Below are 57,671 nucleotides of genomic sequence, written 5' to 3' on the forward strand. Positions count from 1 at the left end.
CGGTGCTGCTCACCACCGCATCATCGCCGACCACCCGCCCACCTACCCAATCGCGTGACCGTCATCACGCATTCGGAGTCGAAGCCGGCCAGGCACGGCGGAAGGTGTCGATCACCGCATAGACCAGACCGAGGGCCGCCAGACCCATCATGGTGGCGCAGACGCCGAGTTCGGTGTCGCCGCGACCGGAGGTGTAGCCGCCCGAGCCGCCACGACCGCCTCCCATGGCGCCGCCCTGCCCGCCCTGGCCCCCGTGGGACTGTCCGGCTCCGGCCGGCGCACCACCGGGGGCCGCGCCACCACCCGGACCACCGGCCGGTGGTGTTGCGCCGGAACCGTTGCCGCCCGGCATGTTCGGCGCACCGCCTGTTCCACCGGTTCCGCCGGACTGTTGTCCACCACCGAACCCGCGGCCCCCGCCCCCACCGAATCCCTGACCCTGGTCACCGGACAGCGACGAGTGATACACACCGATGGCCGCCGCCTGGACGAGCACCGGGATGATCACGAATCGCAGGGGCAGGTAGAACGCCATCACCACGCTCAGAATCTCGGCGGTATAGAAGTAGCGGTCGTGCATCGCGGGCAGCAGGAAGGGCACGATGACGGCGCTGGCGGTGGCCACCACCAGAATCGACGCGGGGGTCACCGGCGGCTTCTTCCACAGCGACCAGGCGAGGAAGACCACGATCACCGCGGCGGCCATCCCGATACCGAGGTGTGCCAGCCAGGTCGCGTCCCCGGAGATGGGGATGAGCTGGTAGAGGTTCGCCGCGCCCAATGTGAGTTGCTTGTAGGAGTCGGTCTGATCCAGATAGACCGACAAGGCCTCGCGCCACGGCGCGCCCGCGATGATGGCGGGAACGTCGAGCGCTAGGAACACCGCCGGAATGGCCAGCAGCGTGTACCACGGCAGACGGCGTCGCAGCAGCAGCCAGAGCAGCACCGGCAGGACGAAGACCGCCTGCAGTTTGAACGAGAGCGACAGACCGAAGAACGCGCAGGCCCAGATCGAGTTCATCACGTAGGACCGATGGGTGATCCCCTCGCGTTGGGCGCGGAGCAGGAAATACACCCCGCCCAGTGCGAACGCCGAGTAGATGGCGTCGGCCTGACCCCAGTAGGCACTGTTCGCGATCACCGACGGCAGCAGCAGGATCACGCCGAAGGCCAAGGCACGCAGCCAAAATCGTGGCGTCCGCAGCGCGACGATCCGGTAGGCGAAGAAGGCCAGGACGAGGTCGAAGATCATCGACAACGCCTTGATGCCGATCAGCGACGGCGCCTTGACGACGGTCAGCAGCCAGATCAGGTAGAGGTACGGGTAGTTGTAATCGGCGAAGCGCTCCTTGAACGCGGAGAAGCGCTGCGTGTCGAGCGTCTCGTACCACCGGCTGAGGAACGCCCGGTAGTCCATGGTTTCCATGTCGATGAAGTGCCAACGCACCAGCGCGGCCACCACCACGAGGGCGGCGAGGACGCTCCAGCGCACCCAACGAGCCGGATGCGCCACGGAGGCCGGGGTGCGCTCGTCGGTGCCGTGATCGTCGGTGTCGTGATCGGCGCCGTCGGCACCGACCGGCGTGAGGGTCACAGAGGTCATGGCATCAAGACTGACCCGCGAAGCTGGGAACTCGGTGGGTGGCGGCTGTCAGGTACCGGCGACGCGCTTTTGCCTGTGCGATCGACATCCGCCGGACGGTCGATCACGCGAATGCAGCACCCGGTGGCGACGTCGTCGCCCAATCCCGTTGACAGCGCTCTGTCGGTCACTGACAGCGCTCGCGAATTCACTGACAGCGCTCACCACCGGGCGTCAGAGCGCCGTCGACGAGATCCACGGCGCAGATCTTCTGGCAGTGCTCCACCGAGGACGATGAGGCCGCGCCGAACTCACGCTATGTGTTGAAGTACTTCGCCTCGGGATGATGCAACACGAAGGCGTCGGTGGACTGCTCCGGGTGCAGCTGCAGTTCCTCCGACAGCTGCACGCCGATGCGTTCTGGTTCGAGGAGTTCCATCATCTTGACGCGGTCCTCGAGATCCGGGCAGGCGCCGTACCCGAAAGAGAAACGCGCACCACGATATTCGAGGTCGAAGAAGCCCTGTGCATTGTCCGGATCCTCGGCATCGCCGGCGTGGTCGGCGAAGCGCAGTTCACTGCGGACCCGCTGATGCCAGTACTCGGCGAGGGCCTCGGTCAACTGCACGGAGATGCCGTGCACCTCGAGGTAGTCACGGTAGGCGTCCTTCGCGAACAGCTCGTTGGCGAAGTCGGCGATCGGCTGACCCATGGTGACCAACTGGAACGGCAGGACGTCGACACGACCGTCGGCGATGGCTGACTCCCGCGAGCGTAGGAAGTCGGCGATGCACAGGAAGCGGGTCCGTTGCTGGCGTGGGAAGGTGAACGAAAAACGCACCGGCGCATCGGGTTTCGGCTCGGTGAGCACATGGACCACGTCGCCCTCGCTGACCGCCGGGAAGTATCCGTAGACCACGGCGGCGTGCGCCAGGATGCCCTCGGTGGACAGCCGTTCGATCCATTCCCGAAGCCTCGGCCGCCCCTCGGTCTCGACGAGATCCTCATACGACGGTCCGTCACCACCGCGGGCGCCACGCAGACCCCACTGTCCGAGGAACAGAGCTCGTTCGTCGAGCAGCTGGAGATAGTCGGCGACCGGGACGCCCTTGACGATCCGGGTGCCCCAGAACGGTGGCGTGGGAACCTCGTTGTCGGCGGCCACATCCGAACGCGCGGGCACCTCGACCGGCGCCTCGGCGGCCTTGCGCTTCTCCGCGATCCGCTTGGACCGCTCATGACGGGCCTTGCGTTCGGCGGCCTTCTCCTGCGCCGCGAGGGCTTCCGGGCTGTTGGGGTCCGGCCCCTCCCCCCGCTTACGGGCCATGATGTCGTCCATCAACCGCAGACCCTCGAAAGCGTCACGCGCGTAATGCACGTCGCCCTCGTAGGTCTCGGAGAGGTCGTTCTCCACATAGGCACGCGTCAATGCCGCACCGCCGAGGAGAACCGGGTAATTGTCGGCGAGACCACGGGAATTGATCTCCTCGAGGTTTTCCTTCATCACCACGGTCGACTTGACCAGCAGTCCCGACATGCCGATGACGTCGGCCCGCTTGTCCTCGGCCACCTCGAGGATGGTCGCGATCGGTTGCTTGATACCGATGTTGACGACCTCATAGCCGTTGTTGCTCAGGATGATGTCGACGAGATTCTTGCCGATGTCGTGGACGTCACCCTTCACCGTGGCCAGCACGATCCGGCCCTTGCCGTCTTCGCCGGTGGACTCCATATGCGGTTCGAGGTGTGCGACAGCGGTTTTCATGACCTCGGCCGATTGCAGCACGAATGGCAGCTGCATCTGGCCGGAGCCGAAGAGTTCTCCGACGGTTTTCATCCCCGAGAGGAGGGTCTCGTTGATGATGGCCAGCGGCGGCTTCTGCGTCATCGCCTCGTCGAGGTCATCGGTCAGCCCGTTGCGCTCCCCGTCGACGATTCGTCGCTCGAGTCGCTCGAAGAGCGGCAGTTTGGCGAGCTCCTGGGCGCGTGATTCGCGTGCGGAGGCCGCCGAGACACCTTCGAACAGCTCCATCAGCTTCTGCAGCGGGTCGTAGTCGTCTCGACCCTCGCTGTGTGTGCCCACCGCGCCACGACGATCGTAGACGAGGTCGAGGGCCACCTCGCGCTGCTCGTCGGGAATCTTGTTCATCGGCAAGATCTTCGACGCGTGCACGATCGCGGTGTCGAGTCCGGCCTGCACGCATTCGTGCAGGAACACCGAGTTGAGCACCTGCCGCGCCGCCGGATTCAGACCAAAGGAGATGTTGGAGATGCCCAACGTGAAGTGCACATCCGGATGTGCCTCATGCAGTCGGCGGATCGATTCGATGGTTTCGATGCCGTCGCGGCGCACCTCCTCCTGCCCGGTGGAGATCGGGAAGGTGAGGGTGTCGAGGATGATGTCCTCCTCGGACAATCCCCAGTTGCCGGTGATGTCGGCGATGAGGCGTTCGGCCACACGGATCTTCCAGTCCGCGGTGCGTGCCTGTCCCTCCTCGTCGATGGTCAGCGCGACGACGGCGGCGCCGTGTTCGACGACCAGCCGCATGATGCGCGCGAAGCGGGAATCCGGTCCGTCGCCGTCCTCGTAGTTGACCGAGTTGACCGCGCAGCGTCCACCGAGGGTCTCCAGCCCCGACCGGATGACCTCGGGTTCGGTGGAGTCGAGCATGATCGGCAGGGTCGACGACGTCGCGAACCGCGCGGCGAGTGCCGTCATGTCGGCGGCACCGTCGCGGCCGACGTAGTCGACGTTGAGGTCGAGCATGTGGGCGCCGTCGCGGGTCTGTTCCTTGGCGATGTCGAGGCACCGCTGATAGTCCTCCGCGAGCATCGCCTCACGGAATGCCTTGGAGCCGTTGGAGTTCGTCCGCTCCCCGATCACCAGGAAGCTGGCGTCCTGATCGAAGGGAACGGCGGTGTAGAGCGACGAGGTCTCCGAGGCGTGCTCGGGTTCACGGGCGGCCTTGGTGGTCTCGCCGACCGCCTCGGCCACCTGCCGGATGTGCTCGGGAGTGGTGCCACAGCAGCCACCGACGAAGGACAGCCCGAAGTCACCGACGAAGTCACTGAGTGCGACTGCCAACTCGTCGGGCCGCAGCGGGTACTCGGCGCCGTTGGCACCCAGCATCGGAAGACCCGCGTTGGGCATCACCGACACCGGGATGCGCGCATGCCGCGAGAGGTAACGCAGATGTTCGCTCATCTCGGCCGGGCCGGTCGCGCAGTTCAGCCCGATCATGTCGACCCCGAGGGGTTCGATCGCGGCCAGGGCCGCGCCGATCTCCGAACCGAGCAGCATCGTGCCGGTGGTCTCCACGGTGACGTGGGTGATGATCGGGATGCGGCGACCGAGGTCGGCCATCGCCCGGCGCGCTGCGACGACGGCCGCCTTGACCTGCAGAAGATCCTGGCTGGTCTCGATGAGGACGGCGTCGGCCCCACCGTCGAGCATGCCGGCGACGCACTCGAAGTAGGCGTCGCGGATGACCGCGAAGGTGGTGTGACCCAGGCTCGGCAGTTTGGTACCGGGACCGATCGAGCCCAGGACGAAGCGTGCGGTGCCGTCGGCGGACGGCCCCATCTCGTCGGCCACCCCGCGCGCGATGGCCGTGCCCTTGTAGGACAGTTCCCGGATCCGGTCGGCGATGTCGTAATCACCCAGGTTGGAGAGATTGCAGCCGAAGGTGTTGGTCTCCACCGCGTCGGCGCCCGCCTCGAAGTACGCCCGGTGAATCCCCTCGAGCACGTCGGGCCGGGTGTCGTTGAGGATCTCGTTGCAGCCCTCGAGGCCCAGGAAGTCGTCCAACGTCAGGTCCGCGGCCTGCAGCATCGTGCCCATCGCGCCGTCGCCGATCAGCACGCGACGCGACATCGCGGTGAGCAAGGTCGTGTCGTGGTTACCGGTGGACGATGACGGTGTGGACATGGTGCTCAGGGTAGTTCGCTCTCTCTCGGGTTCGGTCGTAGGCTGGATCAGTGAACGCCGAGCAGATGTCGAACCTTCCCCGCCTGCGTAGACCCATCCTGCTGGCCGCCTTCGAGGGCTGGAACGACGCCGGCGACGCGGCCAGCAGCGCCGTCGAGCACCTCGCGCTGATGTGGGATGCCCGCCCATTGGCCGACATCGAATCCGATGACTACTACGACTTCCAGGTCAATCGGCCCACGATCAAGCAGGTCGATGGCGTGACGCGCCGAATCGATTGGCCGACCACGTCCATCTCCTATTGCAGCCCCGTCGGGGCCGACCGTGACATCGTACTCGTGCGCGGGATCGAACCCAACATGCGCTGGCGCGGGTTCTGTGCGGAAATCGTCGACCTCGCCCAGGCACTCGAGGTGGAGACGACCGTGATGCTCGGCGCGTTGCTGGCCGACACGCCACATACCCGCCCGGTGCCGGTGACCGGCAGCGCCTACAGCAGCGACGCCGCGGAGCGCTACAACCTGGCCGAGAGCCGCTACGAAGGCCCCACCGGGATCACCGGCGTGCTGCAGGACCTCTTCGTGCAGGCCGGCATGCCCGCGGTGTCGTTCTGGGCGGCCGTCCCCCACTACGTCTCCACCCCTCCGAATCCCAAGGCGACCGTCGCACTGCTGAATCGGGTCGAAGAGGTTCTCGACATCGAGGTTCCGCTGGGCACGCTGCCCGAGCAGGCCGAGGAGTGGGAGCAGGCCGTCACCGAGATGACCGAGGACGACGAGGAGATCGCCGAGTACGTCCGCGGTCTGGAAGAACGTGGTGACGCCGAGATCGACACCGACGAGGCGATGGCCAAGATCGACGGCGACGCGCTGGCGGCCGAGTTCGAGCGGTACCTCAAGCGGCGTGGCGGTCCGGGGGCGTTCGGCGGCTGATCCGCCGACGAGTGTGCCGTCCCGGCGGTCGGGTCAGCCGATCCGTTCGATGGACACGACCGGGGTGGTGATCCGCCAGGTCCGGACGTCCGGGTCGTCGGCGGCACGCACCCAGAACTGGGCCGACTCACCCACCCGGCACGACTTCACGCCGAGGAGTGGAATGTCCTCGGAGTCGCGGCGCAGCGTACTCACCGCCCATTCCTCGCCTTCGGTGCTGCCCACCCCGGGAGCGCGCAACAGCGTCATCTCATCGAAGTCGATGAGATATGTCGAGGTCCGGGTCTGCACGGTCCACACCCCGGTTGCCGAGTTCGGATCGATCTCCTTCACGCGAGCCACGCGCAAACTGTACTAAGCCGCAGGCGCCGGCACCCACCCGAGTCCAACCTCACCCGAGCGGCTGCCCTCAAGGCCGCAACCGCACGCCGAGCAGGGCATCCACGACGTCGCTCATCCGACCGGGCGCGCCCGGGTCCTGACCGAGACCCTGCTCGACGTCGCCGCACCAGCCGTCGATCGCGTCGAGGGCCTTCGGGGTGTCGAGGTCGTCGGCCAGATACTGCCGGACCCGCTCGATGATCGGGGCGGCATCGGGGCCGGTCGCCGCGTCGGTGGCCTCGCGCCAGCGCGCCAGCCGGGCCTTCGCGGTCTCGAGGACCTCGTCGGTCCACATGCGGTCACCGCGGTAGTGATCGGCGAGCAGGGCGAGCCGGATCGCGGCCGGATCGACTCCGGCCTCCCGGAGTTTCGACACGAAGACCAGGTTCCCGCGGCTCTTGGACATCTTCTCGCCGTCGAGGCCCACCATCCCGGTGTGCACGTAGTGCTTGGCGAAACGCCGGGCGCCGGTCAGCGCCTCACCATGGGCCGCGGAGAACTCGTGGTGCGGGAAGATCAGGTCGTTGCCGCCGCCCTGGATGTCGAAATCGATTCCGAGCCGGTTCAGCGCGATCGCCGAGCATTCGATGTGCCAGCCCGGCCGCCCCCGGCCGAAGGGCGCGTCCCACGCCGGTTCGCCGGGGCGTTCTGCCCGCCAGAGCACCGCGTCGAGTCGGTCGCGCTTGCCCGCCCGGTCGGGATCGCCGCCACGTTCGGCGAAGAAGCGTTCCATCGTGTCGCGGTCGTAGCCGGATTCGTAGCCGAACTGTTCGGTGGCGTCGATCCGGAAGTACACATCCGGGAACTCCGCGTCGTCGACGACGTAGGCCGCTCCCGATGCGAGCAGTTTGCCGACCATCTCGACGACCTCGTCGACCGACTCCATCGCGCCGATGTAGTCGCGCGGCGGCAGCACCCGCAGCGCCGTCATGTCGTCACGGAACAGCTGGATCTGCTCGGAGCCCAGTTCCCGCCAGTCCACCCCATCGCGTTCGGCACGTTCGAACAGCGGGTCGTCGACGTCGGTGATGTTCTGTACGTAGTGCACATCGTGGCCCAGGTCGCGCAACACCCGGTTGACCATGTCGAAGGCCAGGTACGTCGCGGCGTGACCGAGGTGGGTGGCGTCATACGGCGTGATACCGCAGACGTACATCGTCGCCGTCGGGCCCGGTGCGACGGGCAGAACCTGACGCGCCGAGGTGTCGTACAGGCGAAGTGCGGGACCGGCGCCGGCGACCGACGGCAGGGTGGGATCAGGCCACGAATGCATATCCCCCACTGTATTGCGTACGCGTTCAGGGGTTGTCGTCGCCTCGGGCATATCGCCGGGCCCCACTCCCGCTGAACCCGGTCAGAACGGTGGCCACGGAATCGGGCGATGACCCGGCGGGTACGGCATCCGTTCGGATTCCACGAGCATGATCGCCCGGATGATCAAGGCGTCGAGCTCGTCGACGGTGAGGTGCGCCGTCAGCGCGTCGCGTACCGACGACGCATCGGATTCGAGGTCGTCGGCCAGGGCCGCGACGTCGGCGATCAGGTGGCCGGGGATGCGGTCACCGGCCCACCCCCACAGCACGGTGCGGAGCTTGTCCTCCTGATGCAGGCAGATCCCGTGATCCACGCCGTACACCGAACCGTCGAGGCCTTCGAGCACATGCCCGCCCTTGCGGTCGGCGTTGTTGAGGATGACGTCGAGCACCGCCATGCGTAGCAGGCGCGGATCGTCGGCGTGGACGAGTTCGACCGGTTCACCGCGACCGTCGAGCGCCCGCAGCACCGACCGGTACCCGGACGGGATGGCGTCCGGCGGCGCGAGATCCACCAGATCGACGCGGGCGACACACAATTCCGGATCGTCGTTGTCAGGGGTGTCGACCCACCGCTGCACCATGCCCGGCCCGAGGGGGCCGTCACGCAGCACCGTCGTCGGGATCGTCGCCCAGCCCAGTGCTTCGGACACCAGATACGACGCGACTTCGCGACCGGCGAGGGTGCCGTCCGGGAAGTCCCACAGCGGGATCTCACCGCGGACGGGCTTGTACACGCACCGCACCGATCGGTCGCCATCGACCGCGTCGCACACCAGCGTGGCGTTGCTCGCGGTGGGGATGCGACCGATGATCCTCAGCTCGGCCGTCGCCAACACCGTGTCGGTGGAAGTCGTGTCGCGCGAAGTCGACGTGCCGGTCGGATCGAGATCCTCGGGCATGTCCGCGGTGTCGCCGAGGCTCACGGGTCGGTGTCGCCCGGGTCGGTGTCGGGTTCGTCGGGGTCGCCGTACTCCTCGCCGATGATGGGCGGACCGTCACCGGTCAGGCCACGGAAGACCTCCGGATCGATGAAGTCGAGTGACTTGCTCAGCTCGGCGTCGCGCTTGTAGCCGTTCATCCGGGCGCACAGATGCCCGTCGGCGTCCAGCGGCTGCCCGCACAACGGGCACGGCGGCCGCCCGGCGGAGATGACGCGGGTCGAGCGCGCGGCGAATTCGCGGGCGGCAAGGGTGGACAGGAACACCCGCACCGCGTCGGGGCCCTCGTCGGTGTCGTCGAGGACCACGCTCTCGTCGAACTCGCCCTCGGTGATCGCGAGCAGCTCGACGACCACCGCCTCGGTCTCGGCATCCCATCCCAGACCCATCGTCCCGACCCGGAACTCGGCGTCGACCGGCATCACGAGTGGACTGAGATCGGCGACCTCGTCGGCCTCGGGCGGGATCGCGGTACCGAAGCGTCGGTGGATCTCCTCCAGCAGCGCGCCGATACGTTCGGCGAGGATCTGCACCTGCTGCTTCTCCAGGACGACGCTGACGATGCGCGATTCGTGGACGGCCTGGAGGTAGAACGTCCGATCCCCGGGCTGTCCGACGGTCCCCGCGACAAACCGGTCGGGGCTGCGAAACACATGTATCGCTCGGGACATCACACCTCCTCACATCTGTCGTTGACTGTCATTATCCGTCGTGCCCGGCGGCAGCGGCCACCACCGGCTCGGCGGTGGGCTCTTCGGTGGGCTCGTCGGTGCCGCGGTCACCACCGACCACGGCATCGTCGGATTGTGGCTTGCGCATCGGAATCGTCAGGGACGCCGTGGAATTCACCGTGTGTACGAATGGCCGAACGTCGGAATAGCGGATGATGCTCACCGATGCCGGTTCGACGACGATCCGCTGGAACGAGTCGAGGTGCGTCCCCATCGCATCGGCGATGACCGACTTGATGACGTCACCGTGCGAACACGCGACCCACACACCTGCCCCGTCCGGGCCGCCGTAGCGACGGTCGAGCTCGCGGATCGCGGCGACCGCGCGGGCCTGGACCATCGCCAGGCCCTCACCGTCGGGGAAGACCGCGGCCGACGGATGCTGTTGCACCGTCTTCCACAACGGCTCGGTCAGCAGTTCGCGAATCGTGCGGTTGGTCCACGAGCCGTAGTCGACCTCGGCGAGGTCGTCGATCACCACCTCGGGGACGTCGCGGCCGTCGGCCGTCAGCGCGGCCAGCAGTGGGGCGACGGTCTCCGCGCATCGCTGCAGCGGTGAGCGGGCCACCGCGGTGATGGCGGGCAGGCACGACGTCAGGCGACCGACGAGTTCGGCGGCCTGGGCGCGGCCCTTGTCGTCGAGGGCCACACCCGGGCTCCGTCCGGCGAGAACTCCGGAGGTGTTGGCCGTCGAGCGTCCGTGGCGGACGAGGATCACGGTCATCCCACAACCTTAGGCACACCCACGCCTCGCGGTCAGGTCGCGCTGATGACCCCGGCCGTCAACAGGCCCATCACGGTCAGGCCCAGCAGTACCCGGTAGGCGCCGAACCAGTTCATCGAGTGGTGGCTGACGAACTTCAGCAACCACGCGATCGAGGCGTAACCGAGGACGAAGGCGACGATCGTCGCCACGATCAGCTCCGGGACCGTGGCCTCCATCCCCTCCCCGGTCGGATTGATGGCGTCAGGAATGGAGAACAACCCGGACGCCACCACGGCGGGAATGGCCAGCAGGAAGGAGAACCGGAACGCGGCCTCGCGTTCGAGGCCCAGGAACAGGCCCGCGCTCGCGGTTGCGCCGGATCGTGACACGCCGGGAATCAGGGCCAGGCACTGCGCGAGCCCCATCACGATCCCGTCTCGCAGGGTCAGCTGCTCCATCGACCGCTGCCGCGTGCCGAATCGCTCGGCGAGCCAGAACACTCCCGAGAACAGGATGAGGACCGTGGCCACCACCCAGAGGTTGCGGGCGACCGTCCGGATCTCGTCCTTGAGGAGAAAGCCGATCACGCCGATCGGAATGGTGGCCAGGATCACGTACCACCCGATGCGGTAGTCGAGGCCGCGTGCGGCGCGGTCGAACAGCCCCCGGAACCACGCGACGACGATCCGGGCGATGTCGCGGGCGAAGAACACCAGCACCGCGGCCTCGGTGCCCAACTGGGTCACAGCGGTGAACGAGGCACCGGCGTCCTCGCCGAACATCAACTCCGAGGCGATACGCAGATGGCCCGAGGAGGAGATCGGCAGGAACTCGGTGATGCCCTGCAGGGCACCGAGAACGATTGACTGCGTCCACGTCATGGTGTCGGTCACGGCGCCCGATGCTACCGGCCAGTCGCTGTGACGCCGCTGAATGCGTGCGCCGGCGTCACGCCGCGCTCACCCCGGCGTCGTCCGCGCGTCCGGGTACGTCCAAGATGGACCCCATGCATGCCGACCGCCCGCGCCTCCCCTCCCGCACACGCGCCCGGCAGGCCACCACCCTGGTCACCGCCCTGATCACGGCCGGTCTCCTCGTCGCCGGTTGCGGGTCGGGAAATGATTCTCAGTCCGGTGCCACCGACGTGGCCACCGTCGTCCCCGCCACCCCGAGTCCGGCACCGGCGGGACCGGCGACCCCGGCCGGCGTGATCATCCCCACACCGGCGGGCGCGTCGGCGCCGGCGCTGTCCGGCGGCAAGCTGGGTGTTCTGGGTTCCGGCGGCACCAGCGTGCTGCGCTTCGACACGGCATCGATGCAGGCGCCGCCGACGATCATCACCACACCCCACCTCACCACGATCGTCGGCGCCGGTGACGGTGCGTTCGTGGGCGTCGGCCCGAATACGCTCGCGCGCATCTCCGCCGACGGTGCGGTCGCCACCACCCCGCTGGACACCGACACCCCCACCGCGGTCGCGCGCACCGCCGACGGCCGCATCCTGGTGGGCACCGGCAACGGTCACGTGCTGGTGCTCGGCACGGACCTGGCGATAAAGCGTGACATCGGCGGATTCGTCCGGGTCGACGAGATCACCGTGTCGCCACCGAGTGCCGATCTCGGCTCCGAGCAGGTGGTCGTCCTCGATCGTGCGCAGTCGTCGGTCACGCCGATCGATCTGGCCACCGGTGATCTCGGACCGGCACTGCGGGCCGGCAACGGCGCCACCAACTCCACCGTCGATCACTACGGCCGGATCCTGGTGGCCAACACCCGCGACAACGAGATCCTCGGGTTCTTCGGCTCGCCGCTGGTGATGCGTTTCCGCTACCCCGTACCCGAGGGCCCCTACGCCGTAGACTACGACGACACCCACAACCTGCTGTGGGTCACGACCACAGGCAACAACGAGGCGGTGGCCTATGACCTGGCCGGGGGCGAACCCATCGAGAAGCACCGCTTTTCGACTGTGGCACAACCGGATTCACTCGTCGTCGACGACGCGACCGGAGTTGTCTACGTACTCTCGGCCCGCGACGGCGGCATCGAGGTCGTGTCATCGGCCCAGCGGACCGGGAGTGCGCCCATGAGTTCGGCGCCTGCGACATCCGCTCCGGTGACATCCGCTCCCGTCACATCGACTCCGGTGACATCGACTCCGGGAACCGCTCCGTGACGGCTCGCCCCGCCGGAGCCCCGCTCCCGTCCGGTCGCGCCGGGATTCGCAACGGTGCCCGCTACCCTCGTGGCTGGGAGGTGACCTCCGAGGACTACGAGTGCCTCCTCGTGCGTCTGCCCCCGGATGTCACCCGGGTCACCGCGTCGATGCGCCTGTCGCTGGAGGCCGAGTTCGGCGGCTGGGAACTGTCCCGCGTGCGCCTGTACTCCGACGGCACCCGCAAGGTACTCCTCAAGCGGCGCAAGCCACCGCGCCGGGCGAGCCCGGCTGCCGGCGAACACGCTCACGACCAGCCCGCAGACGAGGACGCACAGGCATGCTGACACGACTCAACCGCTACCTCTACCCACCGATGCTGCGGCTGATGTTCCTGCTCTCACCGGAACGGATCCATCGGATCGTCGCCGAGACCATCCGGATCTCGATGGGCCTCGCCCCGCTCCGCGCACTGTCGGCTCACCTTCTGGCACAGCATGATCCGGTGTTGCGGCAGACGGTCTTCGGTGTCGACTTCCCGGCGCCCGTCGGGCTGGCCGCCGGATTCGACAAGTCCGCGTCCGCCGTGAACGCTTGGGGTCAACTCGGTTTCGGCTTCGCCGAGATCGGCACCATCACCGGCCGCCCGCAACCGGGCAATCCCCCACCGCGCCTGTTCCGGCTCCCCGCCGACCACGCGCTGATCAATCGCATGGGATTCAACAATCCGGGCGCCGAGGTGGCCGCCGAGCATCTGCGCACCCCGCGCTCGGGACCGGTGCGTGTGCCGATCGGGGCGAACATCGGCAAGACCAAGGTGGTGCCGGTCGACGAGGCCGTCGACGACTACCGACTCTCCGCGCGATTGCTGGGACCGCACGCCGACTTCGTCGTCGTCAACGTCAGTTCGCCCAACACCCCCGGACTGCGTGATCTGCAGTCCGTCGACGCGCTGCGTCCCATCTTGACCGCAGTGCTGGCCGAGGTAGAGGTGCCGGTCCTGGTCAAGATCGCCCCCGATCTCGCCGACGAGGACGTCGACGCGGTGGCCGATCTCGCGGTCGAACTCGGCCTCGCTGGGATCGTCGCAACCAACACCACCATCTCCCGGACCGGCCTGCGCACGCCCGCCGCCGAGGTGGCGGCGATGGGAGCGGGCGGCTTGAGTGGCGCACCGGTCGCCGCGCGGTCGCTGGAGGTGTTGCGCCGCCTGTATGCCCGGGTGGGTGGCCGGATCTCGCTGGTCAGCGTCGGCGGTATCGAAACCGTCGATCAGGCCTGGGAACGCATCACCGCCGGCGCCGACCTACTCCAGGCGTACACCCCGTTCATCTACGGTGGCCCGGTGTGGCTCAAGGAGATCCACGACGGTATCGCCCAACGGGTACGCGCCGGCGGATTCACCGACCTCGCCGCCGCGGTGGGCAGCGACGCCGGGCGGTGATCGCCGGCACCGGACCCTCGGTTCTTGTGGTCTACAGATCCTCGGACGGCTGTTCGTAGGTGCCGATGAGGGTGGCCCGCGCGATGGCGTGGGAGAACAGGTTGAAGCCGAGATAGGCAGGGGTGGCGCCGTCAGGCAGGCCGAGGGACTCCACGTCGACGGCGTGCACGACCACGAAGTAGCGGTGCGGTCCGTGTCCGGGAGGCGGTGCGGCACCGACGAAACGCTTCAGCGACGCGTCGTTGGCGAGAGTCAGGGCACCCGCGGGCAGGCCGCTGCCCGCGTCATCGCCGGCGCCCTCGGGCAGGCTCGTGACCGATGCGGGGATGTCGGCGACCGCCCAGTGCCAGAATCCCGACGCCGTCGGGGCGTCCGGGTCGTACACGGTGACCGCGAAACTCTTGGTGTCGGTGGGGAATCCGGACCAGCTCAGCTGCGGGGACGCGTCGGCGCCGCCGGCCCCCATCAGGCCGCTGACCTGAGGGGTGGCCAGCGGGGCGCCGTCGGTGATGTTCTCCGAGGTCACGGTGAAGGTGGGCAGATTCGGCAGGGCCTCGTACGGGTCGAACGTCGCCATGTGCAGCGCCTTTCTCGGGTGCGGATCGATCAACTGTTGAGCAGGAAATGTTCGAGGACCCGGGTGCCGAAGAGGACCGAATCCACCGGCACGCGTTCGTCGACGCCGTGGAACAGCGCTGCGAAATCGAGTTCGCGGGGCAGTTGCAGGGGCGCGAATCCGAAGCAGCGGATCCCGAGTTTCGCAAAGGCCTTGGCGTCGGTACCACCGGACATCATGTACGGCACGGTGCGCGCCTGCGGATCATGGGCGAGGATCGCCGCGTTCATCGCGTCGACCAGGTCACCGTCGAAGGTCGTCTCGTAGGAGTCGAGGTGGGTGATCCACTCCCGCGTCACGTTGGGGCCGATGAGGCGGTCGATCTCGGCCTCGAACTCCTGCTGACGCCCCGGCAGGACCCGGCAGTCCACCACGGCCTCGGCCTTCTGCGGGATGACATTGGCCTTGTACCCGGCCCGCAGCATCGTCGGGTTGGCGGTGTCGCGCAGCGTGGCCCCGATGATGCGCGCCAGGCTGCCCAGCTTGAACAGCGAGGTCTCCAGGTCGGCAGCGTCCGGACTCAGATCCAGTCCACTCTCCTCCGACACCGCGGCCAGGAACTCCGCGACGGAATCGCTGATCACCAGCGGGAAGGTGTGTCGACCGATTCGTGCGACCGCTTCGGCGACCTCGGTGACCGCATTGTCGGCGTGCAGGAACGAGCCGTGGCCTGCGGTGGCGTCGGCGGTGAGCTTCATCCACGCCAGGCCCTTCTCGGCGGTCTCGACGAGATAGAGGCGCTTCTCCGATCCGTCCGGGCGATCGACGGTCAACGAATATCCGCCGACCTCGCCGACTGCCTCGGTGATCCCCTCGAACAGGTCCGGGCGGTGCTCCACCAGCCAGTGCGCACCCCAGGAACCACCGGCCTCCTCGTCGGCGAGGAAGGCGAAGACCAGTTCGCGGGGCGGGACGGTGCCGTCGCGCTGGAATTGGCGGGCCAGCGCCAGTGCCATCCCGACCATGTCCTTCATGTCGACGGCACCGCGACCCCAGATGTAGCCGTCCTTGACGGTCCCGGAGAACGGATGAACGCTCCAGTCGGCCGGTTCGGCGGGGACCACGTCGAGGTGGCCGTGGATCAGCAGCGCTCCCCGATCCGAATCCGGCGGGCCGGGCAGCCGGGCGAACACGTTGCCGCGACCAGGTTGACCGGATTCGACGTACTGGGTGGTGTAGCCGACCTCCTCCAGCATCTGCGCGACCCACTTGGCGCACTCCTCCTCACCGCGCGTGGTCTCCAGTTCACCGGTGTTGCTGGTGTCGAAGCGGATGAGGGTACTGACGAGATCGACGACTTCGTCGACCGCGCGCGGGGCGAAAGGCTCATCGGTCACCCCTCACTCCTACGGGATTTGGGATACGGGGGCAACCTCGGTTAGTGTTATCGCCGCCGGTGTGAGAGGTTCACTCCCACCACGGCAACTGTAAGTCCGAGTGGCGGAATGGCAGACGCGCTAGCTTGAGGTGCTAGTGCCCTATTAACGGGCGTGGGGGTTCAAGTCCCCCCTCGGACACACGCACACCGCAGGGCCCCGGGAATCTTCCCGGGGCCCTGCGTTTTTCGCCCATCTCGAATCGTTGACGTCGAGCGGCCGACGTCGAGCGGCCGACGTCGATCGGCTCAGTCCGCGGTCCGACCGACGAGCACCTTGCCGTTCGGATAGGGCATGTCGATCCCGTTGCGCTCATATCCGCGCAGGATCTCGTGACGCAGGCGGCGCGCCACCGCCCACTGCGCGTTGGGCCGGGTGGTCACCGTCATCCGCAGTGTCACCAGATCGGCGGCGACCTCCTGGATCCCGAGCATCCGCGGGTCGTCGAGGACATCACGTGCCAACTCGGCATCCTCGTCGAACGCGGCACGGACGGCGTCCACCGCCACACGCTGAGCCAGGTCGAGATCGGCGCGCAAGGACACCGGCACCTCCACCCGGGCCACGGCGTAATCCTGACTCATGTTGCCCACCCGCACGATCTCGCCGTTGCGGACATACCAGAGGGTGCCGTCGACGTCCCGGACCGTGGTGACCCGCAGGCCCACACTGGCCACCTCGCCGATCGCCTCGCCCAGGTCTACGGTGTCGCCGACCCCGTACTGGTCCTCGAGAAGCATGAACACGCCACTCACGAAGTCGCGGACCAGATTCTGTGCACCGAAGCCGATGGCCAGGCCGACGACGCCCGCCGAGGCGATGAACGGTGCGATGTTGACCCCGAGGACCGACAGGATCGCCAGGCACAACCACACCAGCACCACGATGGAGACCGTGGACTTGCACACCGATCCGATGGTCTGCGCTCGCTGGGTGCGCCGCGCGATGATCGTCTCGTCCGGGATTGATCCCGGTGCTCGCTCACGCAGATGCCGCACCACCGCGGGCATGCCGCGGCCATCACCGCCCCGCGTGGCGCGGTCGATCAGGCGGTGTGCGAGGAAGCGCACCACCAACGCCCCGATCAGATACGCAACGATCCGAACAGGGGTCTCCACCAACCACATTCGTGTGGTGTCCGTCCATTCGAAGGCCAGTAGGTGATCAGTCATGCCCTCCGACCGTACGCATCTGAGCCGAGATGTCGAACCTGCTGGACAGGCCGGGCAGGCACAATGGCCCGATGACCGCGCGACTCTTCTTCGACTGCGACACCGGCATCGACGACTCCCTGGCGCTGCTGTATCTCCTCGGGCGCGACGACGTCGACCTCGTCGGGATCGCGAGTACCGCCGGGAATGTCCCGGCCGACGTCGTCGCCGCCAACAATCTCGCCTGGCTGGACCTGTGCGGCCGTGAGGACGTTCCGGTGCATCTGGGTGCCGCCGTCCCGCTGGTCGCCGACCTGATGACCACGGAGGACACCCACGGACCGCTTGGCGTCGGGTACGCCGAACTGCCCACCAGCACGCGGACGGTGGCCGACGACGACGCCGCCGATGCGTGGATCGTCGCCTCCACATCACATCCGGGTGAGTTGGTGGGTCTGGTCACCGGACCGATGACGTCGCTGGCCACCGCCATCCGCCGTGATCCGCAGCTGCCCTACCGACTTCGCCGACTCGTGATCATGGGTGGTGCCTTCCATGTGCACGGCAACACCACTCCGACCTCGGAATGGAATGTCGCCGTTGATCCGGAGGCCGCCGCCGAGGTCTTCGCCGCGTTCGGCGTCGCCGGCACACCGGCGCCGATCGTGTGTTCCCTCGACCTCACCGAGGCCATCGCACTGACGCCCGACCACGCGGTCCGGTTGGCCGCCGCCGCGGGCAGTGAGCCGCTCGAATGCCCCGATCCGTCCGACCAACCCGGCCTGCGTTCGGTCGCGAGCAATCACCTCATCCGCCACGTGATGGATGCGGTGCGCTTCTATCTCGAGTTCCACCACGCGCACGACGAGGGATATATCGCGCACCTGCACGATCCGTTCGCCGCGATGGTGGCGCTGAATCCGTCGCGCGTCACGACCCGTCCGGCGCAGGTCGCGGTGGAATTGACCGGACCGCTCACGCGTGGGACGACGGTGGCCGACGAACGCGGAATGTGGGGCGGCGAACCGAATGCCGCGATTGCGACCACCACCGACGTCGAGGCCGTGTTCGACGATCTCATCGACACCATCGCCGAACTCGCCCGAACGGTCGGCAATCGCGAGGGCTCGGCGTAGCGTTGATGCGGTGACCCGCCTCGGCTATCAGATTCCGAATTTCACCTATCCCGGCATCGCACCCGATCACCTGTTTCCCACCATCACCGCGCAGGCGGTCGAGGCGGAGAACTCCGGTTTCGACACGGTGCTGGTGATGGACCACTTCTATCAGCTGCCCATTCTGGGCGAACCAGACGATCCGATGATCGAGTGTTACACCCTGCTCTCGGCGCTGGCCCAACACACCTCACGAGTGCGGTTGTCGGCGCTGGTCACCGGCAACACCTATCGCAACCCGACGCTACTCGCGAAGACCATCACGGCTCTCGATCTGGTATCGGAGGGCCGCGCCCAGCTCGGCATCGGCGCGGGCTGGTTCGAACTCGAACACGACTCTCTCGGTTACCAATTCGGTACTTTCACCGACCGGTTCGAGAAGTTGGAGGAAGCGCTGCAGATCATCCTGCCGATGCTGCGGGGCGAGCGTCCCACCCTCGCCGGCAAGTGGTATCAGGTCGCCGACGCGATCAACTCCCCGGCGCCGGTGTCGGCCATCCCGGTGATGATCGGCGGTGGCGGCGAACGCAAGACCCTGCGCATGGTCGCCCAGTACGCCGACGAATCGAACATCATCTGTGCGCCCGACGAGATCGGTCGCAAACTCGACGCCCTGGCCGGCCACTGCGAGAAGCTCGGCCGCGATCGCTCCGAGATCACCGTCAGCCTGCAGACGTCGGCGTGCGTGGCACCGACGCACGATCAGGCGATCCGCGAGTTCGAGGCATACCTGGCGCGAAATCCCCGCGCCGAGGTCCGGCGTGCGAGCACCATCGTCGGTTCGCCCGAGGAGGTGGCGGCCCGTTACGGCGAGTTGCTGGCCACCGGAATCGACGGCTTCACCGTCAACGCTCCGGCCAACGGTCACATCGCCGGCCGCGTCGGCTTGCTCGGCGAGACCCTGACGCCCGTCGTCGGACACTGAGGCCGGCCGTCGTCGGACACTGAGGCCGGCCGGTCACACCACCGCCTACAGTCCGGACGGCGTCGAGACCCGCACCGAGGTGGCGACACCGTCGGTTCCGTTGGGTACCGCGCCGGTGCCGGTGCCGGTGCCGGTGCCGAGGATCGTGTCGACGATCTCCCCGGACCGGATCGCGACATTGGACAACAGCGTCGACGTGAGACCGTGGGTGTGCTCAGAATTGCCCTGCACAAAGATCGACCCGGTGACCTCGGGATCGGTGCGCACGCGGTACTGCCGATCCAGGATCGGCCGTCCATGCACATCCGAATGGCATCGCCTCGCGAGGCCGCCGACCAGGTCGGCGATCGGGGTGGGCTCGAAGCCGGTGGCGAAAATCACCGCGTCGCAATCGATATCGAGTTCCTCTCCGGTCAGCCGATGGATCATCCGGAGCCGCGCGGTGTCATCGGTTTCGACGATGTCGACGACCTCGGTGGATCCGTGGACGAACAACCGGCGGTCGCCGGCGACCCGCTCGGTGTACTCGCGCCGGTACAGTTCCTCGATCAACTCCGGGTCCACCGCCGAATAGTTGGTGCCGCGGTGATAGGTGAGCAATCGCTCACGCCAGGCCGGCTCGGCGGCGAAGTACTCGTCGACGGTCGACGCATCGAAGACCCGATTGGCGTACGGGCTGTCGTCGGCGGGTGTGTAGCCGTACTTGGCGAACACGGCGTGCACCTCGGCACGTGTTTCGGCATGCAGGTATGCGGTCACCTCGGCGGCGCTCTGTCCGGCGCCGACCACCACGAACCGTCCGTGCGGCGTCGACGGCAACGCGGCCAGACGGGTGAGCAGGTCATGGTTGTGGAAGACCCGGGGCCCGGCCGACACGCCCGCGGGCAGTTTGCCGCGGATGCCGCCGCCGAGTACCAGGTTGCGCGCCCGGTGGGTACCCGAGGCGGTCACCACCTCGAACACGCCATCGGACCACCGGACATCGGAGGCCTCCGTCGAGTACTGCACCGGGATGTCGACCCGGTCGGCGGCCCATCCGAGATAGTCGTGGAACTCCGACCGGAGGGGGAAGAAGGTGGCCAGATTGATGAAGTCGGACAGCCTGCCACGCTCGGACAAGTAGTTCAGGAACGTGAACCGACTGGCCGTATTGCGTTGAGTGGCGAGATCTTTGAGAAACGACACCTGCATCGTCGCGCCCGGCAACAACATCCCCGGGTGCCACTCGAACCGGTCACGCCGTTCCAGGAATCGCGCCGACAGTGGGCGCTGGTCGGGGGTCCGCTGTGTGGGGGTGTCGGAGTGAATGGCGCCGTTGGTGTGAAAGGCCCCGTTGTGAAAGGCACTGTTGTGTTCCTCGATGGCGATGGCCAGCGCCAGGTTCGACGGACCGAAACCGATCCCCACCACATCCGTCGTGGAACTGTCACTGCACACGCGCTACTCCTCTACGTTGACACCGGCGGTGGCTGCGATGGCGCCGGGTCGGTCATGGCACCCTGATCGGGGCGGGAAGGCCACCGCTTCGATGACCCGGTGAGATCGTCGTCTCATGCCCGGCCGTCGGCCCCCGCACCGGACGCCAGCTATCGTGAAGGTAAGTCTAACCTAAGGTTCAGCAGCGGGTTCATCTGGCATGCATGTGGGTCAGCGCACCAGACGATCCGACAACCAGAGTGAACCGCTGTCCTGCTCAGGAGAAGAAACGAGATGAACCCTTCGATCGTCAGCACCCGCGATGTCACCGCCGACGCCGCCACCACGAGCCATCAGGGAAGGCCGGAATCGGCCGACCCAGGCGGGTTCCTGTTCTGTCGCAACGAGTATCACGTGATCGCCGCGGGCGTCGAGCAGCCGTTCGCCGACGTCACCCTGGCCGCGTCGGCCCTGCGTGACGGATCGGTGCGGGCGGTGGTGGGCGCCATACCATTCGACACCACCGACGACGCCGCCCTGTGGGCACCGCAGACGGTGTCGAAGCACACGGGCACCTGGACCGCGTCCACCCGCCTCGGCATCCCCGACACCGGAACCCCGCACACTGGAATCCCGCACGCTGGAGTCCCGCACGCCGCGATCGAACGCGCCGATCCGGACACCGCCGAGCACCGACGCCGTGTGGTGTCCTCGGTTCGACGCCTCGCCGACCCCTCCGACGAGCTCGAGAAGGTGGTGCTGGCCCGGACCCTTCGGCTCAGTGCCGACGGTGCGATCTCACCGTGGGAGATCGCCGCACGGATGCGGGCGGCCGACTCGAACGGGTCGGTGTTCGTCACCGACCTCTCGGCCGCATCCGGGCATCGCGGCGCCCACCTCGTCGGCGCGAGCCCGGAGGTGCTCATCTGCAAACGCGGAACCACCGTGACCGCCCATCCCCTGGCGGGCTCGTCGGCACGCCACCCCGATCCGCGGATCGACGCCGAACGCGGTCGCGCCCTGAAGAATTCGACGAAGGACCACACCGAACACCGCTACGTCGTCGACGCCCTGGCCGCAGCGCTCACGCCACTGTGCGACACCCTGCACATCCCGGAGGAACCGGTGCTGATGACCACCCCGACCATGTGGCATCTCGGCACCCCCATCGAGGCCACGATCACCGAGCGGTCCATCACCTCCCTCGATCTGGCGTTGGCGGTTCATCCGACCCCGGCGATCTGCGGAACCCCGACGCGGCCGGCCCGCGAGCACATCCTGGCCACCGAAGGGCCCCGCGGGTTCTACGCCGGAGCGGTGGGCTGGTCGGAGTCGGCGACCGCGGGGGGCGACGGTGAATGGATGGTGACCATCCGCTGCGCCGAGATCGCCGCCGACGGCCGCAGTGCCGTCACCTGGGCCGGCGGTGGAATCGTCGCGGCGTCGGACCCCGATGCCGAGGTCTCCGAGACCGAGAGCAAGTTCGCGGCCGTCCTCGATGCGTTCAGGATCGATCGAGGGTAGGCATCGTCGGGGCAGCAGTCTGCGGCGATGGGGGTGCGGGTGAATCACGTTCCGGCGCAACGTCGATGACTGCCACACGCGCGCTGCGTGTCACGCAGTAGGCAACCCAGGGCCCGGCCATGATCGAGGTGACCACGGCCAACAGCACCACGATCATGTAGATCTCTTCGCCGAAGACGCCCATGTGCAGTCCCGCGGAGGCGATCACGATCTCGACGACGCCCCGCGCGTTCAGTCCTGCGCCCAGCGCGGCGGCATCCCACCTCGGGATCCGTGCGATGCGCGCACCGGCATAGGCACCGACGAACTTGCTCACCACCGCGGCCACCAGGAGCCCCGCCGTGGCGAGCAGCACCTGGGGACGCGCGATCAGGTGCAGATCCAGGTGCAGTCCCGCACCGGCCAGGAAGACCGGGGCCAGCACCCAGCTCGTGATCGCTTGCAGCGGCGCCATCACGGACTCGCCCCGGTGGCCGATGATCACCCCGGCGAGGAATGCACCCAGGACCGGCTCGAGGTGCACGGCCCCGGTCAGAGCCGCACCGGCGATCAGAGCCAACACCACGATCCCGCCGGTCTCCGAGCGATGGCGGGAGGTCTCCAGACGATCCAGCGCCTAGCTCACCGGTCGTCGCAACAGCCAGGTCGCCACCAGCAGGGCCGCCAGGGCTCCCAGGGTCAACGGCAACCGGGAACCCCGGAGCCCGGAGGTGGCCATGGCCGAGACGACCGCGAGGATGACCCAGGCGGCGACGTCGGTGAGGGTGCCGGTGGCCAGGGTCAGCTGACCGATTTCCTTGCGCATCAGGTCGAGCTCGGTCAGGATGCGGGCGATCACCGGAATCGCGCTGACCGACAACGCCGTTCCGAGCAGCAGCACGAATTCGGTGGTGCCGGCGGACTGCCCGCGCAGCGTGTGCGGAATCAGCAGTCCGGCAACCACTCCGGCGACCAGCGGGATCACGAACGATCCGACGCCGACGGACGCCAGCACGGTGGTACGGCGGCGGAGGAAGGCACCGTCGAGGTCGACGGCGGCCAGCCCGACGAGCAGGACGACGCCGAGCGTACCCACGGCCGACACCAGCGGCAGCGCATCGCCGGTACCGAAACTCCACGCCGGGGGCAGCACCGCCCCGAGCAGCGACGGCCCGAGAATCACTCCGGCCGCGAGTTGCCCGGTCATCGCCGGCAGCCCGAGTCGCTGCGCGATCATGCCGCAGCCGAGCGCGGCCATCAGGACCAGGGCGAGATGTCCGAGCATCAGGGCCGTCGGTGGTTCCCGGTCACCACCGACCGCGACACCCGATCAGACCGGTACATCGGCCGGCTCGGCCCACGACAGACCGTTGGCCGACGGTACGAGCCCGCCCGCCAGCAGCGGCGGCTCGGTGGCCCGATCACCCACCGCCCCGCGTGCCTGGAGTGCGTTCATCTCCTCCATCACGTCGCGGACCACCGGAGCGGAGAACATGTGCCCCATCCGCTGACCCGAATCGGTGTCCATACCACCGGTTTTCGCGGCGGCCCGGGTGAGGGCGTCCGACGATGCGCGGAAGCGTTCGATGATCTGCGACGGGTCGGTGAGAGCCTGCTCGCCGGAGAAGCCGCCGGCCACCAGGGATACGAACGCGGTCATATCGGTGCGATCGAAGTTGGTGACCCGGCGGGCCTTCCAGAAGTACGAGTCCTCGGACTGCTCCATGTCGTAGAACGCCGACAGGAATTCGTGGAACACCGCGTACTCACGCCGGTAGCGGCCCTCGAATTCGCCGAATGCCCGGTCCTCGCTCACGGTGCCGTCGAGCACGCTGTTGATGGATCGGGCCGCCAGCACACCGGAGTATGTCGCGAGGTGGACCCCGGTGGAGAAGACCGGATCGATGAAGCACGCGGCGTCGCCGACGAGCACCATGCCATTGCCCCAGAAGCGGGTGTTGGCATACGAGTAGTCCTTGCGCAGCCGGATCTCACCGTAGGTCCCCTCGGTCACCCGGGTGGCATCGGCGAGCATGTCGCGCACGATCTCGCAGCGATCGATGTAGTGCAGGAGGGTCTGTTCCTGCGCGTTGATCACGTGATCGGCCTTGTCCTTGGCGATGACGACGCCGACGCTCGTCAGCGTGTCCGACAGCGGGATGTACCAGATCCAGCCCTCGTCGAATGCCGCGCACAGGATGTTGCCGCTGTCCGGGGCCGGAAATCGTTTGCCCCCTTCGAAGTACCCGAACACCGCAATGTTCTGGAAGAACTCCGAGTACACGCGTTCGGCGCCGGCGTGCCGGGTCAGTCGGGTGGAGTTGCCCGACGCGTCCACCACGTAGGCGGCGCGGATGTGATGCTCGACGCGATCGGCATCGACGTAACGCACACCCACGACGCGTCCGCTGTCGTCGGTGTCGACGCCGTTGACCCGACTGTTCTGCCGGACGTCGACGCCGTTGGCCGCCGAGTTCTCCAGCAGGATCTGGTCGAACTTCATCCGCTCGACCTGGTAGGCGTAGCTCCCCTCGCCGGCGAACTCGGGTGAGATGGCGAACAGGAAGTTCCACGGCACCGGATTGGTACCCCACCGGAAACTACCGCCGCGCTTGTGCATGAATCCGGCGTCACGCACCTGCTCGTAGCAGCCGAGGAGTTTGCACACACCGTGAATCGTGGACGGCAGCAACGATTCCCCGATCTGGTACCGGGGAAAGGTCTCCTTCTCGAGCTGGATCACCCGCCGACCGCTCTTGGCCAACATCGTGGCGGTGGTAGAGCCACCCGGTCCACCGCCGACGACCACGACATCGACGTCTTCGGTCACGGCGGGCGCCTGATCTCGCTGCCCGCTCATCGTGCGGAGTCCGGCGTCGACGCGGCGGCCGCGGTGAGTTCGCGCACCCAGGAGCCGACGACCGGGTCCGAGGCGAGGGCGACCAGATCTGCCTGCACCGCACCCGCGGCGCGCCACCGTTCGATCAGCGACATCAACCGCACCGAATCCAGTCCGATGTCGAGAACGTTTGTCTCGTCGGTGATCTCGGATGCGGGCAACTCCAGGATGTCGGCGATGTCCCCGATGATTCGTTCCCGGGTCAGCACTGCACCAACAGCGGCCATCTGGTCTTCCTCACTTCTCCGCCATCGTCGTGATGGCACGTCGCGCGCTCGGTGACGACTCCCGCCGATCCGGTGTCACCGCATCGGGCATACACTCGGCGTGAGCACTTTCCCTTGAGCTTAGCCTGCCCTAATGTAGACGCCGCCCGGTGAAAGCCGCGGACCGCCCCTCTTTGGAAAGTCTAACCAAATGAAGGGTAGGCTGCCCTACTATGTCTATGGCCTGCGCTCCGTCCCACGAACCCTCGTTCCCCGCATCGGCGGCGGCGCAGGGCCTGTGGGCCGCGCAGTCGGTCATCGGGCCGTCGCCGGTGTTCACCATCGGCCAGCTTCTCGAGTTCGACACACGGCCCGACGCGGCACGACTGATCGCCGCGGCCACCGCCGCCGCGCGCGAGGCCGATCTACTCTCCGCGCGGTTCTCAGATGACAACGGCGAATTGCGCTTTCACCTCGGCGAGCCGATCGAGGTCAGACAGGTCGATCTCGGCCCGGACCCATCTGCACTGAACTCGGTGGCCACCACGGCGGTTGGCCGGCCGATCGATCCGGCCATCGGGCCGTGCGCCGAGATCTCGGTGCTCACCGCCGGGAACCGCCTCGGCCTGCTCATCGTCGCCCATCACATGGTTCTCGACGCCTATGGGCTCGGCCTCCTTGTTCGCCGCATCGCACGCCTGTACGACAACCTCACCGATGCACGGGCATTGCGTTCGATCACCGACCTCCCCGCCGGGGTGGACGACGCCCGCCCCGGCGACCGCGAGTTCTGGGAGCGCGAACTCGGCGCCGCGAACGGTCCGGTGACACTCGCGAAAGCCCCTCGCGGCCATCGCATCGCGCGCGGTGTCCGCACCGAACGGGTCGTGGTCGGCGGGGCCGGATCGCTCACCCGGACGCCGGCGGTCCTCGCCGCGCTGATCGCGGCCCACTGCGCACGACTCGTCGACTCCGACGAGGTGATCCTGGGATTCCCGATGATGAATCGGCTGGGATCGCCGGCGGCCACGTGCGCGTGCAGCACGGTCAACGTCATTCCTCTGCGGGTGGCGACGCCCCGGCACGCGACCTTGTCCGAGGTGGCCACCGACGTCGCCGGCCGGATCGCCACCGTGAGCGCACACGCCCGCTACCGGGGCGAGGACATCGTGCGCGACCTGCGGCGCCGCGGGATCGACGGTGTCATCGGACCCACCCTCAACATCAAGCCCTTCTCCCCGACGGCCGCCATCGGCGGACACGTGGCGGTCATCCGTTCACTCGCCCGTGGCCCCGTCGTGGACGTGGCGATCACCTGCGCGGACCTCGACGGCGACCTCGAGATCGTGCTGGATGCCGACGCCGATCTCTACGGCAACGCCGACGTCGCCGACATCTGCTCGGGCATCGGTGCTTTCGTCGCGGCCGCAACGAGAGCACCGACGCTCGACGAGGTATCGATCGGAGCGATCGCGATGCCGGACGAACAGTCCGCGGCACGTGCTATCGCCGCCGCCGACGAGGCCACCCGGGGCCCGATCGATCCGACTCCGCTCGTGCAGCGTGTGCTCGCCCACCCCGACGACGCGGTCGCACTGATCTGTGGAGACGAGCGGATCGACGTCGCGACGCTGCGTGCGCGGGTGACGGCGCTGTCGGACGAACTCGGGGTCCTGGCGCCGGAGGATATCGTCGCGGTCGCCCTGCCGAGGGGTGTCGACATGATCGTCGCGCTGCTCGCCGTCCATCACAGTGGTGCGGCATTCCTGCCGCTGGATCCCGGTTTCCCGGCCGAACGGCTGGCCGCGACCATGGCCGACGCCGCACCGGTGGCCGTCATCGAACCGGGCTCCGCCGCAACCGCTGAGGTGCGCGCGCTGACGCCGGCGTCCGCACCGCCGTCGGATCATCGTGGTGTCGTATCGTCAGCGTCGCCGGCACCGGCACCGGAGCACCCGGCATACGTCATCTACACCTCCGGTTCCACCGGCACACCCAAGGGCGTGGTGATCAGCCATCGGGCGTTGGCCAACTTCGGCGGACACCTCGCCGAACTCGTCGGATATCACCCCGGCCGTCGTGTGCTGTCGGTGACCACCATCTCCTTCGACATCGCGATCCTGGAGACGCTGGTGCCGCTGGCCGCGGGTGCGACGGTGATCCTGGCCACCAACGACGACGTGCACGACCCGGCGCGATTGGCCGCGCTCATCCGCACCCACCGGATCGACGTCATGCAGGCCACCCCCTCGCTGTGGTCGGCATTCCTGGAATCCGGCCACGGCAAGGCCCTCACCGACGTCGACGTCCTGGTCGGCGGCGAAGCACTGCCGGCCGACATCGCCGGTGAACTGACGCGGCACGCGGCCTCGGCCCGAAACATGTACGGCCCCACCGAGACCACCATCTGGTCGACGACCGAACCGCTGCGCCGCGGCCAGACCGCCGAGGTCGGCATCGGCACGCCGATCGCGAACACCGGTGTCCGGATTCTCAATTCGGCGCTGCATCCGACCACTGACGGCGATGTGGGCGAGTTGTACCTGTCCGGAGCCGGCCTCGCACGCGGCTACCACGGGCGGCCCGACCTGACCTGCACACGATTCGTCGCCGACCCGTTCGGGCCACCCGGCACCCGGATGTACTGCACCGGTGACCTCGCGCGCCGAGGTCACGACGGGACGCTGCACTGCCTCGGCCGCACCGACCACCAGGTCAAGATCCGCGGCTTCCGGATCGAACTCGGTGACATCGATGCCGCCCTGGCACAGCACCATTCGGTCGAACGAGCGGTCACCGTCGCCGTCGACGGGCGTCTCGTCGGTTATGCCGTGCCGACGCGCGGACATCAGATCGACACCGTCTCGCTGCGCCGGCATCTGGCCGACCGTCTCCCCGACTACATGATCCCGACCGTCATCACCGCCATCGACGAGGTTCCGCTGACACCCAACGGAAAGATCGATCGAACCGGGTTGCCCCGACCCGACTTCGCTGCGCTTGCCGGTGACTCCCGGGAACCGTCGAGCGCCACCGAACACGCACTCGCGCAGGCCTTCCGGGAGGTTCTCGGCCTTCCCGCGGTGGGAGTCGAGGATGATTTCTTCATCCTCGGCGGCGACAGCCTGACGGCGGTCCGCGTGGTGGCCCACGCGGCCCGGGCCGGTCTGAGGATCACCCCGATCGAACTCTTCGACCACCCCACCATCACGCGGCTCGCCACGATCGCCCGGGCCGCCGATCCGAATCACGAGGCATCGTTGCACTCCGAATACACCACCACCACCGCAGATCTCGGCGTCGACGAACTCGACGAGCTGGTCGAGGGGGACCTGCTGTGAGCGCCACCGGTACCGGTGTCGGCGGCATCGAGGACGTCCTGCCGCTGACCGGGCTACAGGAAGCCATCGTCTACCACTCGACCCGGCCGCGGACCGACGGATCCCACGATCCCTACCTCATCCTCGCCGATATCGATCTGGCCGATCACGTCACGATCGATGCCGATCTCCCCACCCGGGTGATCGCCGCCGTCACCACGGTGATGGCACGCCACGCCTCGCTGCGCACCTCCTACACCCGCCGACGCACCGGTGCACCGGTCGCGCGCGTGCACACCGACGTCGCCGCCCCGGTGGAGTTCTGCACGCTCGCCGCCGCCCTCGACCTCGACGCACTGCGGCACCGCGAACGGAACCGCGGGATCACCCTGACCTCGCCGCCCCCGTTCCGTGTCATCCTCGCCGCCGCCGACAACGCCTCCACCGGCCACCACCTGCTGATCGTCGCTCATCACGTCGCCCTCGACGGCTGGTCACTGCACCGGCTCTTCGACGAGATCGTGCGGGCGCTGCGCGACGAGCCGCTTCCGGCACCGGCGGACGTGCGTGACTTCCTGCGCTGGCGGGCGGGCCGACCGGACGGGCTCGAGCGCTGGCGTACCGCCCTGTCCGGTGTGCGGTCCGCCACCCGGCTGCCGTTGCCGGAGATCGACCCCGCCCCACCGGTCGTGGGACACCGACTCGGGACCGCCCGGTCCGCCCGGATGCGTGCGGTGGCGCGTGATCACGGGGCGTCGGTGAACACCCTGATCCAGGTGGCCTGGGCGCTTGTCCTCGCCGATCACACCGACGCCGACGACGTGATCTTCGGTGCCGTCGTGTCCGGGCGCGATCCGGCGGTCGACCGTGTCGACGAGATGGTCGGTATGTTGATCAACACGATCCCGGTGCGGATCCGGATCGATCCGAATGAATCGGTGGCACAGCTGCTTTCGCGTGTTCAGCGGGAACAGCTCGCCCTCCTCGATCAGCATCAGAGCGCGCTGGGTGACATCCAGGCATCCCTTCGCCTCGGTGAGTTGTTCAACTCGGTCGTGGTATTCGAGAGTTTCCCGCGCGGCCCGGTCCGCCCGCACATCGAGGATGAGAACAGCTACGCCGCAACCATTCTCGTCGAGGATGATCCCGACATCCGTATCCTCCTGGAACGGCGGGCACAGGATGGGTGCACGGTGCCTGCGGCCCTTCTCGAACGCTTGATCCGGACGATCGGGGCGATCGTCGACACCCCCCAGGTCACCCTCGCACGGCTGCCCCGCAGCGACGCCGACGCGGACGCCACACGCGGAGTCGAAGGGCCGGCCCCGGCCCCGTTCGTGCCGGTGTCCGATCGGATCGCGGCCACCGCGCAGCGGGTACCCGAACACGTCGCGCTGCGCGTCGACGATCACAGCCTGACCTACGCCGAGCTGGCGGCATCCGCCGACCGGATCGCCGCAGCCCTGACCGCACGTGGTCTCGGCGCCGAGTCCATCGTCGCGATCGCCACTCGGCGCAGCGTCGACATGGTCTCCGCCCTGCTCGGTGTGCTCCGGGCCGGTGCCGCCTACCTGCCGATCGACCCCGGATATCCGGCGGCCCGCATCGATTTCATGCTCGACGACGCCACACCGGATCTCGTCATCGACGACCCGATGGCGGCAGCTCTCGCCGCGGGGTCCGCGTCTGACACACCGGGCCCGCATCCGGTGGCGGTCCATCCGGATTCATCGGCCTACGTGGTCTACACCTCCGGTTCCACGGGTACTCCGAAGGCCGTCGTCGGCACGTCTCGTGCACTCGCCAACCGGATCGCCTGGGCTGCGGAATCCTGGAACGGCGCCGTGGTTCTCGCGAAGTCCTCGATCGCCTTCATCGACGGCAGCACCGAATTGCTCGGTGCCCTTGCCGCAGGCTCGACGGTGATCCTGGCCGACGACACCACGGCCCGCGACGCCACCGCACTCGCCGACCTGACCGCGGAGCACCACGTCGACCAGATCACCGCGATACCGTCACTGGCACAGGCGATCACCGAGGTCGGTGCGACGCCCACACCCCGACGGTGGATCGTCTCGGGTGAACCGCTCGTCGCCGCCACCCGAGATGCGCTGGCCTCCACCGGCGCCGAGATCATCAACTCCTATGGCTCCTCCGAGGTCGCCGGCGACGTCACCATGGGCCGGGTCACCACCGGAGCCATCACCGCCGGCACCGCGGTTGCGGGCATCCGGGTGACGATTCTCGATCACCTGCTGCGGCCCGTTCCGGCCGGTGTGGCCGGCGACATCTACGTGGGCGGTCCACAGTCGGCGCGTGGGTATCGCAATCACTCCGGTTGGACCGCAACCGCATTCGTCGCCGATCCGGATGGCGCCGGGAGTCGTCTCTATCGGACCGGCGATCGTGGACGCATCGAACCCGACGGCCGGCTGACGGTGCTCGGCCGCGCGGACCGCCAGGTCAAGATCCGCGGGGTGCGCGTCGAACTCGGCGAGGTCGAATCGGCCATCGCCGACGTCGACGGTGTGCGTGAGGCCGCCGTCCGTGCGGTCACCGACACCGCCGGTGACACCCGGATCGATGCCTACGTCAGTGGCCGACCGGGGCTGTCGTCGGTGGAGATCGTCGCGGCACTGAGCACGTCGCTTCCCGCCGCGATGATCCCGGCGTCGATCACCATCCTCGACGCATTGCCGTTGACGCCGGGCGGCAAGGTGGATCGACTGGCCCTGCCCGATCCGGCCGACGCCGGATCGACCCGATCGTCACGCGGTCCGCGCACCGACGCCGAGGCCGCGGTCATCGCGGCGGCGACCGCCGTCCTCGGTCGCGACGCCGGCATCGAGGACAACTTCTTCGATCTCGGTGGCCATTCCCTCTCCGCCACACGACTTCTCACCCGTCTGCGGGTCGCGACCGGATCGCGGCTCGGCATCGGCGACGTGTTCGACCATCCGGTGCTGGCCGAGCTCGCCGCGCTGATCGACACCGCGCAGATCGACACCGCGCAGAGCGGCTCGGGGACCGCCACCCCCACCACGCCACCGGGGCCGGTGCCCGGGCTGCGTCCACATCCCCTGCCCTTGTCGCCGGCGCAACGTCGGCTGCTCTTTCAGTCCGGTGTCGACGATTCCGCCTATACGGTGGCCTTCGCGGTTCGCCTCGACGCCCATCCGGGATCGTCGATCGACGTTGGCGCACTGTCGGATTCCCTCACCGGCATCGTGACCCGACACGAGGTGCTCCGGACCCGCATCGTCGACGAAGTACCCGTCATCGACCCCGCCGATCGGGCCACGGTCGCGGTGACCGAACATCGGGGATACGGCGAGGACGGGAACGGGGACGACGGGAACGGGGACGACGGGCACGGGCGTGACACCGAGGACCTCGTCGCGCGGTTGATCGCGCGCCCCTACGACCTCTCGGCCGACGCCGTTCTTCGCGCCGACCTCATCCACACCTGGCAATCGTCGGCGATCCTGCTGCTCACCGTCCACCACATCGCCGCCGACGAGTGGTCCGCACGTCGGCTCTTCGACGAACTCGCCGCGGGCTACAACGGCATCACCGTGGCGCCGCCGACCGTCCAGTTCACCGATCACACCGTGTGGCAACTCGACCGGCTGGGCGACCCCGACGACCCGACGTCGCTGCGCGCGAGGCAACTGGGTCACTGGCGGGACATTCTCGACGGCATCGGTGACGAGATACGGCTCCCCACCGACCGGCCCCAGCCGATGGAACCGAGTCACCGTGGCGATCAGATCGATCGCACGGTACCCACCGAACTGGTTGCCGCACTCGACGACCGCGCCGCGACCACCGGCACCACCCGATTCATGCTCGTCCATGCGGCGGTGGCACTCGCACTGTCGGCCTCCGGCGCCGGCGACGACATCGTCGTCGGCACACCGTTCGCCGGGCGCACCACGGCCGCCGCCGAAGAGCTCATCGGCATGTTCGTCAACACCCTTGCATTGCGCACCGACCTGAGTGGCGATCCGACCCTCGGTGAGGTCATCGACCGTATCCGGCGTACCGATCTCGACGCCTACGAGCATGCCGATCTGCCGATCGACGCCATCGTCGCCGCGTTGACGCCGCAGCGGACGCTGTCACGTCACCCGGTGTTCCAGACGATGGTCCAGTACCGGGACCCGATCGAGGCACCCGACTTCACCGGCCTCGACGCGACACCGCTCTTCCCGCCGACCCGGACCGCGAAGTTCGATCTCACCTTCGAATTCGTCGGTCTGACCGACGGATTGCGCCTGCGGCTGGAGTACGCGACCGACCTGTTCGACCGCGACACCGCCGAACACCTCACCGATCGTGTGCTGTACCTCCTGGAGATGCTCGCCCACCATCCCGACGACCGTATCGCTGCGCTGCGGATGCCGGATGCGCCCGATACCGTTGCAGCACTGCCGATGTCGGCGGCCACCGCCGCATGCGTGCAGCGCCCGACCCTCGACGGTGCGCGCACCCTGTGGGAGGTCTTCACCCGCACCGCCGCCGAACATGCCGACCGGGTCGCACTGACCGCCGGCGTCGACGTGCTGACCTATCGCGAGGTGGAGCGCCGCAGCGCGCACCTGGCCGCCGCACTGATCGCCGACGGGGTCCGCCCCGGTGATCTGGTGGCCCTGCTGCTGCCGCGCGGCGTCGACCAGGTGATCTCGATCCTCGCCATCCTGCGCGCGGGCGGTGCCTACGTGCCGATCGACCCGGACTACCCGGACGAACGCATCTCGACCATCCTCGCCGACGCCCGGCCGGTCGTCATCGTCGACGCCGGGTATCGCGCCCGGGTATCGGTGTCGGATCCAGGTGAACCCGTTGTCGCGCGGCCGGTCCCGGTCACCGCAGATCACCCCGCCTACGTCATCTACACCTCCGGTTCCACGGGCAGACCCAAGGGCGTGACCATCACCCACGGCAACGTGGTGTCCCTGCTGGCGGCGACCCGAGAGGCGATCCGCACCGGCCCGGCGGATGTCTGGACGATGTTCCACTCCTACGCCTTCGACTTCTCGGTGTGGGAGATCTGGGGAGCGCTGTCGAGCGGTGCACGACTGGTCATTCCGGATCGTGCGACCACCCGCTCCCCCGCCGACTTCGCGACCCTGCTGCGGGATGAGCAGGTCACCGTGCTCAACCAGACACCGTCGGCCTTCTACGCCCTCGAGGCCACCCTCACCGAGGTCGACCATGCCGACCTCGGATCGCTACGCCACCTGATCTTCGGCGGCGAGGCCCTCGACGCACGTCGGCTCACCGCCTTCCTGCGCCGTTGGCCCGACGTCCGGGCGATCAACATGTACGGCATCACCGAGATCACCGTGCACGCCACCCTGCTCGACATCGACGCCGACTCCGCGGAACGTTCGGTGGGCAGCGCCGTCGGTGCCGTGTTACCCGGATTCACCGGCCGGCTGCTGGACCGATACCTGCGTCCGGTGCCGCCCGGGGTGATCGGCGAACTCTACCTGTCGGGCCCGCAGGTGGCCCGGGCGTACCTGAACCGTCCGGGTTTGTCGGCGGGGCGGTTCGTCGCCGATCCCGGTGGTGGCGGTGGGATCTGCTACCGCACCGGAGATCTGTTCCGGCTCACCGGCGATGGCCGTCTGCTGTCCGAAGGCCGTGCCGACTCCCAGGTCAAGATCCGCGGATTCCGCATCGAACTCGGTGAGGTGCGCGCCGCCGTGGCCGGGGTGAGCGGTGTGCGCGACGTCGTGGTCATCACCCGTCCCGGGCCGTCGGAGGGCCATCGGCTGCTCGCCTACGTCGTCACCGACGGGATCGGCCCGGACGACGTGCGCTCGGCGCTCGCCACGGTGCTGCCCGAGCACATGGTGCCCGCGGCGGTGATCGGTATCGACGCCATTCCGCTGACCACCAACGGCAAGACCGATGTCGCGGCGCTACCCGAGCCGCACACCTCAGGTGTGGCACGCGAGGGTGCCCGAGAGCCGGCCACCGAGGCCGAATCGGCACTGCTGGCGATCTTCGCAGAGACCCTGCACCTGCCTGCGCACGAGATCTCGGTCGATGACGACTTCTTCGCGCTCGGTGGTGATTCCATCGTCTCCACCACGCTGGTCAATCGGGCCCGGCGGGCCGGATGGTGCCTTCGGACGCGGGACGTCTTCACCCACCGCACCATCGAAGCCCTGGCCGTGGTGGCCGAACCGATCACCGACGGTGACAACGCTGACACGCAATCCGGCACGGCGACAGCGGGTTCCGGTGGGGTCATCGGTCTGCTGCCGATCATGCATCGGCTCCGCGAACTGGGCGGTCGGATCGATCGCCACAATCAGTCCCTCGTCGTCGACACCCCGCCCGACGCCACGCCCGCCTCGATCACCGCGGCGCTGCAGGCGCTTCTCGACGCCCACGAGGCGCTGCGCATGACCCTGAACGTCATCGCCGGCGACGTGTGGACGCTCACCGCTCGAGCCCCCGGCGATGTCGCGGCCACCGACATCCTCGAGGTCGTCGCTAGCGACGCCCACGGCACTGTCGCCGACACGATCGCCGCGGTCTCGGATGCCTGCGCCGCGCGATTGTCCCCCACATCGGGCCGGATGATCGCCGCCGCGCATCTGACGCCGACGACTTCGGGCGATCCGGGACGCCTCGTCCTCGTCATCCATCATCTGGCGGTCGATGGGGTCTCCCGCCGTATCCTCCTCGACGACCTCGCCGCCGTACACGACGCCGGTTCTGCCGCGGACGCAGTCCGCCTGGGCGACACCACGAACGCAGTCCGCCTGGGTGACTTCGCCGCCGCCGTGGCCGAGGCCGCCCTCGCCCCGGAACTCCTGGGCGAGGTGGCGCATTGGGCTGCGGTGCTCGCCCCCGGCGGCGAGCTGATTCCGGGATCTCCTGCACGTTCGGGCACCCTCGCGGCACAGCGCGGCCACGTCGTCGCACTCGACGTGAACACCTCCCGGGCGATCGTCACCGACCTACCGACCCGTCTCGGCGTCGGGGTCACCTCGATCTTCCTCGGTGCGCTGCGTGTGGCGGCGACCGAGGTCACCGGCGCCGGTGACCTCGTCGTTGACACCGAGCGACATGGCCGCGACACCGAATCGGCGGGCCTCGGCCACCGCGACCTGACCCACACGGTGGGATGGTTCACCACCATGGCGCCGCTGCGTCTGCCGGCCGCCGACGGCATCGACCCGCACGCGGCCGTAGTGCAGGCCGAACGGCAGTGGCAGGAGATGCCCTCGGCGGGAGCCGGATTCGGGTTGCTGCGGTACCTGAACCCGCAGACGGCCATGGCGCTGGCGACGATGCCGTCGGCAAGTGTGCTGCTCAACTACCTGGGCCGCTTCTCGGTGGGCAGCGGCGGTGCGTGGCAGCCATCGGCCGAGTCGTACGCCGTGGCGGCGGCCGCCGACCCGGACCTCGGGGTGGCCCATCCCCTCGAGGTGGAGATCGTGTGCCGCGACGAGGCGGATGGCCCGATCCTCACCGGGACCTTCCGCCATCTCGGCGACCAGATCGACGCCGGGACCGTCGCACGACTCGCCAACCGGTGGCGCACCGCGCTGCAGGATCTGGTCGCGGCCAACCCACCCGGAACCGACGCGTCTCATCACACGGACCAGTCCCCCGCTCAGTCCCCCACGCATCAGCAAACCACCGGAGTGTGTTCGTGACCTCGATCTCCCGCCTGTCCCGCTCGACCGAGTCGACCGGGCGGCGTCATCCCCTCCTGGCCGGACAGCGTGACATCTATCTCGGCATGCAGATCGCCGCCGACCCGACGCTCTACAACACCGGCCTCTACATCCGGATGCCGTCGACCACGGACCCTGATCGCCTGCGGACGGTGATGCGCCAGACCCTCGACGCCGCCGAGGCCATGCGGGCGGTGTTCGCCGAGGAGGACGGCGAACTCACCCAACGACTGCTGTCGATCGACGAATTCGACGTCCCCGTCGTCGACATCCGCGGCACCGATCCGCACGCGTGGATGCAGCGAACCATGGCCCAGCCCATGGATATTCACGCCGGTCCGCTCAGCGACTTCCGGATCCTGCTCGCCGGTGACGAACCGGCGGCACCCCCCACGGCGGTGTTCGCCTTCCTGAAGGTACATCACCTCGTCTGCGATGGAATGGGTCTGGTCTCCTACGCCGAGACCGTCCGCAAGCGCTACGACGCCCCGGCGGATCCCTCATCCGGTGACGGCGGTCGCATACATTCCGGCAGTTGGGCGCTCGGCGACATCGTCGCGGCCGAATCCGACTACCGGTGCGGTCCCGCCTATCTCGAGGACCGTGAATACTGGACCGGGTTGATGGCCGACCACCCCGAGCCGGTTCGACTGCTCGATCAGCAGTTGCCACCGGGGCCGGGAATCACGCACGCCCGCTTCGAGATCGACGCCGACCGATTGGCGGTGCTGCGTGCCCTCGCCTCCCGGGTGGGGGTGCGGCCCGCGGTCATGTTGATCGCGGCGGTGGCGGCCTTCGCCCACCTGCGCACCGGTCGTGACGATCTCGTGTTCGCACTGCCGGTGTCCGGTCGCCTCGACCGGGGGACGCGTTCGGCGCCGTCGATGGTCACCAGTGTGTTGCCGCTGCGGGTGGCGGCGTTCGGCCGTGACCATCTCGCCGACCTGGCCACCCGGGTGGACCGCGCCCTCTTCGGCCTGCTGCCCCGAAGCCGTTTCCGCGCCGAGGATCTCGGTCGTGCCCTCGCCGCCGACGCCGATCCGGCGAGCGGGCCGTACCGTATGTTCGGCCTCGGCATCAACGTCCTCACGAACAGCACACGACAGACCATCGGCGGCGGTGAGGTGAGTGTGCACGCGCTCGCCTCCGGTCCGGTCTCCGACGTCGAGATCCAGATCCAACTGCGCCGCAAAGGGCTTCCCGCCGAGGTCATCGTCCGCGGAGTGGCCGAGGCGGCCATCGAGAGTGCACAGATCGCCACAGCCTTCGACGGTTTCCTCACCGACCTGAGCCACGGGCCCGACGACCGCCTCACGGAGATCGGCGTGAGCGCCGACGACCGCCCGGCGCAGGACAGCCCGATGCCCGCCGCCGGCCTCACGCCGGCCCTGCACCGGCTGCGGATCGCCGAGATCGACCCGGATAGCCTGGCACCGAGCCGCATTCACGTCGACGTTGCGCCGGAAACCGCACCCGGGACGGTCACCGAGATCCTCTCGGCCCTCGCCGCCCGCCACGACGTGCTGCGCACCACGCTGGCCCGACCGGTCCCGATCCTGTGGACGCTGTCCACCGCGCCGGCCGACGGCGCGACGATCCCACTCGACTACACCACCGAGACCGCGTCCGAGCCGGATTCGGCCGCCGCACACCTTCCCCGCGCCACGCTGGACCAGGCGTCGGGCCGACTGACGCTGTGGGTGCACCCAGCACTGGCCGATCCGGTCACCATCGACATCCTGCGCCGAGATCTGACGGCCGCGGCGGACGACCTCGCGCATGGGCGCACGATCGAGATCGATCCGGTTCCCATGTCACTGGGTCGGGCCTCCGCCGCGCTGGCCGCACAGGCCGCGGACCCGTCGGCCCTGCCGCAGTGGCTAGCGGTGCTGGCCCCCGGAGCCCAATTACCGACCCACCCAACCGGTCTTGATGACCCTGCGGACCACGGTGGCCCGGTCTGCGTCCGTCGCCCGGTCGACGTCACCGTTGCGCCGGACCCGGCGGAGATCGCCGGCGTGGTGTGCTCCGCCCTCGCGCAGCACCTCGGTGAGCGCCTCGGAAGCCACCTGCTCGTCGACGTGGTCACCGACCTGCGACCGGCGGGTGCCGAGCGCACCGGCGGGCCGTTCCGGGGCGTCACACCCACCCGCATCGCCGTGTCCGATGGCGCGACCACCGCGGTGCCCGGCCCGGCCCTCGATATCCTGCGATACCTGTCTCCACAGGTGGCGGCCTCGCTGATGGCGGCACGGAGCGCCGGTGACATCGTCGATCCGGACGTGATCGTCGGCGACCACGGACTGCCCACCTCGCATGCGGTGTCGGTGGCGGTCCGTCCCGCCCGGACCGATGACGGCGCACCCACGGCCGCGGGATGGGAGGTGCGAGTCCGTATCGATCCCGCGCGGGTCGAGGATGCGAGGCGTCTCGCCGACGCCGTGGCGGGTGCCGTCGTCGGATTCGCCGAGGACCGCCTGGTCGATCTGGACTCCGAGTCGCTCACGGAACTGGTTGCCGCACATGGTGACATCGCCGATGTCTGGCCCCTCACGCCCCTGCAGGAGGGGCTCTACTATCAGGCCCGGATGGATGCCGACGCCGACATCTATACCGCCCAGTTCTGGCTGGATTTCGGTCATCGCATCGAGGCCGCGGAATTGCGTCGGGCCGCGGGCACCCTGCTGGACACCAACCCCGAGTTGCGGGCCGCATTCGTCGAGGTGGACGGCCGGCCCCTGCAGGTGATCGCCGCCGTCGTCGAACCCGATGTGACCGAGATGGATCTGTCGCAGCACTCGGCCGCCGATGCCGAGCATCGCCTCGCCGAGTTGCTCGCCGAGGACCGCGCCACCGGGTTCGCCCTCGACCGGGCACCGTTGTGGCGGATGCGTCTGGTGCATCTGCCCGGCGATCGTGACCGTCTGGTGGTCAACCGGCGATTCCTGTTGTGGGACGGCTGGTCCGGTGGCCTCTTCGTGTCCCGACTGCTCGCGCACCTCAACGGCAGTCCGATTCCGGTGCGGGAGGCGTCACTGCGCGACTACCTCTCCTGGCTGGCCCGTGGCGCCGACGACGCCGATGCGGTGGCGGCGTGGATCGCCCACCTCGACGGCTACGACGAGCCGGCGTTGATCGCACCTCGCGGCACCACCGCGACCACCACTCCGCGCGCCCCCCGACGCATCGACGTCGACCTCGGCGCGGAGTTCTCCGAACGGCTGCGCGCCGATGCCCGCACGGCCGGCGTCACGCTCAACACGGTGCTGACCGCCGCTCTCGATCTGACCCTGTCGCGCCAACTCGGCCGCACCGATGTCGCGTTCGGTTCCACGGTGGCCGGCCGACCCCCCGAGGTGCCGGGCATCGACACCGTCATCGGCCTGTTCCTCAACACAGTGGCCGTCCGCACGGTCCTGCGACCCGACGAGACTGTCGCAGAACTGTTGCGCCGCATGCAGGATCAACGTGTCGAGATGATGGCCTATGACCATCTCGGCCTCAACCGGCTCCAGCAGGAGACCGGGCACCCGGTGCTCTTCGATGTGCTCTACGTGTTGCAGAACTTCCGGACCGAGGACGAGGAACGCACGCAGTCGGCGTTGCACGACGTCATCGGCGAGGGCAGTCTCGATCACACGCACTATCCGGTGGCGCTGGTGGTCACCCCGTCCCGCAACATCCGGTTCCGGTTGGAGTACCGCGACGACCTGATCGACGAGACCACCGCGCTCGCACTTGTCGCGCGTTTCCGCCGGGCGCTGGATGGTATCGGCACCCACCTCGACGCACCGGTGGCCGCGGTGGATCTGAGCCTGCCCGGCGACACCGGCCTCGCCGGCCCGCTCCACGAGCTACCCGACGTGACCGTGTCGAACCTCCTGGGTGAACGCGCCGCGACAATCCCCGACGCCGATGCACTCTTCTTCGAGAACCGGCGGATGACCTACGCCGAACTCGAATCCGAGGTCGACCGCGTCGCCCACATCCTCTCCGATCACGGCGTGGGTGCCGAAACCGTTGTCGCGCTGGCCATTCCCCGCAGCATCGACACGGTTGTGGCGTTGTTCGCGATCCTGCGGGCCGGCGCCGCCTATCTGCCCCTGGAACTCGATCATCCCGACGAGCGGCTACGCACCATCATCGACGACGCCGCACCGCGAATCATCCTGTCCCACAGCCGCGTCGGCGAACGATTCGCCGACACCGGGGTGCCGATCCTGACCATCGACGACCTGCCCGCGCCCGACGAGCCGACCTGGACCACACCCCGGGTGCATCCGGACTGGCCGGCGTACGTCATCTACACCTCCGGTTCCACCGGGAAACCCAAGGGTGTCGTCACGCCGTACCGCGGCCTGACCAACATGCAACTCAATCACCGGGAGAAGGTCTTCGAACCGGCCATCGAGGTGGCCCGCTCGGCGGGCATCACCGGACGACTGCGCATCGCGCACACCGTGTCCTTCGCGTTCGACATGTCCTGGGAGGAACTGCTCTGGCTCGTCGAGGGTCACGAAGTGCACGTCTGTGACGAGGATCTGCGCCGTGATTCGGCTGCGCTGGTGGCCTATTGCGCGGCCCACCGCATCGACGTCATCAACGTGACACCCACGTATGCCGCGCAATTGTTCGCCGACGGTCTGCTCGACGGCAACGCCGGCGATGCGGCCGATCATGTGCCGCCACTGGTGCTGCTGGGCGGTGAGGCCGTCGGAGATCCCGTCTGGACCCGGCTGCGGGAGAACCCGAAGACATTCGGCTACAACCTGTACGGGCCGACCGAGTACACCATCAACACGCTGGGCATCGGCACCGACGAGTCGCCGACCTCGTCGGTGGGCACCCCGATCTGGAACACCCACGCCCATCTGCTCGACGGCTGGCTGCGGCCGGTGCCCCCGGGGGTCGCCGGTGAGCTCTACATCAGCGGTGCCGGATTGGCGCGCGGCTACCTCGGCCGCGCGGACCTGACCGCCGAACGTTTTGTCGCCGATCCGTTCTCCAGCGGCGGACGGTTGTATCGCACCGGCGATCTGATGCGGATCCGCGCCGACGGCAACCTCGACTTCCTCGGGCGCACCGACGACCAGGTGAAGGTTCGCGGATACCGCGTCGAACTCGCCGAGATCGACACCGCCCTCACCGCACTCGACGACGTGGCATCGGCCGCCGTGGTCGCCGCCGCCGACCCCGGCGATCCGTCCATCAAACGTCTGGTCGCCTACGTCATCCCCACGGACCCGTCGGCCGGTGTGGACTTCACCGATATCCGGCGGCGCCTGGCGACGCGACTACCCGACTACATGGTCCCGACGCTGTTCGCCGCGGTCACCGAATTCCCGATGACCGTCAACGGCAAGCTCGACGTGCGAGCCCTTCCCGACGCGCGACCGGCCACCACCCATCGTGAGCCGCGGACGGAGATCGAACGGCAGCTGTGTGCCGTGTTCGCCGATGTCCTCGGCACCGCCGATCCGGTGGGCGTCGACGACGACTTCTTCGAACTCGGCGGCCATTCGATGTCGGCGATGCGGCTGGTGTCGGCGGTCCGCACCGAACTCGGTGCGCAACTGTCCATCAGAGATCTGTTCGAGGCCCGCACCCCCGCCGACATCGCCCTGCGGGTCCACCGAACCGGCTCGGCCAGCGACATCGTCGTCGGCGTCCGACCCGACCCGCTGCCCCTGTCGCCGGCACAGGAACGGCTGTGGGTGCTGCATCGCCTCGATCCGACCGATACGTCGTATCACTACGGGCACGTCGTCCGGCTGCATGCGGCGATCGATCCGTCGGCGTTGCGTTCGGCGGTCACCGACCTGCTCACACGTCACGAGAGCCTGCGCACGGTCATCGTCGAATCGGCGACAGGTGAACCGTCCCAACGGATTCTGGACATCACGGAGATCCCCGACATCGTCGAGGTCACCACCGTCACCGGCCCGGCCGGTGAACTGGATGCCGAACTCGGCGAACGGGCCCGCGAGACACTCACCCGTCCCTTCGATCTCGCCGCGCAACCACCCATCCGGGTGCGCCTGGATCGGGTGGCTGCCGACGTCGTCGAATCCGGCGGGAGCGGTGAGACCGCCGGCGTCCTCACCATCGCGATGCATCACATCGCGACCGACGAATGGTCCGACCGACCGCTGTTGACCGATCTCACCGCCGCTTACGCGGCACGGCTGGCCGACGCGGCACCCCCATTCGCGCCACTGCCCGTCCAGTACGGCGATTACGCCGTGTGGCAACGAGATCGGGTGGACGCCGTCGGCACCGGTCAGCTCGAGTTCTGGGCGCAGACCCTGTCCGATCTCCCCGACGAACTGCCGCTGCCCCGGGACCGGGCCCGACGTCCCGGGGCCGCCGGTCCCGCCGCCACCGAGATGGCGACCATCGACGCCGCCACCCGCAGCCGCCTCGCCGAGGTCGCCACCGCGCACGGCGCCAGCATGTTCATGGTGGCCCAGGCCGCCGTCGCCACTCTGCTCCACCGGGAAGGAGCGGGCGACGACATCCCGCTGGGAAGCCCCATCTCCGGCCGCAACGACCCGGCCCTCGAGGACCTCATCGGCTTCTTCGTCGACACGCAGGTGATGCGCATCGACGTCTGTGGCCGTCCGGCATTCGGTGAGTTGATCGATCGGGTCCGTGAGGTCGACCTCGCGGCCTTCGACAATCAGGACATCCCGTTCCAGCGGGTCGTCGAGCGGCTCGCACCGGCACGGGTGTCCGGACGCAACCCGCTGTTCCAGGTCAGCGTGTCCTACCTGCCGCTCGACGGAGTCCCCGACCGATTCCTCGGTGTTCCGGCGACCTTCGCACCGCTCACCTCGGTGGCGGCGAAGTTCGACCTCGCCTTCACCTTCGTCGACGCCGCCGACAGCGGTGAACTGACCATCGGCCTCGAGTACGCGACCGCCCAGTTCGACCGCGCCACCGCCCGGGCACTGCTCGATCACCTCGCCCGGGTCATGGAGGCGGTGGCCGCCGATCCCGATCTCGCACTCGATCGCATCGCGCTGCTCGACGCGGCCGACCTCGACGCCCTGCGTGGTGCCGAACGTGGCGGTGACCCACGGGCTCTCACCGGTGACGCCGGCAGCTCCACGCTTGTCGACCTGCTCGATGCCGCGGCGCGGGCCACCCCGGACGCGCCGGCCCTGACCGACACCGCGGGCAACGTGATGACCTACCGGCAGTGCCACGGCGCCGCCCGACGGATCGCGGCACGACTCGGCGCGGCCGGCGTCGGACCCGAATCCATTGTCGCGGTGATCATGTCCCGCAGCATCGGCCAGCTCGTCGCCCTGCAGGGGGTGCTGTATTCCGGTGCCGCCTACCTGCCGATCGACGCGGATCTGCCCGACGCACGTATCGCCGATATCCTCGATGACGCGACGCCCGCCGTCGTCCTCCTCGACGACGCCACGCGGCACCTCGCCACCGCCCGTCCGGTGCTGGTTCTCGACGGGCTCGGCGGTATCGCCGAGGACGGCCCCACCGCTCACCCCGATCACCACCGGGCCCCCGCGTCGGTGGTCACAGCATCGACGGTCACACCACCGACGATTCACCCCGACCATCCCGCCTACGTCATCTTCACCTCCGGTTCCACCGGACGTCCCAAGGGTGTCGTCGTCAGTCACCGCAGCGTCGTCAACGTGCTGCGGTGGCGTCTGGCGACCATCCCCGGCGGCTTCGGTGCCGGGAATCGGATGCTCGTCAAGACCCCGGCAGGCTTCGATGGTGCCGTGTGGGAACTGTTGCTGCCCTTCGTATCCGGTGCCGCTGTGGTGGTGGCCGAAGCCGATGCGCAGCGCGACCCGCGTCGGCTCGCGCGGATCGTCGCCGACCACGCGGTCACGGCTGCGGTGTTCGTCCCGTCGCTGCTCGACCTGTTCGCCGAACACCTGCCCGAGCTGGCGACGATGCGACACATCATCGCCGGCGGCGAGGCCCTGACCACACCGTTGGCCACGCGAGTCGCCGCCGCGGCACCGCAGATGGCGTTGATCAACGCCTACGGCCCCACCGAGACGACCGTCGTCGTCACCGATCAGGTGGCCAATACCGACGATTCGGCGACTCTGCCGACGATCCCGATCGGTACCCCGATCGCCGGAACCGACCTGCTGATCCTGGATGCGGCCCTGAACCGGGTACCCGACGGTGTCCTCGGGGAGCTCTATGTGCGTGGAATCCCGGTCGCCCGTGGATATCTCGGACGCAGTGGACTGACCGCCGCGTCGTTCGTGGCCGATCCGACCGGAGAGATCCCCGGCGCACGCCTCTACCGCACCGGCGACCTCGTCCGCCGCCGCGCCGGCATTCTGGAGTACGCCGGACGCGCCGACAGTCAGGTCAAGGTGCGCGGCAACCGCATCGAACTCGGCGAGATCGAGGCAGCATTACGGGCCGTCGACGGGATCGCCTCGGGCGCCGTCGCCGTCGACGCCGATCGTCTCGTCGGGTGGGTGGTACCGGAGGATTCCACGGCCACACCCACCGACGTGACCGCGGCCGTCACCGCCGCGTTGTCGCGGCGGCTGCCGCCCTACATGGTGCCCGCGCCGATCATGGTGGTCGCCGCACTGCCCCTCAACCACACCGGCAAACTCGACCGTGCGGCGCTGCCTGCGCCGGAGATGACGGCCGCGGTCGGCACCGCACCCCGGACCGACCTCGAGTCCGACCTTGCCGAGATCTTCGGGGAGGTCCTGGGCCACCCGGTCACCGACGTCCACGCCGACTTCTTCTCGCTCGGCGGTCATTCCCTGCTCGCGATCAAGGTGCTCAACCTGGTGCGCTCCACCCTCGGGTACGACGCCGAGCTGCGGGTGCTGTTCGACGCGCCCACCGTGGCCACACTCGCCGAGCACCTCTCCTCGGGAGTGGCCACCGCGGCCGCGCCGCTGCCGGAGTTGGTGCGCCGCACCGATTCCGCACCGATCTTGTCCTACGGGCAGGAGCGGATGCTGACACTGCACACCCTGGCCGGACCGACCACCACCTACAACGTGCCGCTGATGTGGCGTCCGGGTGGGCCCACCGGGGCCGCCGAGCGCATCGACATCGAGGTTCTCCGCGCGGCCGTGGCCGATGTGGCCGATCGCCATGAGGTCCTGCGGACCCGTTATCCCGATCAGCAACCGCACCTCGTCGACGAACCCGACATCGTGGTCGAGCATGTCGACGATCCGGCCGATCTCACCCGTTCGAGTGCGCACGCCTTCGATCTGGCCGCCGAGATCCCGATCCGGGTGGCGGCCACCGACGACGTGGCGGTGGTGACGATCCACCACATCGCCACCGACGAATGGTCGGCGCCACCGCTGCGCGCAGACCTGACCACCGCGTATCGGGCCCGGCAGGCCGGCGCCGCACCACAATGGGAGCCCCTGGGGCTGCAGTACTCCGACTTTGCTTCGTGGCAACGCGAACTCATCGACGGCGGGCGGGGTGAGCGGCAACTCGACCACTGGCGTTCGGCCCTCGAAGGGCTCCCCGACGAACTGGCGTTGCCCTACGACCGCACCCGGCCGCCGCGACCCAGTGGGGCCGGCGACGGTGTCTTCCTGGCCCTCGAACCGCACCTGGTGACCGGGCTGCGTGCCCTGGCGTCGGCCACCGGAACGTCGATGTTCATGGTGATGCGGACCGCGGTCGCGGTGTTGCTGTCGCGGCTCGGTGGCGGCACCGATATCCCCATCGGCACACCGGTGACGGTGCGTTCGGATGCGCGTCTCGACGATCTCGTCGGCTTCTTCCTCAACACCCTGGTGTTGCGCACCGACCTCGGCGGCGACCCGACCACGCGTGAACTCCTCGCACGGGTTCGCACCAGCGATCTCGACGCCTACGGCAATCGGGACATCCCGTTCGAGCGCGTCGTGGAAGCCGTTGCACCACAACGATCCACATCGATGAACCCGCTGTTCCAGACGATGGTGGTCTACGTCGACGGAATCCTTCCGGACCTCGACGGGCAGGTCTCACTTCCCGCGCCGACCACCGCGAAGTTCGATCTGTCCTTCGATTTCACCGAGGACACCTCACGTGGTGACGCGCGGGTCGGCGGAGTGATCGAATACAGCACCGACCTGTTCGACCGGACCACGGTCGAGGCCATGGCGGCGCGGTTGACCGGCATCCTCGAGTTCATGGTGGCCGACACCGATACGCCGCTGCGCCGGATGGACATCCGCACCGCCGACGAACATCGCTCACTGTTCCACCCGGCCACCGAAGCGCCCACCACCGTCGCCGATCTGCTCGATCGCGCGACCGAACCCGACCGACTCGCCCCGGCACTGCGCGGGCCGGACGGCCGACGCAGCTTCGGTGAACTCCACGACCGTGTCCGCCTCATCGCCGGACGGCTCGCCGTAGCCGGCATCGGACCCGAAGACGTTGTGGTGGTGCGACTCCCGCGCGGGGTGGCCGCGCTGGAGGTGATCTTCGGTGTGCTGTACTCCGGTGCCGCGTATCTGCCGATCGAGCCGGACACTCCCGACGATCGGGTCGCGGCGATGGTGGACGTGGCGCGTCCGGTCCGGGTGATCGACCGCCTCGACGACGAACTCCTCAACCCGGCAACAGAATCCGAACTCGCGACGGCGTTCCGGCCGTCGGCGGGTGCACGGCCGTTGCGACCGGAGCACCCCGCCTACGTGATCTTCACGTCTGGTTCGACGGGAACGCCGAAGGGTGTGGTCATCCCCCATCGGGCGCTGGCGAATCTCTTCGCAAGTCACCGACGGATGCTGCACCAACCGGCGCGTCGACGCACCGGGCGCAGCAGGCTGCGGGTCGGGCATGGCTGGTCGCTGGCCTTCGACGCGTCGTGGCAGCCACAGCTGTGGCTGCTCGACGGCCATGAGGTGAGCATCGTCGACGCCGACACCCAGCGCGACGCCCAGGCGCTCGCCACCCAACTCGTCGACGAGGCGTGGGACTTCCTGGAACTCACCCCGTCGCACCTCGCCGCCCTCGGCGGCGCCGAGACCACCATGGCCGCCATCGGTTTCGGTGGCGAAGCGGTCGCACCCGAGCAGTGGCAGCGGTGGCGGGATCTTCCCGACTCCGACGCCTATAACCTCTACGGACCGACCGAGGGCACCGTCGACGCCCTCGTCGCGCGCGTCGCCGACACCGAGCGCCCGGTGATCGGCCGACCGGTCGACGGGATGCGGGCCTACATCCTCGACGACGTTCTCGTCCCGGTGGCCGACGGCGTCGATGGCGAGCTGTATCTGTCCGGGGCCGGGCTGGCCCGCGGGTACCTGGGCCGCGGTGACCTGACGGCCGAGCGTTTCGTCGCCGATCCGTTCACCGCCGACGGGTCCCGGATGTACCGGACCGGCGACACCGTGCGGTGGACGAGTACCGGTCACATCGAATACCGCGGTCGCGGCGACGATCAGGTGAAGATCCGCGGTCACCGGGTGGAACTCGGTGACGTCGAGGCGGCACTGATCGCGGTCGGCGGGGTGTCCACCGCGATCACGGTCGAGCGGTCGAATCGGCTGATCGCCTACGTCGTCGCCGACGCGCCGGAGGGCGAAAGCTCCGGCGGCGCGCCGGATCCGGCCGGTCTGCGGACGGCCGTCCGCGCGGTGCTGCCCGACTACATGGTGCCGGCGGCCGTCGTCGTCCTCGATGCGCTACCGACACTGCCCAACGGCAAGATCGATCGCCGGGCGCTGCCGGAACCGCACGTCGAACGCTCGTTGCGGGCACCGACGAACCCTGCCGAACGCCGAATCTGCCGCGCGTTCACCGAGGTGCTGGGCCTCGACGCCGACGACGTCGGCGTCGATGACGACTTCACCGAACTCGGTGGTGACAGCATCGTGGCGATGCAGCTGGTGGCGCGGCTGCGGACAGACGGTTTCGTCGTCGGCCCTCGGGACGTGATGTCGCACCGCACCACCGCCGAGTTGGCGGCACATCTGCACACCGTCGACGGGCCGGTGCAACCCTTGCCGGTGGTGTCCTCCGGTCCGGTACCCGCGACACCGATCATCCGGTGGCTGCAGGAGGTCAGTGCCGGCGATGCCGAGGCCGTCGCCGGGTTCCATCAGTCGGCGTTCCTGACGGTCCCAGCGCATCTGGATGTCAACGCCCTGAGCACCGCGTTGGGCGCACTGGTGCATCGTCACGCGATGCTGCGCGCACGCCTGGTCGCCGACGAATCACTGTGGCGATTCGAGATACCGGAGACCGCACCCGCGGTGGAGGTGATCACCGAGGCCGTTGCGGATGTGAACCCACGGGTCGTCGAGGACATCGCCCGCCGCACCCGCGATCGCCTGAATCCCGTTGCCGGAGCGATGTTGTCAGCCAGCTGGATAGATCGTGGGGACGAGCCGGGGCGGTTGCTGCTGGCGATCCACCACCTCGTCGTCGACGGTGTGTCCTGGCGCGTACTCGTCCCGGAGGTGGTCGCCGCGTACTCGCAGATCGTGGCGGGCGACGCGGTGTCGCTGGGGCCCTTGCCGCCGGGATTCGGTTCGTGGGCAAGGGAACTGGTGACACTGGATCGGTCCGAGGAACTCCCGATGTGGCGGAACCTCACCGATTCGGTTGCGGCGCCGCCTTTCTCACGACCGATCGATCCGCGCACCGACCGCGAGGCCGATGCCGGCCGGTACCGGGTGACCGTCGACACCGACGTGGCCCGCGACCTGCTCGGCCCGGTTCCCGCCCGCCTGGGTGTGGGCGTCGACGAATTGCTGCTCGGTGCGCTCGGAGCGGTGCTGGCGCAGCCGACCCTGATCGATCTCGAAGGCCACGGCCGCGAGGAGCAGGCGGTACCCGGTGCGGACCTCACCGGTGGCGTCGGCTGGTTCACCGCGGTCCATCCGGTGGTGGTGGGAAGCGCCGGCACCGTCGCCGAGGAGGCGCGTGCGTTGAATGATCAGCGCGCCACCATCCCGGACGGCGGCCTCGGTCACGGCCTGCTGCGCCACGTCGCCGGTGCTTCGCTGCCCGGCGCCGCCATCGAGTTCAACTATCTGGGCCGCTATCGGTCCTTCGAGTTCGATGGCTGGGGTATGGCGCCGGAGTCGGCGGACGTCGGACCGGGCGAACGGATGCCCGCGTCCTACGGTCTGATCGTGAACGTCACCACCCTCGACGGTCCGGACGGACCACGTCTGGTGGCGACCTGGGTGTGGCAGCCGGGTGTGGTCGACGAGGATACGGTGACGTCGTGGGCGGATCGCTGGGTGGCGGAGTTGACCGCCGCGACAGCCGCCTCCGGCGCTCCGACGGACACCGTGAACACCGTGAACACCGATGAGGGAGAACACTGATGGCCGGGCGGGCCCGAGGACTGCTGATCGACATCACGCCCCTGCGGGTGTCCCCGCCGTTCCGGCGGATCTTCGTTGCCCGACTGATCTCGTTGGTCGCCATCGGGATGCTGCTGGTGTCGGTGCCGGTGCAGATGTATGACCTCACCGGATCGTCGGCGCAGGTCGGTGCGGCGACCGCGGTCACCGGGATCGCCACCTTCGTGGGCATGTTGCTCGGCGGTGTCCTCGCCGACCGGTTCGACCGCAAGCTGCTCATCCTGGCCGGCCGCGCGGCGGCCGCGCTCTCGTTTGCCGGATTGGCGGCCAACGCCTTCGGCGTCTTCGGCGGCTCCGCGTCGGTGGCCGTGCTCTACGTGCTGGCGGTGGTCGACGGTCTGATCGGCGCATTGTCGACGTCGGCGTTGATGGCCGCGGTCCCGACGTTGATCCCTCGTCGGCACCTGGCGGCCGTCGGAGCGCTGGGATCGCTGACGGTGCGCATCGGTACGGCGGTGTCACCGGGCATCGCGGGCTTCGTGATCGGTGCCGCAGGTGTCGAATGGGCGTACACCGTCGCCGCGGTACTGGCCTCCATGACAGTCCTCATCATCAGCGGATTGCCCTCTCTGCCACCGCATGCCCCAGTCCTGGAGGACGCGGCCCTTGATGACACGGCCCACGATGACACGGCCCTCAATGACACGGCCCACGACGACGCGGCCCTCGATGACGGCGGCCGCCCGCAGCCGACGGCCCAGACACCCACGGCCGATCGGGCCGAGGTCACCGATTCCGCCGACTCCCCTGCCACCACGGTTCCGCTGTGGTCCTTCCTCCGCAGTGAGCGCATCGTCGGGGCGGTGATGGTCGTCGGTGTGCTGGCGATGTTCGCACCCGGCGTGGTGGCGTTGCTGCCGGCGCTGGTCGCACAGCGATTCGACGGCAACGCGTCGATCACCGGCCTGCTGTTCGCGGCGGTCGCGACCGGTGCGATGGTCGCAGCACTGACCAGCGGGTGGCTCGGGTCGGTACGTCGACCGGGAGTTCTCCTCCTCGGCTGCCTCATCGCAACCTTCGCGCTCCTGGCCGTGTTCGGTCTGACCGCCTACGCGTGGCTCGCCATCGCATTGCTCGTGGTGATCGGATTCCTGGAGGCCATTCAGGAAGTGTTGCGCTACATGCTGATCCAGCAGCACACACCCGGGCCGCTACTGGGCCGGGTCAACGGTATCTGGATGGCCCAGGAGGTCGGCGGTGTCACCGTGGGCGCCTTTGTCGCCGGCGCATTCGGGTCGATCTGGGTGGCCTCGGATGCCGTCGTCTACTACGGCCTGATGCTGCTGGCCGCCGCCATCGTCGCGGCCGTGGTGTTGCGGTCGCTGGTGACGCTGCGCCAGGAGGTGCCCGCGCAGACGCCTGTCGGCTGAGGCCGCTGAGCGTGAGCCGAACCCGGTCGGGGTGCCGAGCCCGATCAGCGGGTCAGTAGCTCGCGCAGTTTCTTTCGGCTCACCTTGCCGACGCCGGTCTCGGGGAACTCGTCGATCACCGTGATCGCGTCGGGTAGCTTCCACTCCGCCAAACCTGCCCGGCGCACAAATGCGCGGATCGCGGCGAGCGTGGGCGGATCGTCGCGGTCGGCGGGGATCACGTACGCGCAGGTCCGCTCGCCGAGGTAGGTGTCGGAGGCGGCGACGACGATCGCATCCCGGACCGCGGGATGAGCCAGGAGATGCTCTTCGAGTTGTTCGGCGGACACCTTCTCGCCGCCACGGTTGATGCGGTCGGTGCCCCGCCCCCGCACCACCAGGTTGCCCAGAGCGGTGAACTCGACGACGTCGCCGGTGCGATACCAGCCGTCGGCGGCAAACGATGTGGGGCTCGCGCCCTCCCAGTAGGAACGAATCGTGTACGGTCCCTGCGTCTCCAGGAAGCCCGGCCCGTCGGTGACGGGGACGCCGTCCTCGTCCACGAGGCGCAGTTGGTCCCACTCCGACATCGGGCGGCCCTGCGTGGTGGTGATCTCGTCGTCGGGATCGTCGAGGCGGGTGTAGCAGACCAGTCCCTCGGCCATGCCGAAGACCTGCTGGAGTCGTGCACCCAACGCTGGGCCGATCCGCCGGGCGAGTTCATCGGGACAGCGGGCACCTCCCACCTGCACGGTCTCCAGACTCGACAGGTCGAAAGCCGTTCCGTTCTCTGCGGTTTCGGCCCAGATGCGGGCCAGCGGTGGCACCAAACCCACCATCGTGACCCGCTCCCGCGCGACCAGTTCCCAGGCCACCGACGGCAACGGAGCCGCCGACAACACGACCGTGCCACCGGCGTGCAGGGCGCCGAGGATGCCCGGTGAACTCATCGGGAAATTGTGGGCGGCCGGCAGGACGACGAGGTACACCGTGTTCTCGTCGACACCGCAGACCTCGTTGCTGCGGCGCACGCTGTACAGGTAGTCGGCGTGGGTGCGTGGAATCAACTTCGGTACGCCCGTACTACCACCGGACAGTTGCAGGAATCCGAGATCCTCCGGATCGGCCCGACCGTGATCGATAGGGTCGGCCCAGATCTCCTCGAGTACATCCGAGTCGATGAGGTGACCGATCGTATCGACCTGGTCGGCGACCGACCGCGCGAGACCGCGATAGTCGAATCCCGGCGTCGACGCCGGAGAGATGATCGCCACCGCCCCGGCCGACCGCGCGATGCCGACCAGTTCGTTCTCGCGGTGAGCCGGCAGACCGAACACCGGCAGGGCCCGCAGGCGGAACAGCGCGAACACCACTTCGACGTACTCGACGGAGTTCGGGATCTGTAGCAGGACCCGGTCGTCCGGCACGATACCGAGGGCAGCGAGCCCGGCGGCCAGACGGCCCACCCGATCATCGAGTTCGGCATAGGTCAGCGAACGATTCACGTCGACCACCGCGAGCCTGTCCGCGAACGCCGGATCCACGGCCCGACATGCGACGATGTCGTCGAAGGTGTCGTCGGTCCACACCCCATTCTCGCGATAGTGGTCGGCAAGTTCGGAGGGCCATGACATCACACGCACAAGGTGAGGCTACCCTAATGCTGTGTCCATTCCGCCCATAGCTCCCTACCGGATACCCGACGGGCCGTTCCCCGACCGGGTCGACTGGACGTTGCACCCCGACCGATGCGCACTTCTCGTCCACGACATGCAGCGCTATTTCATCGATGCCTATCGACTTGATCATGAGCCGATGGCCACCGCGCTACCCAACATGGTGGCGATTCGCGATGCCTGCAATGCGTTCGGGGTGCCGGTCGTCTACACGGCCCAGCCCGGCGATCAGCACCCGTCTCGACGCGGCATCCTCTCGGAATTCTGGGGCAGGGGGCTCAGTTCCGGACGGGACGAGGAGATCATTCCCCAACTGACTCCGGGGCCCGACGACATCTGCGTCACCAAATGGCGGTACTCCGGATTCCAGCGCACCGATCTGCGGCAGTTGCTCGCCCATCACGGCCGGGATCAGCTGATCGTGGTCGGGGTGTACGCGCACATGGGATGCATGATCAGCGCCACCGAGGCCTTCATGAGCGATGTCGCCCCGTTCTTCGTCGTCGACGCCATGGCCGACTTCAGCGCCGATGAGCATCGCATGGCGGCCGACTACATCGGCAAGCGCGCGGGACGTGTCCTCGATGCCGCTGCGGTGATCTCGTCGATCTCACCGCCGACGCGGGGCGGGACAGCGCTCACCGACGATCCTGGCGCGCGTGGCCGGTCCGGGATCACCGCATGAACGATGGTCCATTGACGCCCGTCTCCGGGGTGGCGGGTGCGCTCGCCGTCGTCACCGGCGCCGCCGGCGGTATCGGATCGGCGGTCTGCGCGGTACTGCGCGAATCCGGCGCCACCGTGATCGGCTGGGATATCCACCGGGACCCCGATACAACGCACGGTGACAAGCACCGCCGGCCGGCTCGGGGTGGTGACGTCAGCGACGTCGACATCACCGATCGCGATGCCGTCGCTGCCGCCTGGGACGCCGTCGAGCGCGACCACGGACCGGTTGACATCGTCGTCTCGGCGGCCGGAGTGATGAGTGACGACTGGGATCTGTGCATGGCGGTCAACGCCGGCGGGGTCCGAAACCTTCTCGACGTGGCGGTCCCGACACTGGTGGAGCGACGCCACGGAGTCGCGGTCGTGGTCTCCAGCAACGCGGGTGCCACACCACGTTCCGCCTTTCCGGCCTACGCCGCATCGAAGGCGGCCGCAACGTCCTACGCACGATGCATCGGTCTGGCCGCGGCACCATCCGGGGTGCGCGTGAACGTGGTGTCACCAGGGTCGACCAACACGCCGATGCTCCGCGGGATGTGGTCGTCCACAGACGACCGCACTACCGTACTGGCCGGTGACGCAACGCAATTCCGCCTCGGGATCCCGCTGGGGAGGATCGCCGAGGCGAGGGATATCGCAGAGACTGTCGTCTTTTTGGCCTCCGATGCGGCGCGTCACATCACGATGCACGACCTCCGGGTCGACGGAGGTGCGACATTGGACAGCTGATCGGCGATCCACCATCCCTGCTCATTCTCCCGACCAACAACCCCGACGATTGGAATCAATTCTCGTGAGAAACTCCCGATTGATGTTGCGCGGCCTGGTAGTGGCCGTCGCCATCGGCATGACCGCCTTCCTCGGCGCCTGCTCCTCTCCCGATGAGGACTCGTCCTCGAGTGACTCGTCGTTCTCGCCGGTCACCATCACGCACGAGTACGGCTCGACCGAGATCACAGCGAAGCCGACCCGTGTGGTCACTCTCCTGACCGACTGGACCGACACGCTTGCGGCGCTGGACATCCCGATTACGGCGACTTTCGTGCCGGAATCTGCACCGACGTACTCGTGGACACCGCAGAACAATGCGGAGGTCGTGAAGGTCGCCGATCCCACGCAGGTGACGGTGGCCGAGTTGGCCAAGTACAACCCGGACCTCATCCTGGCCGGACCGCTCGGTGACCAGAACCGCTACAACCAGCTCAGCGAGATCGCGCCCACCATTCCGCTGATCAACAAGGGCGCCACGGTGGACACGTGGGAGCAGCTGGCCACCACCACCGGAGAGATCTTCGGTGTGAAGGATCAGGCTCAGAGCCTGATCGACGAGACCAATGCGAAGATCTCGAAGTTCAAGTCCGACAACCCCGGTTCGCAGGGTAAGACCTTCACCTTTGCGCAGGTCATGCCGACCGGCCAGATCGGTGCGGTCAACACGACCGAGGATCCCGCTGCCGGTCTGATCGCCCAACTGGGCTTCACCCTCAACCCCGAGGTCGCCGCGCAGCACACCGAGGGGCAGACCCGGTCGCGGATCTCCCCCGAGCGCATTGACCTGCTGAACTCCGATCTGCTGATCGCGTACGTTCCGGGCGGCGATTTCGCTGCGGTGCAGAACATTCCGGGTTGGAGCAACCTCACCGCCGTCAAGAACGGGACCGTGGTGTTCCTCAACGACGACACGCAGCCCGCGTTCAGCGTGCCGAGCGCACCGTCGGTCGGGTTCGTCATCAACACCCTGAATCCGGTGGCCGCCAAGCTCTGATCCGGCGGACCGATTGCGACGAGCCGGTGTGGGTGATTCAGTTCGCCCACACCGGCTTTCGTTCTGCTTCTCGCCGGTGCCGGCCCCGCCACCATCATTCGCTGCTCGAACAGGCCCTTTCGCCGGTCGAGGCCCCAGTTCGCCGGTCGAGGCCCCAGTTCGCCGGTCGAGCAGTCCCTTTCACCGGTCGACGCCTTAGTTCGTCGGTCGAGCAGTCCTTTCGCCGGTCGAGCCGTGGCGAGCCCCCAGGGCGAGCCGCGAGTCGAGACCACCGCAGGGTGCGCCGGAACTCACCGACAGGTTCTGCTGATCCGCCGGGCCGAGCTTGTCGAGGTCGAGTTCCCGTCCCGTTAGTCGAGCCGCACCACCCGTTGGTCGAGCCTGGTCGAGCCGGTCCGGAGCGATAGCCGCCGCGTTGAGCTCCGTCGAAACGGAGGACCGTGTCGAGACCTCGCAAGGAAAGGCTGGAACTCGCCACCCGACCCGTTGGTCGAGCCGGTGAGGAGCGATAGCGACGAGCCGTGTCGAGGCCTCGTAAGGCGAGGCTGGAACTCCCCACGGCCACAAAAGTTTCAGTGGTCGTGAGGCCTGACCAGTCCGGCGGGCGGGGCTGATTCAAGAAGTGTCGAGCCGATAGTGGAGCCTGGCGGCCAGCACACGTTCGATCCGGCTGTTACGAGGGTTCATGCCGATGGCGGCCAGTTCCTCAAGCTCACGTTCGACGTCGGTGCGGCCTTCACGGATGAGGCGCTCGCGTGCCTGACTTTCGGTCGTCCTGTCGCTGACACGGATCCGCGTACGTGAGGCACGTTCGAGCCCGGCAGTGGTGGCAGGGTCGTCGGGATCGTCGGTGATCGGAACACCGTCTCCGTCGAAGATGACCAGGTCGATCTCCCCGGTGTTGGCGGCACCGAGTTTGTCGGAGTGCGCGTCGCCTACGGCGTCGGGCCTGTTCCGTTGGTCAGGCGGTCGTGGTTCGACAGCATCGGATTGGGCTGCGCCTGAATCGTATTGGTCGACGCCTGGGTCGGGCTGATCGATGACGTCGGCATCGTGATCGTCGTGCTTGTCGACGCTGTCTGCGATGTCGATGCTGCCGTCGATGGTCGAGGAGTCGGCAGCCGGAGCGTGATCGTCACTCGGAACACTACGGTCGGACGGGGTTTCTGCCTCGACGGTCGCCGGGGCTTCGGCCTCGTGGTCGCTGTCGTCGTCGGGATCGGCCGGTTCGTCGACGTCGGCGGTGGCGTCGGGATCGACCGACTCGGCCTCAACCTCTGCTTCGGCGTCGGCTTCGATGTCAGCAGTTTCGGCATCCACCACTTCGGCATCAACCACGTCGGCATCAACCGAGTCGGTGTCTGCGGGTTCGGTTGCGCCGGAACCACTACCGATGCCGGTGTCCTCGCTGGTGGTGTGGTCGCTGTGGATCTGATCCCGGATCTGGTCGAGTTTCTGCTCGTAGAGGGCGGTGATGTCGGGGTGATCGTTGACGATCTTCGGGTTCTCCGGCATGCCGGGTGCGGCGTTGAGTTGCCACCAGCACCGTCCGGCGAGCGGTCCGTCTTCGTAGATGCCGGTGGTGTACTGCCCCGGGTTCGGGCCGACCATCCGGTTGTGCGGACCGCACGCCGGCGCGAGGTCGGTGATGTCGGTTTTCCCGCCATCAGCCCAGTCTTTCTTTGCGTGATGCATCTCCGAATGCGACGCGGGTTGCCCACATCCGGGGAACGAGCACACTTCACCGCCGGTGCGGGAGAACGACGCGATCCGCTGCTCGGTCGACGCCAACCGGCGGGCCCGCCCCAGATACAACGGGAGGTCGATCGCGTCGGAGAACACCGCCAGGAACTGCTGCAGATCGTTGGGATCCTTGATGTCACCCAACGCCGAGAGTAAGTCCGGAATGGGAATCGTCGAACCAGAGGCGGTGGTGGCGTACCCGGCGCCGGCCAGCAAGTCCTGCAGGAACGTTTTGATGATCAACGCGACCGGCAGGCCGCGATGCGTTTTGCCGAGGACGCCTTCTTTCATCGCCGACACCAACAGGACGTGCATCGCATCGTGATTGCGTTGTGCTTGGGAACGATCGTCACGCTTGACCGCCGCCGCCAGCACGTCGGGGTCGGCGTCCCCGATGGCGCCGGTCGGCGATTCCAGATCACTCAAATTATTCATCCCGGGCTGCGCCCACGCATCCAACATGGAGTCCCACAAGGCACGGGTGACCGGCGGGAGATGCCCGTTCAGTTTCGCCATCCCATCGACACGGGATTGGTTGATCCACAGGTTGCGACGCTGTTGGCGTTCCTTCTCCTCCACCAACTGCCCATCGGGATCGAGGTGCGCCAGAATCCGGGCACCCATCTTGGTGATATCCGCCGGAATGTG

At 68.2% G+C, this 57,671-nt stretch carries 31 protein-coding genes, 1 tRNA gene and 1 pseudogene (2 of these 33 cut by a window edge); 15 read left to right on the plus strand and 18 right to left on the minus strand.

Annotated elements, in window-relative coordinates:
* The 3 genes from ABLE94_RS09305 to metH form a co-directional block, all read right to left on the minus strand.
* Positions 1-13: the 5' portion of an HAD family hydrolase gene (locus tag ABLE94_RS09305; RefSeq protein WP_348803837.1), read on the minus strand. Its footprint begins 665 nt before the window's first position; the window shows 13 of its 678 coding nt (coding positions 1-13); its start codon is at positions 11-13; its stop codon lies beyond the left edge, outside the window.
* Between the two features lie 51 nt (positions 14-64).
* Positions 65-1,603: a putative hexosyltransferase gene (locus ABLE94_RS09310; RefSeq protein WP_348803836.1), complete on the minus strand. Its 1,539-nt coding sequence runs from the start codon at positions 1,601-1,603 to the stop codon at positions 65-67.
* A gap of 295 nt (positions 1,604-1,898) precedes the next feature.
* Positions 1,899-5,510, minus strand: a complete 3,612-nt coding sequence (gene metH / locus ABLE94_RS09315) for a methionine synthase (protein WP_348803835.1) — start codon at positions 5,508-5,510, stop codon at positions 1,899-1,901.
* A 50-nt stretch (positions 5,511-5,560) separates the two neighbouring features.
* Between metH and ABLE94_RS09320 the strand changes: the two genes are divergently transcribed.
* Positions 5,561-6,442, plus strand: coding sequence for a PAC2 family protein (locus ABLE94_RS09320; RefSeq protein WP_348803834.1), 882 nt, complete (start codon positions 5,561-5,563; stop codon positions 6,440-6,442).
* Between the two features lie 33 nt (positions 6,443-6,475).
* Here ABLE94_RS09320 and ABLE94_RS09325 read toward each other — a convergent pair whose 3' ends face one another.
* The 6 genes from ABLE94_RS09325 to ABLE94_RS09350 form a co-directional block, all read right to left on the minus strand.
* Positions 6,476-6,784, minus strand: coding sequence for a hypothetical protein (locus tag ABLE94_RS09325; RefSeq protein WP_348803833.1), 309 nt, complete (start codon positions 6,782-6,784; stop codon positions 6,476-6,478).
* Positions 6,785-6,851: 67 nt separating this feature from the next.
* A complete protein-coding gene (gene mshC, locus ABLE94_RS09330) occupies positions 6,852-8,096 on the minus strand; it encodes a cysteine--1-D-myo-inosityl 2-amino-2-deoxy-alpha-D-glucopyranoside ligase (RefSeq protein WP_348808633.1) in 1,245 nt (414 codons plus the stop codon).
* A gap of 81 nt (positions 8,097-8,177) precedes the next feature.
* Entirely contained in the window at positions 8,178-9,038 is an 861-nt protein-coding gene (locus tag ABLE94_RS09335; protein WP_348803830.1) for an SCO1664 family protein, read from the minus strand.
* Positions 9,039-9,058: 20 nt separating this feature from the next.
* Complete coding sequence (locus ABLE94_RS09340; protein WP_348803828.1) at positions 9,059-9,748, minus strand: DUF3090 domain-containing protein; 690 nt, start codon at positions 9,746-9,748, stop codon at positions 9,059-9,061.
* Between the two features lie 31 nt (positions 9,749-9,779).
* On the minus strand, positions 9,780-10,532 hold the full coding sequence (locus ABLE94_RS09345; RefSeq protein ID WP_348803827.1) for an MSMEG_4193 family putative phosphomutase: 753 nt from the start codon (positions 10,530-10,532) through the stop codon (positions 9,780-9,782).
* A 32-nt stretch (positions 10,533-10,564) separates the two neighbouring features.
* A complete protein-coding gene (locus ABLE94_RS09350) occupies positions 10,565-11,407 on the minus strand; it encodes an undecaprenyl-diphosphate phosphatase (RefSeq protein ID WP_348803826.1) in 843 nt (280 codons plus the stop codon).
* A gap of 113 nt (positions 11,408-11,520) precedes the next feature.
* Here ABLE94_RS09350 and ABLE94_RS09355 point away from each other — a divergent pair, with 113 nt between their 5' ends.
* The 3 genes from ABLE94_RS09355 to ABLE94_RS09365 are packed head-to-tail and all read left to right on the plus strand — an operon-like array spanning position 11,521 to position 14,113.
* Complete coding sequence (locus ABLE94_RS09355) at positions 11,521-12,690, plus strand: YncE family protein (protein ID WP_348803825.1); 1,170 nt, start codon at positions 11,521-11,523, stop codon at positions 12,688-12,690.
* Complete coding sequence (locus ABLE94_RS09360) at positions 12,687-13,016, plus strand: DUF5703 family protein (protein ID WP_348808634.1); 330 nt, start codon at positions 12,687-12,689, stop codon at positions 13,014-13,016. The genes ABLE94_RS09355 and ABLE94_RS09360 overlap by 4 nt, the downstream gene beginning before the upstream one ends.
* Positions 13,010-14,113, plus strand: a complete 1,104-nt coding sequence (locus ABLE94_RS09365) for a quinone-dependent dihydroorotate dehydrogenase (protein WP_348808635.1) — start codon at positions 13,010-13,012, stop codon at positions 14,111-14,113. The genes ABLE94_RS09360 and ABLE94_RS09365 overlap by 7 nt, the downstream gene beginning before the upstream one ends.
* 31 nt (positions 14,114-14,144) lie before the next feature.
* Here the strand turns inward: ABLE94_RS09365 and ABLE94_RS09370 are convergent, their stop codons facing one another.
* Both ABLE94_RS09370 and ABLE94_RS09375 read right to left on the minus strand, forming a co-directional pair.
* Entirely contained in the window at positions 14,145-14,690 is a 546-nt protein-coding gene (locus ABLE94_RS09370) for a YbhB/YbcL family Raf kinase inhibitor-like protein (RefSeq protein WP_348803822.1), read from the minus strand.
* A gap of 29 nt (positions 14,691-14,719) precedes the next feature.
* Complete coding sequence (locus ABLE94_RS09375; protein ID WP_348803821.1) at positions 14,720-16,066, minus strand: M20/M25/M40 family metallo-hydrolase; 1,347 nt, start codon at positions 16,064-16,066, stop codon at positions 14,720-14,722.
* A gap of 94 nt (positions 16,067-16,160) precedes the next feature.
* Between ABLE94_RS09375 and ABLE94_RS09380 the strand changes: the two genes are divergently transcribed.
* Positions 16,161-16,246 (plus strand) — tRNA-Leu (locus ABLE94_RS09380).
* A gap of 107 nt (positions 16,247-16,353) precedes the next feature.
* Here ABLE94_RS09380 and ABLE94_RS09385 read toward each other — a convergent pair.
* Complete coding sequence (locus ABLE94_RS09385; protein ID WP_348803819.1) at positions 16,354-17,277, minus strand: mechanosensitive ion channel family protein; 924 nt, start codon at positions 17,275-17,277, stop codon at positions 16,354-16,356.
* 71 nt (positions 17,278-17,348) lie between these two features.
* On the opposite strand from ABLE94_RS09385, the gene ABLE94_RS09390 reads away from it, so the two are divergent.
* Positions 17,349-18,392 carry a nucleoside hydrolase gene (locus ABLE94_RS09390; protein ID WP_348803818.1) on the plus strand — a complete coding sequence of 348 codons (1,044 nt, stop codon included), beginning with the start codon at positions 17,349-17,351 and terminating at the stop codon, positions 18,390-18,392.
* A 10-nt stretch (positions 18,393-18,402) separates the two neighbouring features.
* Complete coding sequence (locus tag ABLE94_RS09395; RefSeq protein WP_348803816.1) at positions 18,403-19,356, plus strand: LLM class F420-dependent oxidoreductase; 954 nt, start codon at positions 18,403-18,405, stop codon at positions 19,354-19,356.
* A 45-nt stretch (positions 19,357-19,401) separates the two neighbouring features.
* Here the strand turns inward: ABLE94_RS09395 and ABLE94_RS09400 are convergent, their stop codons facing one another.
* On the minus strand, positions 19,402-20,793 hold the full coding sequence (locus ABLE94_RS09400) for a lysine N(6)-hydroxylase/L-ornithine N(5)-oxygenase family protein (protein WP_348808636.1): 1,392 nt from the start codon (positions 20,791-20,793) through the stop codon (positions 19,402-19,404).
* 273 nt (positions 20,794-21,066) lie between these two features.
* Between ABLE94_RS09400 and ABLE94_RS09405 the strand changes: the two genes are divergently transcribed.
* Positions 21,067-22,296 carry an isochorismate synthase gene (locus ABLE94_RS09405; protein ID WP_348803813.1) on the plus strand — a complete coding sequence of 410 codons (1,230 nt, stop codon included), beginning with the start codon at positions 21,067-21,069 and terminating at the stop codon, positions 22,294-22,296.
* On the opposite strand, the pseudogene ABLE94_RS09410 reads toward ABLE94_RS09405, so the two are convergent.
* The 3 genes and pseudogenes from ABLE94_RS09410 to ABLE94_RS09420 form a co-directional block, all read right to left on the minus strand.
* Positions 22,277-23,560 (minus strand): annotated as a pseudogene (locus ABLE94_RS09410) (cation:proton antiporter). The gene ABLE94_RS09405 and the pseudogene ABLE94_RS09410 sit on opposite strands and share 20 nt — an antisense overlap.
* A gap of 45 nt (positions 23,561-23,605) precedes the next feature.
* On the minus strand, positions 23,606-25,135 hold the full coding sequence (locus tag ABLE94_RS09415) for a tryptophan 7-halogenase (protein ID WP_348803810.1): 1,530 nt from the start codon (positions 25,133-25,135) through the stop codon (positions 23,606-23,608).
* Positions 25,132-25,401: a phosphopantetheine-binding protein gene (locus tag ABLE94_RS09420; protein WP_348808637.1), complete on the minus strand. Its 270-nt coding sequence runs from the start codon at positions 25,399-25,401 to the stop codon at positions 25,132-25,134. Before ABLE94_RS09420 ends, ABLE94_RS09415 begins: the two co-directional genes overlap by 4 nt.
* A 218-nt stretch (positions 25,402-25,619) precedes the next feature.
* On the opposite strand from ABLE94_RS09420, the gene ABLE94_RS09425 reads away from it, so the two are divergent.
* From ABLE94_RS09425 to ABLE94_RS09440, 4 genes are read left to right on the plus strand one after another with little or no spacing between them, the layout of a single operon-like run.
* Positions 25,620-28,721 carry a non-ribosomal peptide synthetase gene (locus ABLE94_RS09425; RefSeq protein WP_348808638.1) on the plus strand — a complete coding sequence of 1,034 codons (3,102 nt, stop codon included), beginning with the start codon at positions 25,620-25,622 and terminating at the stop codon, positions 28,719-28,721.
* The gene (locus ABLE94_RS09430; RefSeq protein ID WP_348808639.1) at positions 28,718-36,382 is read left to right on the plus strand and encodes a non-ribosomal peptide synthetase; all 7,665 of its coding nucleotides are present in this window, start codon (positions 28,718-28,720) and stop codon (positions 36,380-36,382) included. The genes ABLE94_RS09425 and ABLE94_RS09430 overlap by 4 nt, the downstream gene beginning before the upstream one ends.
* Positions 36,379-49,722 carry a non-ribosomal peptide synthetase gene (locus ABLE94_RS09435; RefSeq protein WP_348808640.1) on the plus strand — a complete coding sequence of 4,448 codons (13,344 nt, stop codon included), beginning with the start codon at positions 36,379-36,381 and terminating at the stop codon, positions 49,720-49,722. Before ABLE94_RS09430 ends, ABLE94_RS09435 begins: the two co-directional genes overlap by 4 nt.
* Complete coding sequence (locus tag ABLE94_RS09440; protein ID WP_348803804.1) at positions 49,722-51,131, plus strand: MFS transporter; 1,410 nt, start codon at positions 49,722-49,724, stop codon at positions 51,129-51,131. Before ABLE94_RS09435 ends, ABLE94_RS09440 begins: the two co-directional genes overlap by 1 nt.
* A 44-nt stretch (positions 51,132-51,175) precedes the next feature.
* Here ABLE94_RS09440 and ABLE94_RS09445 read toward each other — a convergent pair whose 3' ends face one another.
* Positions 51,176-52,744, minus strand: a complete 1,569-nt coding sequence (locus ABLE94_RS09445) for a (2,3-dihydroxybenzoyl)adenylate synthase (RefSeq protein ID WP_348803803.1) — start codon at positions 52,742-52,744, stop codon at positions 51,176-51,178.
* A gap of 31 nt (positions 52,745-52,775) precedes the next feature.
* Between ABLE94_RS09445 and ABLE94_RS09450 the strand changes: the two genes are divergently transcribed.
* From ABLE94_RS09450 to ABLE94_RS09460, 3 genes are all read left to right on the plus strand, one after another.
* A complete protein-coding gene (locus ABLE94_RS09450) occupies positions 52,776-53,471 on the plus strand; it encodes an isochorismatase family protein (protein WP_348803802.1) in 696 nt (231 codons plus the stop codon).
* Positions 53,468-54,244: an SDR family oxidoreductase gene (locus ABLE94_RS09455; protein WP_348803800.1), complete on the plus strand. Its 777-nt coding sequence runs from the start codon at positions 53,468-53,470 to the stop codon at positions 54,242-54,244. Before ABLE94_RS09450 ends, ABLE94_RS09455 begins: the two co-directional genes overlap by 4 nt.
* Positions 54,245-54,308: 64 nt before the next feature.
* A complete protein-coding gene (locus ABLE94_RS09460; protein WP_348808641.1) occupies positions 54,309-55,280 on the plus strand; it encodes an ABC transporter substrate-binding protein in 972 nt (323 codons plus the stop codon).
* Between the two features lie 615 nt (positions 55,281-55,895).
* Here the strand turns inward: ABLE94_RS09460 and ABLE94_RS09465 are convergent.
* Positions 55,896-57,671: the 3' portion of a DUF222 domain-containing protein gene (locus ABLE94_RS09465; protein WP_348808642.1), read on the minus strand. It continues 495 nt past the right edge of the window; the window shows 1,776 of its 2,271 coding nt (coding positions 496-2,271); its start codon lies beyond the right edge, outside the window — the gene reads right to left on this strand; the stop codon is at positions 55,896-55,898.

Origin of the sequence: Gordonia sp. VNK1 (assembly GCF_040049135.1) — a bacterium.
Lineage (GTDB): Bacteria > Actinomycetota > Actinomycetes > Mycobacteriales > Mycobacteriaceae > Gordonia > Gordonia oleivorans.

What these genes read in the sequence shown, in the direction of transcription:
- ABLE94_RS09440 (WP_348803804.1), top strand. Translation starts at nt 49,722, where the DNA reads ATGGCCGGGCGGGCCCGAGGACTGCTGATCGACATCACGCCCCTGCGG.
- ABLE94_RS09455 (WP_348803800.1), top strand. Translation starts at nt 53,468, where the DNA reads ATGAACGATGGTCCATTGACGCCCGTCTCCGGGGTGGCGGGTGCGCTC.
- mshC (WP_348808633.1), bottom strand. Translation starts at nt 8,096, where the DNA reads ATGCATTCGTGGCCTGATCCCACCCTGCCGTCGGTCGCCGGCGCCGGT.
- ABLE94_RS09355 (WP_348803825.1), top strand. Translation starts at nt 11,521, where the DNA reads ATGCATGCCGACCGCCCGCGCCTCCCCTCCCGCACACGCGCCCGGCAG.
- ABLE94_RS09335 (WP_348803830.1), bottom strand. Translation starts at nt 9,038, where the DNA reads ATGCCCGAGGATCTCGATCCGACCGGCACGTCGACTTCGCGCGACACG.
- ABLE94_RS09365 (WP_348808635.1), top strand. Translation starts at nt 13,010, where the DNA reads ATGCTGACACGACTCAACCGCTACCTCTACCCACCGATGCTGCGGCTG.
- ABLE94_RS09445 (WP_348803803.1), bottom strand. Translation starts at nt 52,744, where the DNA reads ATGTCATGGCCCTCCGAACTTGCCGACCACTATCGCGAGAATGGGGTG.
- ABLE94_RS09345 (WP_348803827.1), bottom strand. Translation starts at nt 10,532, where the DNA reads ATGACCGTGATCCTCGTCCGCCACGGACGCTCGACGGCCAACACCTCC.
- ABLE94_RS09415 (WP_348803810.1), bottom strand. Translation starts at nt 25,135, where the DNA reads ATGAGCGGGCAGCGAGATCAGGCGCCCGCCGTGACCGAAGACGTCGAT.
- ABLE94_RS09370 (WP_348803822.1), bottom strand. Translation starts at nt 14,690, where the DNA reads ATGGCGACGTTCGACCCGTACGAGGCCCTGCCGAATCTGCCCACCTTC.
- metH (WP_348803835.1), bottom strand. Translation starts at nt 5,510, where the DNA reads ATGTCCACACCGTCATCGTCCACCGGTAACCACGACACGACCTTGCTC.
- ABLE94_RS09405 (WP_348803813.1), top strand. Translation starts at nt 21,067, where the DNA reads ATGAACCCTTCGATCGTCAGCACCCGCGATGTCACCGCCGACGCCGCC.
- ABLE94_RS09310 (WP_348803836.1), bottom strand. Translation starts at nt 1,603, where the DNA reads ATGACCTCTGTGACCCTCACGCCGGTCGGTGCCGACGGCGCCGATCAC.
- ABLE94_RS09385 (WP_348803819.1), bottom strand. Translation starts at nt 17,277, where the DNA reads ATGACTGATCACCTACTGGCCTTCGAATGGACGGACACCACACGAATG.
- ABLE94_RS09425 (WP_348808638.1), top strand. Translation starts at nt 25,620, where the DNA reads ATGGCCTGCGCTCCGTCCCACGAACCCTCGTTCCCCGCATCGGCGGCG.
- ABLE94_RS09340 (WP_348803828.1), bottom strand. Translation starts at nt 9,748, where the DNA reads ATGTCCCGAGCGATACATGTGTTTCGCAGCCCCGACCGGTTTGTCGCG.
- ABLE94_RS09390 (WP_348803818.1), top strand. Translation starts at nt 17,349, where the DNA reads ATGACCGCGCGACTCTTCTTCGACTGCGACACCGGCATCGACGACTCC.
- ABLE94_RS09420 (WP_348808637.1), bottom strand. Translation starts at nt 25,401, where the DNA reads ATGGCCGCTGTTGGTGCAGTGCTGACCCGGGAACGAATCATCGGGGAC.